This window comes from Hymenobacter siberiensis (genome assembly GCF_018967865.2).
Classification (GTDB): domain Bacteria; phylum Bacteroidota; class Bacteroidia; order Cytophagales; family Hymenobacteraceae; genus Hymenobacter; species Hymenobacter siberiensis.
In genome coordinates this window covers 2,298,535-2,356,205 of sequence record NZ_JAHLZY020000001.1, presented here as the reverse complement: position 1 = coordinate 2,356,205, position 57,671 = coordinate 2,298,535, and the positions used below count along the sequence as shown (strand labels likewise).

The 57,671-nt window shown below is 59.8% G+C and carries 44 protein-coding genes, 1 tRNA gene and 2 pseudogenes (2 of these 47 only partly in view); 7 read left to right on the top strand and 40 right to left on the bottom strand.

Features of this window, described 5'->3' with window-relative positions; all coding sequences use genetic code 11:
• On the bottom strand, positions 1 to 1,035 hold the 5' portion of the coding sequence (locus tag KQ659_RS10435; RefSeq protein WP_216688847.1) for a TonB-dependent receptor. It extends 1,569 nt beyond the left edge of the window; the window shows 1,035 of its 2,604 coding nt (coding positions 1–1,035); the start codon lies at positions 1,033 to 1,035; the stop codon falls past the left edge of the window.
• 27 nt (positions 1,036 to 1,062) lie between these two features.
• A complete protein-coding gene (gene rpe, locus KQ659_RS10430; RefSeq protein WP_216688848.1) occupies positions 1,063 to 1,776 on the bottom strand; it encodes a ribulose-phosphate 3-epimerase in 714 nt (237 codons plus the stop codon).
• Positions 1,777 to 1,922: 146 nt separating this feature from the next.
• Between rpe and KQ659_RS10425 the strand changes: the two genes are divergently transcribed.
• Entirely contained in the window at positions 1,923 to 2,519 is a 597-nt protein-coding gene (locus KQ659_RS10425; RefSeq protein ID WP_216688849.1) for a beta/alpha barrel domain-containing protein, read from the top strand.
• Between the two features lie 97 nt (positions 2,520 to 2,616).
• Here KQ659_RS10425 and trmB read toward each other — a convergent pair whose 3' ends face one another.
• The 8 genes from trmB to KQ659_RS10385 all read right to left on the bottom strand — a co-directional run bounded on the left by trmB (position 2,617) and on the right by KQ659_RS10385 (position 13,354).
• On the bottom strand, positions 2,617 to 3,282 hold the full coding sequence (trmB, locus tag KQ659_RS10420) for a tRNA (guanosine(46)-N7)-methyltransferase TrmB (RefSeq protein WP_216688850.1): 666 nt from the start codon (positions 3,280 to 3,282) through the stop codon (positions 2,617 to 2,619).
• A gap of 42 nt (positions 3,283 to 3,324) precedes the next feature.
• Positions 3,325 to 4,638: a bifunctional folylpolyglutamate synthase/dihydrofolate synthase gene (locus tag KQ659_RS10415; RefSeq protein ID WP_226915568.1), complete on the bottom strand. Its 1,314-nt coding sequence runs from the start codon at positions 4,636 to 4,638 to the stop codon at positions 3,325 to 3,327.
• Positions 4,639 to 4,753: 115 nt separating this feature from the next.
• Entirely contained in the window at positions 4,754 to 5,638 is an 885-nt protein-coding gene (locus tag KQ659_RS10410) for a hypothetical protein (RefSeq protein WP_216688851.1), read from the bottom strand.
• Positions 5,639 to 5,671: 33 nt separating this feature from the next.
• Positions 5,672 to 6,091 (bottom strand): ExbD/TolR family protein, encoded by a 420-nt coding sequence (locus tag KQ659_RS10405; RefSeq protein WP_216688852.1) that lies wholly within the window; start codon positions 6,089 to 6,091, stop codon positions 5,672 to 5,674.
• 108 nt (positions 6,092 to 6,199) lie between these two features.
• On the bottom strand, positions 6,200 to 6,898 hold the full coding sequence (locus KQ659_RS10400; protein ID WP_168672923.1) for a MotA/TolQ/ExbB proton channel family protein: 699 nt from the start codon (positions 6,896 to 6,898) through the stop codon (positions 6,200 to 6,202).
• Between the two features lie 8 nt (positions 6,899 to 6,906).
• Positions 6,907 to 8,121 (bottom strand): HU domain-containing protein, encoded by a 1,215-nt coding sequence (locus KQ659_RS10395; RefSeq protein ID WP_216688853.1) that lies wholly within the window; start codon positions 8,119 to 8,121, stop codon positions 6,907 to 6,909.
• A gap of 151 nt (positions 8,122 to 8,272) precedes the next feature.
• The gene (locus KQ659_RS10390; protein WP_216688854.1) at positions 8,273 to 10,075 is read right to left on the bottom strand and encodes a TonB-dependent receptor; all 1,803 of its coding nucleotides are present in this window, start codon (positions 10,073 to 10,075) and stop codon (positions 8,273 to 8,275) included.
• 36 nt (positions 10,076 to 10,111) lie between these two features.
• Positions 10,112 to 13,354, bottom strand: a complete 3,243-nt coding sequence (locus tag KQ659_RS10385; RefSeq protein WP_216688855.1) for a tetratricopeptide repeat protein — start codon at positions 13,352 to 13,354, stop codon at positions 10,112 to 10,114.
• A 155-nt stretch (positions 13,355 to 13,509) separates the two neighbouring features.
• On the opposite strand from KQ659_RS10385, the gene KQ659_RS10380 reads away from it, so the two are divergent.
• Positions 13,510 to 14,013, top strand: a complete 504-nt coding sequence (locus KQ659_RS10380; RefSeq protein WP_216688856.1) for a hypothetical protein — start codon at positions 13,510 to 13,512, stop codon at positions 14,011 to 14,013.
• A gap of 103 nt (positions 14,014 to 14,116) precedes the next feature.
• On the opposite strand, the gene KQ659_RS10375 is transcribed toward KQ659_RS10380, so the two are convergent.
• Together KQ659_RS10375 and holA are read right to left on the bottom strand one after the other, a co-directional pair.
• Complete coding sequence (locus KQ659_RS10375; protein ID WP_216688857.1) at positions 14,117 to 14,326, bottom strand: hypothetical protein; 210 nt, start codon at positions 14,324 to 14,326, stop codon at positions 14,117 to 14,119.
• A gap of 57 nt (positions 14,327 to 14,383) precedes the next feature.
• A complete protein-coding gene (holA, locus tag KQ659_RS10370; protein ID WP_216688858.1) occupies positions 14,384 to 15,442 on the bottom strand; it encodes a DNA polymerase III subunit delta in 1,059 nt (352 codons plus the stop codon).
• Positions 15,443 to 15,627: 185 nt separating this feature from the next.
• Between holA and tyrS the strand changes: the two genes are divergently transcribed.
• A complete protein-coding gene (tyrS, locus tag KQ659_RS10365; RefSeq protein WP_216688859.1) occupies positions 15,628 to 16,938 on the top strand; it encodes a tyrosine--tRNA ligase in 1,311 nt (436 codons plus the stop codon).
• A 319-nt stretch (positions 16,939 to 17,257) separates the two neighbouring features.
• Here the strand turns inward: tyrS and KQ659_RS21805 are convergent.
• Both KQ659_RS21805 and KQ659_RS10355 read right to left on the bottom strand, forming a co-directional pair.
• Positions 17,258 to 17,428, bottom strand: a pseudogene (locus tag KQ659_RS21805) (histone H1); the annotation flags it as partial.
• Positions 17,429 to 17,678: 250 nt separating this feature from the next.
• Positions 17,679 to 18,926: an aminotransferase class I/II-fold pyridoxal phosphate-dependent enzyme gene (locus KQ659_RS10355; RefSeq protein ID WP_168672932.1), complete on the bottom strand. Its 1,248-nt coding sequence runs from the start codon at positions 18,924 to 18,926 to the stop codon at positions 17,679 to 17,681.
• A 346-nt stretch (positions 18,927 to 19,272) separates the two neighbouring features.
• Between KQ659_RS10355 and accC the strand changes: the two genes are divergently transcribed.
• The gene (gene accC / locus KQ659_RS10350; protein WP_216688860.1) at positions 19,273 to 20,784 is read left to right on the top strand and encodes an acetyl-CoA carboxylase biotin carboxylase subunit; all 1,512 of its coding nucleotides are present in this window, start codon (positions 19,273 to 19,275) and stop codon (positions 20,782 to 20,784) included.
• Positions 20,785 to 20,884: 100 nt separating this feature from the next.
• Here accC and KQ659_RS10345 read toward each other — a convergent pair whose 3' ends face one another.
• The 13 genes from KQ659_RS10345 to KQ659_RS10285 all read right to left on the bottom strand — a co-directional run bounded on the left by KQ659_RS10345 (position 20,885) and on the right by KQ659_RS10285 (position 35,098).
• Positions 20,885 to 21,997 carry an IS4 family transposase gene (locus KQ659_RS10345; RefSeq protein WP_216688119.1) on the bottom strand — a complete coding sequence of 371 codons (1,113 nt, stop codon included), beginning with the start codon at positions 21,995 to 21,997 and terminating at the stop codon, positions 20,885 to 20,887.
• Positions 21,998 to 22,203: 206 nt separating this feature from the next.
• The gene (locus tag KQ659_RS10340; RefSeq protein WP_216688861.1) at positions 22,204 to 22,431 is read right to left on the bottom strand and encodes a hypothetical protein; all 228 of its coding nucleotides are present in this window, start codon (positions 22,429 to 22,431) and stop codon (positions 22,204 to 22,206) included.
• A gap of 33 nt (positions 22,432 to 22,464) precedes the next feature.
• Complete coding sequence (locus tag KQ659_RS10335; protein WP_216688862.1) at positions 22,465 to 22,917, bottom strand: RES family NAD+ phosphorylase; 453 nt, start codon at positions 22,915 to 22,917, stop codon at positions 22,465 to 22,467.
• Between the two features lie 52 nt (positions 22,918 to 22,969).
• Positions 22,970 to 23,413 carry a type II RES/Xre toxin-antitoxin system antitoxin gene (gene parS, locus KQ659_RS10330; RefSeq protein ID WP_216688863.1) on the bottom strand — a complete coding sequence of 148 codons (444 nt, stop codon included), beginning with the start codon at positions 23,411 to 23,413 and terminating at the stop codon, positions 22,970 to 22,972.
• A 250-nt stretch (positions 23,414 to 23,663) separates the two neighbouring features.
• Positions 23,664 to 26,060, bottom strand: coding sequence for a YCF48-related protein (locus KQ659_RS10325; RefSeq protein ID WP_216688864.1), 2,397 nt, complete (start codon positions 26,058 to 26,060; stop codon positions 23,664 to 23,666).
• 59 nt (positions 26,061 to 26,119) lie between these two features.
• The gene (bshB1, locus tag KQ659_RS10320) at positions 26,120 to 26,839 is read right to left on the bottom strand and encodes a bacillithiol biosynthesis deacetylase BshB1 (protein ID WP_216688865.1); all 720 of its coding nucleotides are present in this window, start codon (positions 26,837 to 26,839) and stop codon (positions 26,120 to 26,122) included.
• Between the two features lie 134 nt (positions 26,840 to 26,973).
• Entirely contained in the window at positions 26,974 to 28,119 is a 1,146-nt protein-coding gene (locus tag KQ659_RS21685; protein WP_269808173.1) for a M23 family metallopeptidase, read from the bottom strand.
• A 159-nt stretch (positions 28,120 to 28,278) separates the two neighbouring features.
• Positions 28,279 to 29,214 carry a thioredoxin-disulfide reductase gene (trxB, locus tag KQ659_RS10310; RefSeq protein WP_216688866.1) on the bottom strand — a complete coding sequence of 312 codons (936 nt, stop codon included), beginning with the start codon at positions 29,212 to 29,214 and terminating at the stop codon, positions 28,279 to 28,281.
• Positions 29,215 to 29,359: 145 nt separating this feature from the next.
• On the bottom strand, positions 29,360 to 30,223 hold the full coding sequence (locus tag KQ659_RS10305) for a sigma-70 family RNA polymerase sigma factor (protein WP_216688867.1): 864 nt from the start codon (positions 30,221 to 30,223) through the stop codon (positions 29,360 to 29,362).
• Between the two features lie 122 nt (positions 30,224 to 30,345).
• Positions 30,346 to 32,517, bottom strand: coding sequence for a polyribonucleotide nucleotidyltransferase (gene pnp, locus KQ659_RS10300; protein ID WP_216688868.1), 2,172 nt, complete (start codon positions 32,515 to 32,517; stop codon positions 30,346 to 30,348).
• A gap of 200 nt (positions 32,518 to 32,717) precedes the next feature.
• Positions 32,718 to 32,993 carry a 30S ribosomal protein S15 gene (gene rpsO / locus KQ659_RS10295; RefSeq protein WP_208172960.1) on the bottom strand — a complete coding sequence of 92 codons (276 nt, stop codon included), beginning with the start codon at positions 32,991 to 32,993 and terminating at the stop codon, positions 32,718 to 32,720.
• A gap of 139 nt (positions 32,994 to 33,132) precedes the next feature.
• On the bottom strand, positions 33,133 to 34,587 hold the full coding sequence (locus KQ659_RS10290; RefSeq protein ID WP_216688869.1) for an LptF/LptG family permease: 1,455 nt from the start codon (positions 34,585 to 34,587) through the stop codon (positions 33,133 to 33,135).
• 97 nt (positions 34,588 to 34,684) lie between these two features.
• Positions 34,685 to 35,098 carry an START-like domain-containing protein gene (locus KQ659_RS10285; protein ID WP_216688870.1) on the bottom strand — a complete coding sequence of 138 codons (414 nt, stop codon included), beginning with the start codon at positions 35,096 to 35,098 and terminating at the stop codon, positions 34,685 to 34,687.
• 131 nt (positions 35,099 to 35,229) lie between these two features.
• Here KQ659_RS10285 and KQ659_RS10280 point away from each other — a divergent pair.
• A tRNA-Met gene (locus KQ659_RS10280) sits at positions 35,230 to 35,303 on the top strand.
• Positions 35,304 to 35,489: 186 nt separating this feature from the next.
• On the opposite strand, the gene rplT is transcribed toward KQ659_RS10280, so the two are convergent.
• The 8 genes and pseudogenes from rplT to KQ659_RS10240 all read right to left on the bottom strand — a co-directional run bounded on the left by rplT (position 35,490) and on the right by KQ659_RS10240 (position 46,952).
• Positions 35,490 to 35,834: a 50S ribosomal protein L20 gene (gene rplT, locus KQ659_RS10275; protein ID WP_168672944.1), complete on the bottom strand. Its 345-nt coding sequence runs from the start codon at positions 35,832 to 35,834 to the stop codon at positions 35,490 to 35,492.
• Between the two features lie 149 nt (positions 35,835 to 35,983).
• Positions 35,984 to 36,178: a 50S ribosomal protein L35 gene (gene rpmI / locus KQ659_RS10270; RefSeq protein WP_046242504.1), complete on the bottom strand. Its 195-nt coding sequence runs from the start codon at positions 36,176 to 36,178 to the stop codon at positions 35,984 to 35,986.
• 213 nt (positions 36,179 to 36,391) lie between these two features.
• Positions 36,392 to 36,949: pseudogene (gene infC, locus KQ659_RS10265) on the bottom strand (translation initiation factor IF-3); the annotation flags it as partial.
• Positions 36,950 to 37,228: 279 nt separating this feature from the next.
• The gene (gene thrS, locus KQ659_RS10260; RefSeq protein WP_216688871.1) at positions 37,229 to 39,163 is read right to left on the bottom strand and encodes a threonine--tRNA ligase; all 1,935 of its coding nucleotides are present in this window, start codon (positions 39,161 to 39,163) and stop codon (positions 37,229 to 37,231) included.
• A gap of 132 nt (positions 39,164 to 39,295) precedes the next feature.
• Complete coding sequence (locus tag KQ659_RS10255; protein ID WP_216688872.1) at positions 39,296 to 40,474, bottom strand: tetratricopeptide repeat protein; 1,179 nt, start codon at positions 40,472 to 40,474, stop codon at positions 39,296 to 39,298.
• 19 nt (positions 40,475 to 40,493) lie between these two features.
• Positions 40,494 to 41,339 (bottom strand): tetratricopeptide repeat protein, encoded by an 846-nt coding sequence (locus KQ659_RS10250; RefSeq protein WP_216688873.1) that lies wholly within the window; start codon positions 41,337 to 41,339, stop codon positions 40,494 to 40,496.
• A 256-nt stretch (positions 41,340 to 41,595) separates the two neighbouring features.
• A complete protein-coding gene (locus tag KQ659_RS10245) occupies positions 41,596 to 44,322 on the bottom strand; it encodes a DNA gyrase/topoisomerase IV subunit A (RefSeq protein WP_408610793.1) in 2,727 nt (908 codons plus the stop codon).
• A gap of 698 nt (positions 44,323 to 45,020) precedes the next feature.
• Entirely contained in the window at positions 45,021 to 46,952 is a 1,932-nt protein-coding gene (locus KQ659_RS10240; protein WP_216688874.1) for a DNA topoisomerase IV subunit B, read from the bottom strand.
• A gap of 203 nt (positions 46,953 to 47,155) precedes the next feature.
• Here KQ659_RS10240 and KQ659_RS10235 point away from each other — a divergent pair, with 203 nt between their 5' ends.
• Complete coding sequence (locus KQ659_RS10235) at positions 47,156 to 48,352, top strand: AI-2E family transporter (protein WP_216688875.1); 1,197 nt, start codon at positions 47,156 to 47,158, stop codon at positions 48,350 to 48,352.
• Between the two features lie 193 nt (positions 48,353 to 48,545).
• Positions 48,546 to 50,027 carry an exonuclease domain-containing protein gene (locus KQ659_RS10230; protein ID WP_216688876.1) on the top strand — a complete coding sequence of 494 codons (1,482 nt, stop codon included), beginning with the start codon at positions 48,546 to 48,548 and terminating at the stop codon, positions 50,025 to 50,027.
• Between the two features lie 325 nt (positions 50,028 to 50,352).
• Here KQ659_RS10230 and tnpA read toward each other — a convergent pair whose 3' ends face one another.
• The 5 genes from tnpA to KQ659_RS10205 all read right to left on the bottom strand — a co-directional run.
• Positions 50,353 to 50,604 carry an IS200/IS605 family transposase gene (gene tnpA / locus KQ659_RS10225; protein WP_216688877.1) on the bottom strand — a complete coding sequence of 84 codons (252 nt, stop codon included), beginning with the start codon at positions 50,602 to 50,604 and terminating at the stop codon, positions 50,353 to 50,355.
• Between the two features lie 182 nt (positions 50,605 to 50,786).
• Entirely contained in the window at positions 50,787 to 52,700 is a 1,914-nt protein-coding gene (gene acs / locus KQ659_RS10220) for an acetate--CoA ligase (RefSeq protein WP_216688878.1), read from the bottom strand.
• Positions 52,701 to 52,779: 79 nt separating this feature from the next.
• Positions 52,780 to 54,705, bottom strand: coding sequence for an AMP-binding protein (locus KQ659_RS10215; protein WP_216688879.1), 1,926 nt, complete (start codon positions 54,703 to 54,705; stop codon positions 52,780 to 52,782).
• A 106-nt stretch (positions 54,706 to 54,811) separates the two neighbouring features.
• Positions 54,812 to 55,189, bottom strand: coding sequence for a response regulator transcription factor (locus tag KQ659_RS10210; protein WP_216688880.1), 378 nt, complete (start codon positions 55,187 to 55,189; stop codon positions 54,812 to 54,814).
• A gap of 57 nt (positions 55,190 to 55,246) precedes the next feature.
• Positions 55,247 to 57,671: the 3' portion of an ATP-binding protein gene (locus tag KQ659_RS10205; RefSeq protein WP_216688881.1), read on the bottom strand. The gene runs 371 nt beyond the window's last position; only the last 2,425 of its 2,796 coding nucleotides appear in the window; its start codon lies beyond the right edge, outside the window; it ends in the stop codon at positions 55,247 to 55,249.

The following is a 57,671-nucleotide window of genomic DNA, read 5'->3' as shown; positions in this document are numbered from 1 at the left end:
CGTGGTGCGCTGCATGTCCTCCTTCTTGCCCAGGCCGATGTTCACGAACGCCTGCGCGTCGTAAAAAGTGGGATTGTAGCCGCCCTGCGCCTGTTTCAGGGAGCTCAACACGTACTGCGCGTTCTTGTAGCGCACGCCGGCCAGGTAGCTCACGCGGCCATTCGCCGAGCGGGCTTCGGCGTGGGCCGCGCCCCCCACCAAGCTGGCCGTGAGCGAGGCGGCAAATTTCTCAGGTGTCTTGTAATCCACGCTCAGCACCGATGCCAGCTTGTCGCCGTACTTCGGCTGCCAGCCTCCGCTGCTGAACTCCACCTGCTTCACCAAATCGGGGTTGATGAAGCTCAGGCCCTCCTGCTGGGCCGAGGTAACGAGAAACGGCCGATAAATCTCGAAGCCGTTGACGTACACCAGGTTCTCATCGTAGTTGCCGCCCCGCACATTGTACGTACTGCTCAACTCGTTATTCGACACCACGCCGGGCAGCGTCTTGAGAATGGCGTTGAAATCGCCAAACGGTGAGGGAATTTCCTTGGCCGAGCGCGGGTCAATGCGCGTAACGCTGACCTGCTCGCGGGTATCAGCCTGGTTGGAGCGGCCCGTGACGCGCACATTGCTCAGCGCCTTGGTATCGAGGCGCATGGTTAATCGCAGGGGTTTGCCGGCCTCAGCAGGCAGCCGCAAAGGCTGCCGTAGTGTGATAAAGCCCAGGCGGCGCACCACCAGCACTACATTCTGGTCCGTGACCGGTACACGCACAGGCAGCACGAACGCACCATCGACGTTGGTGTTTGTACCGCCGGGCTGGCCCTCCACTCCCACCGCAGCCAGCTCCAGTGGCTGCCCGCTGGCGTCGCGGAGCGTCCCGGTGAGGGTCACGACCGTGCCGGACTTGGTTTGTTCCGAGCTGATAGCCTGCGCCCAAACCGTGGTTATTTGCAACGGCCCCAGGGCCAGCACGCCCAGCAATACCAGGCGGCACTCAACATTCCTAATAACTGGCACTGACGACAACGGCGGCGTAGAGGGTTGTTTCACGGGGCTGAGAACGAGCAGACGGCCCAACTATTGCCGGCGGCCGGCGGCCGTGGCATCCATCCCCAGGCCGGCCAGGTGGTCGCGCAGGCGGGCCAGCGTGGCCACCGGCCCCTCGGGCGCGCTGAACACGAAGTTGCCCGCCACCAGCACGTCGGCGCCGGCTTCCACGAGCGAGCCGGCGTTGTCCATGTTCACCCCGCCATCCACTTCAATCAGCGCCTCCGAACCGGTATTCAGCAGCAGCTCCTTTAGCATGGCCACTTTTTTCAGCGTATTCGGAATGAATGCCTGCCCGCCGAAGCCCGGGTTCACCGACATCACCAGCACTACGTCGAGGTCGGCGGCAATGTCTTCGAGCAGTGCCACCGGCGTGGCCGGGTTCAATGCCACCCCAACCCGGCAACCGAGCTGCTTGATTTGCTGCACCACGCGGTGCAGGTGCGGGCAGGCCTCGTAATGCACCGTGATGCTGCTGGCCCCCGCGTCGCGGAAAGCAGCCAGGTAATGCTGCGGCTCCTCAATCATAAGGTGCACATCAATCGGCTGTTTGGCGTAGCGGGCCACGGCTTGCAGCACGGGCAGGCCGAAAGAAATATTGGGCACAAACCGGCCGTCCATCACATCAAAGTGCAGCCAGTCGGCGGCACTGGTGGCAAGGCGCTCGGTTTCGGCCTGCAGATTGGCCAGGTCGGCGGCCAGAAATGAGGGGGCTAGCAAGGGCGTGCGGCGGGTTCCATTCATGGCAGCGAAGATACGGCGGCCGCGCACTCCTCAAATACGGCCGGGCTCCCGCTTCGGCGCTACTTTTGTGGCGGGCCCATCGGGCCTGCGTCCGTTGCCCGCACCGTACTTGCCGGGCGGCTTCTTTTCATCTCCTCGCCTCCGCTGTGCCCCACCTCGTTCCTATCCTTATTCGCGGCATCAATAACCTTTCCGATGCCCGCTACTGTGCCGGCATGGGTGCCGATAAACTGACCTTTGTGCTCGACCCCAGCCTGCCCGGGCACCTCGATACCAAGGCCGTAAAAGAGTTGGCCGGCTGGATTGCCGGGGTTGAACTAATAGGTGAATTCGACCAGCTTAGTGCCCATAAAATTAACGCTATATCCGCCGAATGCAGCCTGGATGCCATCCTGCTCCGCACCCCCCGCACCAGCGAGGAGCTAGCCGAAATAGCCCCGCCGGTGTACCTGGAGCTACCAGCGGATTTCGCCGCCCTGAGCCAGTCGCTACCCACTTCGCCCATCGGTTTCGTGCTGGAATTGCCAACGTCCGAAACGCCCGAAACCCGTGTGGCCCTGCAACAAATCAGCGCCCTAAAGCCCCTGTGGCTCGGCCCCGGCCTGCATCCTGACCGCGCCCGCACGCTAGCCACGTCCCTCCCATTGGCAGGTCTGGTGTTCCCCTCCGGCGATGAAGTGAAGCCGGGCCTGCGCGATTTCGACCAGTTGGAAGCCGTATTTGAGGCCCTGGAAATCGACTAAATCGGCCTGCCTGATAAGTGCGACGCCCACGCAGGACCATGTAATAATGGCCACCTGTGTGGGCGTTTCGTTTGGCCCGAAGCCAGACAGCATTGGTTTACGTCAGCCGAAACTGCACGTATTTGATGGGCACGCCAATGGCGCGGTACTTCCCCTCAAAGTTGGTCTGAATGGCCTGGGCTTCGGAGAACTCCGGGTCGGTTTCCGAATATAAATCCCGGGTAAAACGCTCCACGGTAGCGCCGGGACGAGCCGACAGCATTTCCAGGGTGAATTCGAAAAGCCCCTCATTATCAGTCTTCAAGTGCAGCAGCCCACCCGGAGTTAACAATTGTTCATACAGCCCCAGGAAGCGTGGCGAAGTCAGCCGGCGCTTGATGTCGCGGTCGCGGGGCCGGGGGTCGGGAAAGGTTATCCAGATTTCATCCAACTCGCCGGGACCAAACTGAGCGGCCATCGCCTCAGCCCGCATCCGCACGAAGCCGACGTTGGTCAGCCCCATTTCGGCGGCGCGGGTACTGCCCCGCCAGATGCGCTCCCCTTTGATATCGAGCCCGAGGAAATTGCGGCCGGGATGGCGCTGGGCCAGGCCCACGGTGTATTCGCCTTTGCCACAGCCCACTTCCAGTGTCAGCGGGTGAGGCGCAGCAAAAAAATCGGTACGCCAGCGGCCACCCAGCTGTTCGTATTCAGGTTTGCCCGGCTCAATGATATCGGGACGGGAGGCGTTATCGGTAAAACGCTGAAGCTTAACTCGGGGCAAATCAGTAGGTCTTTGTTGATGTACAAAGGTAAAGCGGGTTGGTCAGGTCGGGGCGTATAGTTCCTCCACCTCGGCCACCACAAAGGTGCTGCCGCCAATAAAAACCACGTCGCGGGGGCCAGCCGCGTTGCGGGCCGCTGCTACCGCCGCTGCCACCGAACCATAGGCTTGCCCGTGCAAGCCCAGCCCGGCCCCCTGCTCCGCCAGCTCGGCAGCCGGCAAAGCCCGCGGGATGGTAGCCGCGCAGAAGTAGTAAGTGGCCTCTTTCGGCAGCAGTGCCAGCATGGCAGCCACGTCCTTATCGTTCACGGTACCTATCACCAAATGTAAACACTCATGCGGAACACGTTGTAATTGAGCCATTACAGCCTGCAAACCGGCCGCGTTATGCCCCGTATCACACACCACCAACGGCTGCCGGCCAATGATGCTCCAACGCCCGCGCAGGCCGGTAAGCGTCGTGACCTGGCGCAGGCCGGTCCGCACGGCCGCCTCCGTGATGCGGAAGCCCAGGGCCCGCAGCTCATCCAGGGTAGCGAGTACGCCGGGCAGGTTATGCTGCTGGTAGTCGCCGGGCAGGCCCAGCTCAGCATTGGGCAGGTAGGGCCGGCCGTGCTGGCTCACGGCAATCGGACGCAGGCCCGTTTCGGGCGAGGGCTCGGCGGCAAACGTGGCCTGATAGATTTGGTCCGCAAAAACGAGGTGCGCGAGCTTCGCGGCGGCTTCGCTCCGGAACACATCCGCTACTTCGGGCTGGGTCTGGCTTACCACGGCCGGTACGCCGGGTTTGATAATGCCTGCTTTCTCGCCGGCAATTTCAGGCAGCGTGTTTCCTAAAAGGGCCTGATGGTCGAAGCTGATGTTGGTGATGAGCGACACCAGCGGCGTAATGATGTTCGTGGAATCGAACCGGCCGCCGAGGCCAACCTCAACTATGGCAATATCAACCCGCTGCTGAGCAAAGTAGTCGAACGCCAGCGCCACACACATCTCAAAAAACGACGGCTTGATTTCGGCAAACAGCGGCTGCCAGCACGCCACCCACTCCACCAGATACGCCGGAGCCAGCTCCTGCCCATTCACCTTAATGCGCTCCGTGAATTCGCGCAGGTGCGGCGAAGTGTACAGGCCTACTTTATAACCAGCCGCCTGGAGCACTGCTGCCAGCAGGTGCGAGCTACTGCCTTTGCCATTGGTGCCGGCCACGTGCACGCTCCGAAACTTACGCTCCGGATGCCCCAGCGCCTCGGCCAGGGCTAAGGTATTACCAAGGCCTTTTTTGTAGCCGGCCGCGCCCACCCGCTGAAACATAGGGAGCTGCTCGTAGAGGTAAGTAAGGGTTTCCTGATAAGTCACGGGATAGCGAAAATGGGGGAGAAAGCACAAATTAACAGTATTTCGAGCTGATACCAACGCAAAAGCCCCGCCGTCTGCTAACAGGCGGCGGGACTTGAATAAGTTGGCCGGAAGGCTACTTGACCGAGAATTTGAACGTGTAAAAACCGGTTGCGCCCCCGGGGGCAGAGTTGGTCTTGATAAAGTTGGTATCGAGCAGCTTGTCGCGGCACAGCTTTTCCTGCGATGGCGACACGTTCCCCGAAACCTTGGTTACCGATTCTACCTCTCCGTCGGCCGCAATCTTGATTTTGAAGCGAATCACGCCCGAATTGTCGTCTACTGACTCTACCACCGGCTTGCTTTCAAAACGCCAGCCGCTCATTTCCAAGCCACCACTTCCGGGGCTGCTGCCGCTTCCGCCCCGGCCGGGGGCCCCGTAGAGCGCCGTAGCATCGAGGGTACCATTCGGGTCACCTTGGTCGCCCACGGTACCGGGCCGGTCGCCATTGTTGTTGCCCGTGGGGGTATTGCTGGTGCCATTCACGCCGTTGCCGCCGCCGGTGGCGCTGCCTTTGGGAGCAAACGTCACGGCTACTTTGCGGGGCGCCTTGGGCGCGGCTTTCACTTCCTCCTTGGGCGGCGCGGGCGTTTCAACCGGCGCCGCCGACACGGGGCTTTCCTCGGCTTCGCTGGTAATTATCTTCTCCTGCGAAGGCGGCGTGGGAGTTGGCGTAGCCACGGCCACGGGGCGCGGCTGCGGGTCGGGGCTGGCCTGGGGCGGACGGCTGTCTTCGCGGTTAAGCGATTTGTTGGCCGTGGCCATGCTCTGCACATTGCCCGAGCCGGCCTCGTCGATGCCGTAGTTCAGCTCCACACCGTCGCCACCGCCCAGGGCGGCCAGTGGCGGGTTCGGACCTTTAAATACGGAGAAAATAAAGAACAGCAACAACACCCCGTGCACTACCAGAGTGCCAATCAGGCCCTCGCGGCGGTGCGGTTCTTGATAGTCGATAGCCATGATGCAGTGTACGCTTTACCAGCTAAAATCGGCTTATTTACCGGCAGCCTGCTGGGCCTGAGTGGCCATCACCATTTTCAGCTTGAGGCGGTTGCCAACCTCCAAAATATCAACCAGCTTCTGAACGTTCAATGAGGCATCGACGCGCAGTACCACGGTGGGCTGCTCAGTAGTTGGAGCATTGCCGATTAGCGCCACAAGCTCGGGCTCGACGTTGGCGGGCGCAACGGGCTTTTTGTTTACGAAGTACTGCCCGGCCGCATCCACCGAAATGGTAATGGGCTGCTTCATCACTTGCTTGCTGGATTTAGCATTCGGCAGCAAGAGCTTAATTACGTTGGGGTTAACCAGCGTTGAAGCAATCAAAAAGAACAACATCAGAAAGAACATGATATCGTTCATGGCCCCGGTTTCGACGTGCGAAGTGAGGCGGTGACGGCGGGAAAGGTTCATAACTTTTAAGTTATGAGTTAAGAGTTCGGAGTTAAGGGTTTTTCGTTCTGCATAACCTATCTATAGATTCAGGCAACGCCAACTCTTAACTCCGAACTCTTAACTCAATTAGTTGTCCTGCAGAATGTCCATGAACTCGATGGCCGAGTTTTCCATGCGGAATACCATGCGCTCAACCAATATGCTCAGCCAGTGGTAGCCCACGTGGGCAATAATGCCGACGATGAGGCCGGTGGCCGAGGTTACCAGCTTGACATACAGACCGTCGGCTACTTGTGGAATACCAAACTCCTTGGTGGCCGCGATGGAATAGAAAATCTTGATAACGCCTATGATGGTACCCACGAAGCCAATCATGGGCGCGATACCGGCGATGATGCCCAGGATGCTGATGTTTTTTTCGAGGCGCGCAATTTCAATCTTGCCCACATTCTCCACGCTGGTTTCGATTTCCTTCAGCGGCAGGCCAATGCGGCGCAGGCCTTTTTCTACCATGCGGGCTAGTGGCGAGGCATTCTGGGCGCAGTAGAGCTTGGCGCCGGCCAAATCGCCCTTCACCATGAGCGAGCGGATTCCCGCCATGAAAGCCTCCGGATTGCCGGCGGCCCGGCGAATGGTGAAGTAGCGCTCGATGATGATGTAAACCGAGAGAATGGAAAGCGCTACCAACGGAATCATTATCAGTCCGCCGCGCAGCAGCAGGTCGATGACTGGGACACTGGTATCGGCAAGGGGGGCAGCAGCGACGGCGGCAGTACTAATAGTATCGGCAGCGGCGGGAACCACTTGCAGGAGGAATACGGACATGCGGACGATTAAAATTTCAAGGTATTATAGTCACAGTGCGTGCTCATGCGTAGGCGCTGGGCTTCGCGCTGGGCCGAGGCCATGTCGGAGTAGTCGGCGGCCGTGAGGCGGAACAACCGGCTGCCGAAGGGGGGCAGAATGATGTGCGAGGCGTGGCCGCTTTTGGCCAGCAGCTTGCGGCCCTGCTCGGCACCAGCCAGGCTGCGGTAGGCCCCGGCAATGACGTAGCAACGACCAGTGCGGCTTTTAATTGTAATGGTGCTGCCCATAGCGACCGGGGCTTTTGCCACCACGGGGGCGGCGGCTGGGGCTACCGGTATGGCAGCGGCCACCACCGGGGCGCTGCTGGCAACTACTTTGGAAGCGACCGGAGCTGCTTCAACTACCGGGGTTGCTGCGGCGCTGACGGTTACTTCCGGCGTTTCCACTTTGAGCGACGGGCTGATGGGCGCGCTATTTTCCGCTGCCATTTCCGGCGCGGGCAGCGCAGGAGTGCTTTCAACCGGCGTCATGCCTTCGGTGGCACGGATCCGAAAGTCCTGCTGGCTGAGCGTAGCCTGCTGGGGCTCGGTGATGATTGGCGTGGCAATGCCGGGCTGGCGCTGCGCCCACTCCCACCGGGGCATGGTGCCCTGCCAGCTCACGGGCAGGTAGCCGGCTTTCATCGCTACCTGGTAGTTGGCCAGTAGCAGCAGGCCGGCGGCCATGGCGATGATGCTGGCCGGCAGCAGCCGCACCAACATGGTGCGGCGGGCACCCCCGCTGCGCAGAATAGGCTGCGGGCCTTTGACGCGGGCATCGGCAGCGCGCACGGGGCGGGCAGCCAGCTCCGGTAGGCCAAACGCGGCCGCCAGCAGATTATCGGTTCCGGTGTATTCAAAAGCGAGGCCCCGACCCGCCGCCCGGCGGAAAATGCCGATGCCCGGCAGTTCGGTCCGGTTCGTGTCGTCGAGCTCCTGCTGCAGGCCGGCTACGGCGGCGCGCACGGCCTCCCGGGCCTGCGCGATGGATAAGCCCAGGTGCTGGCTCAGGGCATCAACCAACAGACCGTCGTTACGGGTAAGGGCCTGGTTGAAGGCGACCAGTTTGGTGGGTGGGCTCAGGGCCTGGCGGCCGGGCTGCGCCCGGGCCGGCGACACATCGGCCACAAGCCCCCCGAAGTCCGGAATAATCACGCAATCGTGGTCACGGAGAAGGGGGCGAATGTGGTCGGCGAGGTGCATATGCGGGACTTGGGAATTCTGAAACATGGAAACTCAGCCTTGGTAGCATTCGGAAAAATGAATATCTGAAATGAGCAGCAGCAGCACCGGACCGGACGGCTTCAATCCCTAACATTCAAGTTCCCAAGACCCTAAGACCCTAAGTTCCCAATCAAAACGTGTAGGTAGCTCCCCCCAATACGTTAATACCTTTCACGGGATATCCGTAGAAACGCTGGTACTGCCGGTTGACAAGGTTATTACCCATTACAAAGATGGATATTTTTGGCGTAATGCGGTAGTCGGCGCGCAGATTCAGGTCGATAATCGGGTCGGTGGCGCGGTAGAAATCGGCTACCCGCGCGGCCCCGGCGGTAACGGCCGGCCGGTAGCTGATGCCGTAGCTGGCCGCGAAGAAGTAGCCTTCCACCCCCACCATCAGCTTGTCGAAAACATTGTAGGTTCCAAACACCAAGGCCTGGAATTCGGGGCGGTGAAACGGCTGGGGCAGGTTTTTGAGCGCATACTTATTATAGTCAACCCGGGTGCCGAGGCGGAATTTTTCGGCCGCATTATACAGCAGCTCGCCGTGGATATTGAGCACGCCGGTGGCGTTCTGGTCGTACACGAGGTCGAACTTAGTAGGGTCGACAGGATTATTGAGATAGAAGTACAGGTTGCGGTCGCGGGCGTAGGTGGCTTTCACATTGAACTCCAGGCCCCGGGCAGGCGTGGACGTGAAGCCGGCGTAAACAGTGGGGCCACGGTGGGTATCGGCCACGTTCAGGCCCCGGTTCAGCCAGGGGTTTTCGGTACTCAGGTCGTAGCGGGTCACGCGTTGCAGAGCGCCGCCGAGGCCGGCGTACACCATGAATTTTTCGGGCTCAATGGTATAGCCGAGGCGCACGGCCGGGTACACCACGCCCTTGCTTACGTTGGTGGTAGTATCCGAGGAATAGCCCAGCGTGGCTCCCACCGAGAAGGCAATGTTGTTGCGCAGAAACTCATAGGCCGGTGTGGCCTGCACGAAGGTGCGGGTACGGCTGGTTTGCAGTGGGTTGGGCGTTTTAAGGGAAGTCGCCGCTTGGTCCTTATCCGAGATGAAGGACGCATCGGCGGCCACGGTGATGCGGCTGGATTCGCCCAGGGCATAGCCAACTTTAGCATTCAGGCGCACATCGCTTTCAGAGGCAGCAAAATTGTCGGCCCAATAGCGGTAGCCGACGCCGGCATCGTATGTCAACTGCTGCTCGGGGTCGCGGTTGTGGGCGTAGGCTTTTACAGCAAAACGGTTGAAGGTCTGCTTGATATCGCCGGATTCGGGCGTTGCCACCGGGCCGCCATTGGCCGCTTTCTCGTAGCCGTAAAAATTGTAACGCTCGCGGCCAAAGTCCAAGGTAGCGCCAATGGCGGCGGTGCCCCGATAGATTTCGCCCATGGCGTGGGCGCTGGTTTCCGACATCCGGGAGTTCTTCCCATCCACGGGCCCCTGAATGGAACTTACATGTTTGATATCCAACCCATAAGCATGGTCGGTATTGCGGGTACTGTGGAAGTAGCCGCGCCCGTAGAACGTACCGTAGTTGCCAATGGCGGCTTTTACGAAATTGCCGGTGAGGGGCGTAGGCTCCTCGGCCCGAATGGTGAGCACCTTCACCGAAGGCGTGAGGCGGTCGGCGGGCAGGCGGAAATCGGAGAAGGTGTAGACCACCTTGCGCTCCACTTTGGGCGGCGTCGGGAGCTTGATTTTATCGAAGTTGCGGGTGGCCTCGGGCAGCTGGTTCACCCGCTCTTTCACAATCTCAATCTCGGCCTCCTCAATATTGCCCTTGTACTTGCCTTTAGTGGGCTGGGCCTGCGCGGAGGCCGCGGGCACTACGCCGCCAGCCAGCACGGCAGCCAGGGCCAACCCGGTGGCCAGCCGCCCGCCGGAGGATTTGGTAGAACGGCTTTTATTTATCGTCAAACGCTTCATCAGCAATTGGTTTTCTTTGAAGTAAATGCGCCGTTTCTAACGCTGGGTAGTATCAGCCGGGGCAGTGGTGGCACCGCGCAGGTTGGTGCGCGAGGCCGGGGCTTTGCCTTTGGGGGGCGCGGTGGTGGGCCTGGCGGGCGTGCCGGCCGGAGCGGCCGGGGTTTTGGCCGGCGCTTTGGTGGGCGCTTTCACCGGGGCTTTGGTGGGCGGAGTGGTTTCCTCGACCTGGTCAGCACCCAGCGTTTTGAGACGCTGCCGGGCAGTCTCCAACACTTCCGGCACCGGGAAGTTGTTGTCGATGAGCGAATTCAGGGTGCCGCGCGCCTGGAAGTTGTCGCCTTCCGAGGCGTAGATGTCGGCAATCAGTAGGAAAGCCCGGCCTAGCCACAGCGAGTAGCTGCTGAAGTCGGCGTTGACTTTCAGCGCCGCAGCTTTGGCTTCCTCGTTCTTTTTCTGCTTGAACAGCGTTTCGGCCAGGTAATACTGGGCTTCGGCGCCGTTGATGTCGTTCGGGGCGGCGGTGACAGCTGTTGCCAGCTCGGTAGCGGCCTGGTCATAGCTTTCGGCACGCAGGCTGGCCTTGCCTAAGTAGAGCAACGCGGCATTGGTCGCGTTGGCGGTGGCTCCGGCCTGGGTACGCAGCTCCTCGGCCACGCGGCGGGTGCCGGGGTAGTCGCCGCTCTCATAGAGGCTGCGCATCTGACCGAGAGTGGCATTGGCCACTTCGCGGCGGTTGGTGCTGCCCCCCCGCAGGCGCTCGTAGAGCTTAGCCGCTTCGAGGTAGCTCTTGTTTTCGAATTCGAGGTCGGCGAGCCGGCCCAAGGCCCGGTTCAGAAACTCGCTTTTGCCCTCGGCTACCACGGCGCGCAGGCGGGTAAGGCCTTGCTGCTTGTCGCCAGTTTTCAGGTATGAATCCGCCAGGAAGAACCGGGCATCGGCTCCGAGAGAAGATTCGGGGTACTGCTTCAAGTAGGACTCAATGCGCAGGATAGCAGGCTTGTATTTCTCAGCTAGATATAATGACTTCGCCGCTTCAAACTCTACGCTCTCGGTGGCCTTGCTGTCGGGGTTCTGGACTTTAAAAGCAGCCAGCGCCGAGTCAAACTCTTCGGTGCGGCCCAACGCCGTGAGGCTTTCCTGCAAGTTGTAGAGTGCCTGGGCGGCGGCCTCGCTGCGCGGGTAGCCGGTCAGCACCTGCTGGAAATCGACTACGGCTTTGTCCTGCTGCTGGAGGTTGGCGTAGGCCACGCCGCGCTTTTGCAGGGCCTGCGGCATCAGGGGACTGTTGGGACGGCCCTCAATCAGGCGCGAGAAGCCGGCAACGGCCGGCTGGTACTCGCCGGCCTCAAACGCCAGCTGCGCCTGCTGGAATACGGCTTCCTCGGCATAGCGCGAGTCGGGGTTAGTTTTGAGCAGCGCGGCCAGCGTACTGGTGGCCTCCTCGCGGCGGCCCATCAGGCCCAGTGTGCGGCCCTTCTGGTAGTAGGCGTAGTCCTTATCGGCCGCGTTGGCTTTGATAACCTTGTCGTAGAGGTCTAGGGCCTGCTGGTAGTTTTTCGACACGTAGTACGTATCGCCCAGCCGCAGGGTGACGTCGTAGTAGTTGGGGTCGGCGGGCTTGGCGTCGGTATCGTTCAGGAAGGCGGCGAACTGCGGGCGGGCCTTGTCGTACTGCTTGGTATTGTAGTAGGCATACCCCAGCCCGTAGCGGGCTTTCTGCTCAAAATCAGCCTCTTCAGGGCTCACCCCGCCCCGTCGGACCGAACGCGCCGCGGCGGCATAGGCAGTAATGGCATCGGGATACTGCTGGCCTACGCTGAAAATCTCGCCCCGCAGCACCTGCGCCGCCGCCCGCAGGCCATCGTCGGACGGGAATTTCAGGGACTTGTCCAGCAGTGGCAGCGCTTGGGCGTAGTTGCCGTTGTTATACAGCAAGGCGGCCTGGGAATAGGCCACGCGCTGGTAGGTAGCATCCAGCTTCTCGCTGCGGTCGTCGATGCTTTCGAGATAGGTCAGGGCCTGCGGGTAGTCGGTCGACGACAGGAAGCTATTGCTCAGCAGGTCATCGACGATGGGCTGGTTTTTCGAGCGCGGGAATTTCTTGCGGAAATCCTTCAGTACATTGATAACCTCGGGCAGGTTGCCCTGTTCGTATTGCACCTGGCCCAGCTTGAGGGTGGCGTTTTCGGCAATATTCTTATCGAACGTGCCCTGGCGGGCGGCCTCAAAAGCCGTTACGGCCTGGGGCTTCTGGTTGGCCTGCACGTAGCTCAGGCCGAGGTGGTAGGCCGCATTCTGGCCCAGCGAATCGCGGCGCACGGCCACGTTCTTCAGGTTGGCAATGGCACCCTTGAAGTCGCCCATCTTGTAATTGGCGTAGCCAATCTTGTATTGCAGCGCCGACTCAATCCGGTTCTGGTGCACGGCGGCGTACTTATCGTAATACTCGGCGGCCTCCTTGTACTGTTCCTTCTGGTAGTGCGCATCGCCCACCAGCAGCTGTATTTCGTCGGAATTCTGGGGCGGGGGCGTGTTTTGCAGCGCCTTGGTGGCGTAGCCAATCAGGCCATCATAGTTGCCCTCCTTGTAGTAAATCTGGGTGATGATGGCCGGCACTACCGGCTTGTAGGCGTCGTTCTGCTCGGCCACACCGAGGTCGGCGCGGGCGGCGGCATAGTCGCCAGCGCGGTAGCCGAGGTAGCCGGCATAGTAGGAGCTGGCGTACTTATACTGACTCTGCACCTGCTTGTTGCGGTCGAACAGCAGGCGGGCCTTCTCGTAGTCTTTCTGCTCGAAATAGCTATAGCCGAGCTTGAAATCAGACTCGGCGCGCTGGTCGTTGCTCAGGTTATCGGGCGCTACCTTGGTGAAGTAGCGGATGGCCGACTCATAGTTTTTCTGGTCGAAGTAAAACTTGCCCAACTCGAAGTAGGCTGCGGCGGCCTGCGGGTGGGCCGGGTGCCTAGCCGCGAAATCCAGAATGAGGCCCTCGGCATCGGGGTGCGAGAGGTAGAGGCCGCTCACGGCGTAGTAGTACTCGGCATCGGCGGTGCGGTCGCCGGCGGCGGGGCCGGCCTGGCTGCTGTGCACCGGCACAATGGCCAGATACTGTCGAAAGGCCTCCTGGGCCGCGCCATACTGGCCGCGGTCAAACAACTCCAACCCTTCCTGAAAGTGCCGCTCATCGGAGGCGAAAACCTGGGTTTGCTGGGCCTGGGCTACCATGGGTGCCGCGGCACTCAGGGTGGCGGCCAGCGCCAGCCGGGGAAATAGCTTCATGTAAATACCTGTCGTGGAGGGGCCGCACCGGGCCCGGGAACTCGCCAAAAGTAGCGATAAATGCCCGTAGGTTGCCCATCTAACGCGGAAAGGCAGATTTCATTGCCGGATGAACGCGCTTGAAACATTACTGCACCTCCACTTACCTTGTGCCCATGGTCTCCCCTACATCCAACACCTCAGAGTCGCCTGGCTACAATCAGGCACTTACCGTTGTCTTTTTACAGCAACAACTGCTTGGTGCGTGCGTGGAAAGCTTTGGCATTTATCATCAGGTTTTGTGCATTGAATTCCGCAATGGTCATGATGATATCATGCTCTCCATTGATAGTAAACTGCTTTTTGAGCCCGACTTGACTCACGATGCAAGAAGTGCTGAAGAGACGGCGTTGCTGTTTTTCTACAAAATCAATCTTCAGCCGATAACTGCATTAGAATATCTTACGGATGGGTCACTGGCACTCACTTTTCAAAATGGCTATCGATTTACCGTACAAGGCCGTTGCGTAGATTCCGGAGAACCTTGGCAATTGGCAACCCATACACTTGCCAACGGCGGCTGGCTTGTAATTGGCTTCGAAGGCGGCGGCCTAGCTATGTTTGGGCCCACGCCCATAGACCGACAGCTAATAAACTGCGGCAGCTGTAAAGCCTTCTAACAACCTCATTTATCACTATCAATTCCAGCAAGCCATAAAAAAAGCCCCGCCGACAATTGCCGACGGGACGATTTCAAGTGTTGAGCGTACCGCAGCCGACCGACTATTTGAATTTGGGCGTAATGCCCGGCACGTTCATATTGCCGCTTTTATAGCGCTTGTAGAGGTAAGCCGCACCAGCGGCCAGCAGGGCACCTTTTACCAGTTTGCCGGAATTGGAGCCGCCGGTACGGGTGCCTTCTTCGTTGGTTCGGCTGCCGAACAGGCCGGAAATCAGGCCCCCGAGGGAGCCGCTAGGTTGGTTATCGCTCATGAGTGAAATCAGTTTAAGGTGAGATACACTCCCGTTACGGCCATGATTGGGCTGTTGTTACCCCAGCACGCCGGCCGGTACGTTGTGCAGAATCAGCCACACCAGCTCCCGGAGAATCTCGGCATCGTCCATCGAGCCGCTTTCGATGCCCTTGCTCTGCGCATCGGCCCGCCGGATGTTGTGGATGAGGCCCACCACCCGCTCGGGCGGGAACACGCGCAGGGCCTGCTGGTATTCCTTTTGGGCGAAGCTGTTGAGGATGCCCAGGCTCTTGAATACGCCATCGGGCGGGTTCGGGCCGGCCTGGTGCAGCACCAGCAGCTTGGTGAAGAAGTTGAACAGCAGCGTGAGGTTCGGGATGAGCGGGTTGGCCTTGGGGTTGGCCGCGAAGTAGGCCAGAATACGGTTGGCTTTGAGCACATCGCGCTGCACCAGTGCCTTTTGCAGCTCAAAAATATTGTAGTCCTTGCTGATGCCCACCATGCGCTGCACCAGCTCCTCATCAATCGGCTGGCCGGGCTTGAGGTTTAGCACCAGCTTGTCCACTTCATTGGCCAGCCGGCCCAGGTCGGCCCCGATGTACTCGGCCAACATGGCCGTGGCCTGACCGGTAATCTGCTGGCCCCGGCTGCGCACGTTGGCCGTGAGCCACTGCGGCACTTGGTTGTCGTAGAGCTTCTTGCTGGTCATGAGCACGGCCGACGAGTCTTTGCCCGTGAGCAGCTTGCCCAGCTTCTTGCGGCTGTCCAGCGTTTTGTGCTTGTAGCAGAACACCAGCACGGTACTCGGTAGCGGATTTTTCAGGTAGGCCTCCAGAAAAGGCCAGCTCCGCTCCTGCTCCAGGTCGGCCACGGTCTGGGCTTCTTTCACGATGACGACCGAGCGCTCGGCCATCATGGGGAAGCGCTTGGCCTGGCCCAGAATGGCCGTCACGTCCACGTCTTTGCCGTACACCACCACTTGGTTGAAGCTGCGCTCGTGCTCGGCCAGCACGGTTTTCTCAAGCAAATCGGCTACTACGTCAATATAGTACGGCTCCTCGCCCTGCAAAAAATACACGGGTTGAAACTGCCGCTGCTGGAGCTGCTTAAGTATCGCGTCGGCTTCCTGTATCAAGTGGTAAATGAGTAAGTGAGTAAATGAGCAAAGTGGCGTATGCCGTAGGCACCAGCTTCGCTCCTGACAAAGGTAAAGCTGCCTAGTACCTTTGCGGGCAAGGGCGCTACGGCGCTATTTCGGGTTATGGCTCTCGCCTGCCGAATACGCCACTTTACTCATTTACTCATTTACTCATTTACTCATTGAATCTCATTGAAGAACTGACCTGGCGCGGCATGTTTCACGACGCCATGCCCGGCACCGCCGAACACCTCGCCACCAACGCCCCCATCACCGGCTACATTGGCTTCGACCCCACGGCGGCCTCGCTGCACATCGGCAACCTGGCCACCATTATGCTGCTGGTGCATTTGCAGCGCGCCGGGCACCGCCCCGTAGCCCTGGTAGGCGGCGCCACCGGCATGATTGGCGACCCCAGCGGCAAATCAGCCGAGCGCAACCTGCTCGACGAAGCCACCCTGCGCCACAACCAGGCCGGTATTCAGGCCCAGTTGGAAAAATTCCTGGACTTCTCTAAAGGTCCCACAGGCGCGCTGGTGGTGAATAATTACGACTGGTTCAAAGAAATCGGCTTCCTGGGCTTCCTGCGCGAAGTGGGTAAGCACCTCACAGTGAACTACATGATGGCCAAGGACTCGGTAAAGCGCCGCATCAGTGGCAACGAGGACAGCGGCTCCGACGGCATCAGCTACACCGAATTCAGCTACCAGCTGCTGCAGGGCTACGATTTCGTGCACCTCAACAAAATGCTGAACTGCACCCTGCAAATGGGCGCCAGCGACCAGTGGGGCAACATCACGACCGGCACCGAGCTCATCCGCCGCCTTTCCAACGCCGAAGAACGCGAAGCGAAAGCCTACGCCCTCACCGGCCAGCTCATCACCAAAGCCGATGGCACCAAGTACGGCAAGTCCGAAACCGGCACCGTCTGGCTCGACCCCGCCCTCACCTCGCCCTACCAGTTCTACCAATTCTTCCTCAACTCGGCCGATGTGGACGCCCCGCGCCTCATCCGCGTGTTCACGCTGCTCAGCGAGCCCGAGATTCTGGCCATCGAAGCCGAGCATGCGGCCGCCCCGCACCTGCGCACCCTGCAAAAGGCCCTGGCGGCCGACGTAACCACCCGCGTGCATTCCGCCGAAGCCACCGAAGCTGCCATTTCCGCCTCGCAGGTCCTGTTTGGCGGCGGCGACCTCGCCTCGCTCGATGAAGCGACCTTGCTCGATGTATTCGCCGGCGTGCCGCACCTGCGCGTGCTCCGCGCTGAGATGACCGAGCTCAACACCACTACCTTCCTCAGCGATTTCACCCTGCACAAAATCTTCCCTTCCAAAGGCGAAGCCCGCAAGATGATTCAGGCCGGCGGCGTGAGCATCAACCGCGAGAAAGTAGCCTCCCCCGATGCGTCAGTGGCCGCGCTGCAGCATCTGGCCGGCAAATACCTGGTGGTGCAGAAGGGCAAAAAGAACTACTTCCTGGTCGAGTTGGTGTAAAAACAACGTCCTGCCGGGCGCAGCCGAGATATCACGCATGCTTTCGCGCTTCTTTGCCGTTGAAGGATAGGATTACTGTTGCAAGCAAGAATCTTCGGCTACGCCCGGCATGCCGGATGCCCAGCTACCAACAAAAAAGGCCCCACCAAGCGGAGGGGCCTTTTTTTCGTCCACAGAATCCGCGAAATCCGAAGAATCCGCACGAACCCGTGGTTCAGAATTACTTCTTAGCGGGGGCTTTCTTAGCCGGAGCAGCCTTGGCGGGGGCGGCCTTCTTGGCAGCCGGAGCCTTGGCAGCGGGAGCAGCCGCAGCCGCACCGGTGTTTTTGGTGTTCTGCACTTCGGTGCGGAATGCCTGAGCCATCGTTTTCAGCTCCTGCATGCCTTTGCGTACGCGGGTACCGGCAGCGGCGTTCTGCTTGTCGTAGAATTTCGAGAAATCGTCTTCGAGCGACATCACGAGGTCCTTCAGTTTGCCAAAATTGTTCATTGGAAGTTGGGGTTGGGGTGAAAAATAAGTTTGTGGTGGTGTTAAGCCGGCCCTAATATACAGGGATTTCAAATGCAAGCAAGTTTTTCACTTTTTTTAAAACGCCCTTCCCGGCTTTCAAAGGCAGATTTCGCCAAAAAAAAGGCCGTTTGCGCAGATTGCGCAAACGGCCATGTCATTAGAATAGTCCAAAAAAAAGAACGCGGGCTACCTCTACAGGCAGCCCGCGTGGGTAGTTGGCAGTGCCGTTTTAAACTGCCTCCGGAATCGCAGTAGTACGGCTGTAGAGGCCCTTTTTGAGCTTATCGGCCACGGCGGTAAAGGCCACAATCGTTTCCTCCACATCCGCAAGCGTATGAGCGGCCGTGGGGATGATGCGCAGCATAATCACGCCCTTCGGCACCACCGGATACACCACTATAGAGCAGAAAATACCGTGATTCTCACGCAAATCCAGCGTTACCTGCGTTGCATCGGCCACGGTGCCCTCCAACAGCACGGGCGTTACCGGCGAGGTGGTCGTGCCCAGATTGAAGCCTTTTTCGCGCAAGCCGCTCTGCATGGCGCGCACAATGGTCCAGAGGTTTTCCTTGAGCTGCGGCTGGGTGCGCAGCAACTCCAACCGCTTTAGCGCACCCGCTACGAGGGGCATGGGGAGCGATTTGGCGAAAATCTGGCTGCGCATGTTGTAACGCAAATAGTCAATTACGCTTTCCGGCCCGGCCACGAACGCGCCGATGCTGGCCATGCTCTTAGCAAAGGTCGAAAAATAAAGGTCGATACCGTCCTGTACGCCCTGTTCTTCGCCCGTTCCGGCCCCTTTGGCGCCCATCGTGCCAAAGCCATGAGCATCGTCAACAAAGAGGCGGAAGTCGAATTTTTCCTTCAGTGCCACCACGCCGCGCAGGTCGCCCTGGTTGCCCGACATGCCGAATACGCCCTCGGTGATAACGAGAATGCCACCGCCGGTTTCATCGGTCAGGCGCTTGGCGCGCTCCAGCTGCTTTTCCAGGCTGGCCATGTTGTTGTGGTTGTACACAAAGCGCTTGCCGGCGTGGAGGCGCACCCCGTCGATGATGCAGGCATGCGACTCGGCGTCGTACACAATCACGTCGTGGCGATTCACCAGCGCATCGATGATGGACACCACGCCCTGATAGCCGAAGTTGAGCAGCGTGGCGGTGGGCTTCATCACTATCTCGGCCAGCTCGTCTTCCAGCTGCTCATGCAGCGTGGAGTTGCCGCTCATCATGCGCGCGCCCATGGGCAGGGCCATGCCGTAGTCGGCGGCCGCGTCGGCATCGGCCTTGCGCACCTCGGGGTGGTTGGCCAGCCCGAGGTAATTGTTCAGACTCCAGGTCAGCACTTCTTTGCCCCGGAAAATCATGCGAGGCTTAATTTCACCTTCCAGCTTGGGGAAAGCAAAGTAGCCGTGCGCATAGCTTGAATGCGAACCCAGAGGCCCACGGTTGGCCGAAACCCGGTCAAAAATATCCACTGAAAAAATGGTAATAGGGTGAGAAAAGGCGGGGGAACTGCCGCTTTGGGAATTACTATTGTTTTTACAACCCAAAACGAGGCTAACCACAAAGGTAACCACCGCTTCGCGGATGTATATAATTTGGGCTTAATAACCGCGTAATGGCCCGAGGGTTTGCCGGCGGGGCGTGGTTTCGCAGTTTCTTTGTGGGCGCTTTGCCTCGATTGCCCCTGTGGCCCGTCGTGCAGCGCCCCACGAAGCAGCTTCACGGCTTCGTTACCACCATTGAATTGCCAATGCGGCCGCGTTGCGCCAGCCGCGCTCAGCATAACTCTACTGATTGAATTGCTCCCCTCCCACCCACATGAAAAAAATCACCAAGCTGCTCGTCGCCAACCGGGGCGAAATCGCCCTCCGCGTCCTCCGTTCCGCCAAGGAAATGGGCATTGCCACCGTGGCCATCTACTCGGAGGCCGACCGCAATGCCCTGCACGTGCGCTACGCCGATGAGGCTGTATGCGTAGGCCCGCCCGCCTCGAAAGACAGCTACCTGCGCGGCGATAAAATCATTGAAGTCTGCAAGGAATTAGGGGTTGATGCCATTCACCCCGGCTACGGTTTCCTCTCCGAGAATGCCGGCTTTGCCCGCATGGTGCGCGCGGCAGGCTTGATTTTCGTGGGCCCCAGCCCCGAGGCCATGGAAATGATGGGCGACAAGCTCTCGGCCAAGCAAGCCGTGAAAGCCTACAACATCCCGCTGGTGCCCGGCACCGACGAAGCCATTTCGGACGTAGCCGCCGCCAAGGAGATTGCGAAGGAAGTCGGCTTTCCCATCCTAATCAAGGCCTCGGCCGGCGGCGGTGGCAAGGGCATGCGCATCGTGAACGGGGCCGATGAGTTCGAGGAGCAAATGCAGCTGGCCGTCAACGAGGCCGTGTCGGCCTTCGGCGACGGCGCGGTATTCATCGAGAAATTCGTGACCGGCCCCCGCCACATCGAAATTCAGGTTTTGGGGGATGAGCACGGCAACATCGTGCACCTGTTTGAGCGCGAATGCAGCATCCAGCGCCGCCACCAGAAGGTGATTGAGGAAGCGCCCTCGTCGGTGCTCACGCCCGAGCTGCGCGCCGAAATGGGCCGCTGCGCCGTGGACGTGGCCCGCGCCTGCAACTACGCGGGCGCCGGCACCGTGGAATTCCTGCTCGATGACCAGCGCAACTTCTACTTCCTGGAGATGAACACGCGCCTGCAGGTAGAGCACCCCGTGACCGAGCAAATCACCGGCCTCGACCTGGTGAAAGAGCAGATAAAAGTAGCCCAGGGCGAGCCCCTCGCCTTCTCGCAGGACGACCTCACCATTACCGGCCACGCCATGGAGCTGCGCGTGTACGCCGAAGACCCGCAAAACAACTTCCTGCCCGACATTGGAACCCTAACCACCTACGTGCGCCCCCAGGGCCCCGGCGTGCGCGTGGACGACGGCTTCGAGCAGGGCATGGAAATCCCAATTTACTACGACCCGATGATTGCCAAGCTGGTCACCTTCGGGGCCGACCGCGCCGAGGCCATCGCCCGCATGCTGCGTGCCATTGAGGAGTATAAAATCACCGGCATCGAAACTACGCTGCCCTTCGGAGCCTACGTAATGCGCCACCCCGCCTTCGTGAGCGGCGACTTCGATACCAACTTCATCAAGGACCATTTCTCCCCCACCGACCTCGCCCCCATCACGCCGGATGAAGCCACGGCCAAAGTAGCCGCCGCCCTGGGTGCGATGCTGCTCAGTGATAAGAAACCTAAAACAACTGCCGCAACTGGTGAAACTGGTGGCGCGGAGGTTTCGGGCTGGCGGCGGAACCGGTTGGGGGTGCGGTAACGCCCTCAATTTTAAAAGAAAAGGGAAGCATGGCTGACGCCGGGCTTCCCTTTTTTAGTGCGCCTCCAGCTTCGTTAAGCCGGAGTTGTTTAGAAATACTCTACCCTACTATTTTTAGTAATTGATTTTTAGCAAGTTGCCTCGTAATCCAGTTCAGTAGCGTTTCAACCAAGCGGGCCAATGGGTCCTCGGGCAGGGTCAGCGGGCGGGCGAGTTGGCGGAGCAGATTGAGGCCGTGGCGGCTCAGGCTGGCGGCCCGGTAGCCGTGGTTTTTGCGGGCAATGGGCTGGCGGCCGCCGTGGGCGGCCGCGCCCACGCCCAGACAAAACGCGTAGGCCAGGCTGACCAGGGCCACGAGCTTGCGCAGCTTTTGGAAACAGCGCAAGTGGGTGGCTTCCAGGTTAAAGCCCCGCCCTTTCAGATTTTGAAAGCATTGCTCAATCGTCCAGCGCTTGGCATAGAGTTGCTCGAGGTGGTTCAGACCGGCCGTGGCAAACAGGAAGACAAACGCGTCCGCCGCCACGGCCTTGACCCAGACCTGCCCCCAGACTCCGTCGACCTGCACGTGGGCGAAGCGGCGCACCTGCCCCGGCACCAGGCCCAGGTCGGCCACGGCCTGCCGCCGGCCGTCGGCGTGGGTCAGGCAGTGGTGCTTGGGCAGGCGCATGACAAAATTAAGCCCATTGTCTTTGAGCCACTTGAACCACGCATGGCCGACAAATTCCCGGTCGCCCACGACCAGGCCGATGCGGTCTTTGCCCAGCAAGGCCAGGCACTTTTCGAGCACCGCGATGCGGTCGGCGGCGTTGGAGTTGCCGCTGCGGTTGTCGAGCAGGTGCCAATAAAGGGGCACGTGGACCTCGCCCGTGCCGACGGTGACGAGCAGGATGTTCACTTGGCACTGGCCGAAGTCCCACTCCGTGCGGTCGAGGCATAAGCGCAGCTTGCCCTGCGCAGGCAACAAACTCAGTAAAATCCTGGCCACCAGTACGTAATTGAGGTCTACTTCGCGGAAAAAGTCCTGAATGCGCGTTTCGTTCGAGGCGGGCTTGGCCGCGTCATTGAGGTGCTGGGCCACCTCGCCGAATTGCACGTTGCGGCTCTTTATCAGGCCAAGAATAAACTGGCCCACAAACTTTTGGCGGGACAAGTGGCCCACAAACGGGGCCTGCTGCAAAAGCGTCGTAATTTTAGCGGCGAAGTGTTGCTTCACGGGGCAGAACGGGTTTTGGTGGTGTCGTAACCCCAAAGGTCGGGCTGCCCCGTTTTTGTACCTGAAAAATAGTAGGGTAGAGTTGTTTAGAAAGTCACAAAAGGTACTCAACCGGTCATGCAGCGCGCAGCATCTTGCTCGCATCGTTGAACGGGCCTGACGATGCGAGCAAGATGCTGCGCGCTGCATGACCGTTCGGGGACTTTCTAAACAGCTTCGCTGTCACCACCGATAGTATCCCAAAAGTATTTGCACGCTTCAGATTCGCTAGTAAAGATTTTCAAATTAGATTTCTGGCCCCTTTCGCTATAGTAAACCTCCCATCCACGAGTTGTTTTGCCAATAGTGTAGGTTTCGTTAGGTAAGCCACCATTTAGGTACCAGCCGCGAAACCTTCCTGCTATCAGTGCTTCTTCTAACGTTTTTAAATCCATTTATCGATAAGACAGTTGAAGTAGTCGGGTTCTTTACGCCTCTTTAATCCGAGGGTCAAACTCAAAGTCCTCCCAGCCCACGATATTCACCTGCCCAAAATCCGGGTGCTGGGTATTGAGCACGTAGTTGTGCTCGTGAGCGATGATGGAGGACGGCACCCGCAGCACGGCCGCCTTCTGGCGCTGGTACCAGGCTGCTCCCAAGGGCTGGCAGCGGGCGTAATGGCGCGGCAGCTGCCACTCGGTCGGCATCTGGTCCAGCGTCAGTTCTTCGACGGCTAACGTATCCGGCACCTCAATGCGGATGACTTTGAAGAGGCTGTTGAGGCCCTCGCCGCTGCGGTGCACCACGTTTTCGAGGCAGGCCAGGGCGCGGCTGCCGGCGGCGTAGATGACCAGCTGGCCGCGCAGGTTCCAGCGGCCGGGGTTGCCGGAAGCGACGAGCTCGCCGGCGTATTTGGCCAGGCAGATGCGGTAGATTTCCACTGGGATAAGTTAATCGAACGTCGTGCTTCGCGGGGCGCAGCATGACGTTCTGTTAGGCAAAATCCCCGTAAGCGATGCGGGCGACTTCGGCGGCCACTAGGTCGATACCGCCGCTCGTTTCGAGCAGGGCCAGCGGCGGCTGGTTGTCGAGGCCGTAGGCGGGCTTATCGAGCCAGCGGCGGAAGGCCGGCAGCGCACCAAAGGACTCTTCTCCCTGACGGGCCAGGGCCAGTAGTTTCAGGATTTGCTCGCTGGCGGCGGGGCCAAGGCGCTTTTTGCCCTCGCGGTAAGCGCGCAAGGTTTTGGTGGTGGTATGCAGGAGAGCAGCCAGCTCATCGGCGCTCAGCTTTAACAGCGAGGCCACGTCGAAAGCCGTTTTGGCCGGCACGCCGGTGCGGGCTTCCATCACGAGGGCGAAGGAATCGGCCACGGTGGCTTGCAGGCTCCGCAGGGCAGGCGAATAAATGGCGACGGGAGGAGTGGCAAAGGCAGCCATATGTATTGGGAATTAGTTCTTTCCTCAAATGTGGGAAATATTTCTTTATTAACGGGAAATATTTCCCATTAGTTTCCGACGGGGCAAGCCATTCTGCGCGAAAGCCCAGCTCAATATGCCCCAGTCATCAAGCTCTTGCCGATTTGATATCCATCCCGCTCTCACCTGCTATCAATGTGCCTGACAGACCTCGAAGTTCGCAACAGCCATTCATATGCGCCCACCACGCCGGCCGGGTATTTCTGGTTAGCTACAGCTTCATGATGCGGCGGCGGTACACTTTTTCGCCCAGACTGACGCGCAGCACATAGATACCGCTATGCACAGCGCGCAGGTCCAGCCCCGTGCCGGTGGCTTCGGCCACGCGGTTGCCTTGCAGCGAGAATAGCTCCAGGTGGGCAGTACCCTTGCCGCCCGAGGCCAGCACCCGCAGATAGCCGCTGGTGGGGTTGGGGTAGGCCGTCAGTTCAGGTTCGGGCAGAACGGGCGGTGCCGGGGTGGTAAAGCTCGATTCGGCGCTGTAATAGTAGGTGCCGTTGTGAAGGAACCGGATGCGCATACGGTAGGCTGTGGCGGGCAGCAGGCCACTGGGCACGCGGGCGCGCAGCGAGTCGCTGCCGTACCACAGGGCGGGGTAGGCCAAGGCCACTTGGCTGAAGCCGGGTACATTGGCCGGGCCAAACTCGAAGCGGGCACTATCAACAATACAGTTAGTGCTTGTGAGCGTGCCCGCCAGCACGGCGCTGCTGTCGGTGAGGGCCACCGGCGGCAGGGCTTCGGCCCGAAACGGCAGCGGACTGACAGCCAGTGAGCGCCGCACCAGCATGCCGTTGCCCCCGCCCAGCACCAGCGACTGCCCACCGTGGGTGTACCCCATCGCCTGCGAGCCCAGGTTACGCTCCCAAATCCAGGTACGGCCGCCATCGGCAGTGCGGAAAACAGAACCGGCATCGTCCTGCACGCAGCCATTGTCGCGGTCGACGAAGTGTAGGCGCAGGGTGTGGCCGGTTGAATACCCTCGCGAGCGGTTGATTTCGAGGGGCGTCCAGGTAGCGCCGCCGTCCGTGGTCTTGTACACCACGGCGTATTCATCGAGCACATACCCAACCTGCTGGTCGAGGAATTGCACGTCGCTCGGAGTGCCATATTGGTTAAGCCGAACGGGCTGCCAGGTCAGGCCACTATCGGAGGTTTTGAACAGGTCGCCGAAGGTGGTAGCAAAGCCGGTGGTGGCCGACACAAAGTTGAGCTTGCGAATGCCATGCGTATAGGTTCCGTTGAGCAGCTGCCACGTCTGGCCGCCATCGGTAGTGCGGGCAATAACGTACCCATTGCCATCGAGCCCGCCCGCGTAGCCTACTTGGGCGTTCACCATGCTCAGGGTTGAGACGACAGTAGTGCCGTAGTAGCGGGCTGGAACTGTGATGGTGGTCCAGGTTTGGCCGCCATCAACTGAGCGGGCGATGTTGCCATTCACCGCCAGCAACGTATTGGCGTCGAGGCAGGCCAGTTGGGTTCCCGCCATTTGGGAGCGCAGCGCCCAGTTATCGCCGCTGTCGGTGGTGCGCAGCAGGCCGCTGGTGCTCAGGGCATAGCCCAATGCCCCATTGCCCGGAAACGCGACTGCCTGAATATTGCCCATAAGCGGGCCAAGCGGCTGCCAGCTCTGGCCGCCATCGGTGGTGCGCATGATGGGGCCTTTGTTGCCCCGGCCGGTCACATAGCCCGTACTGGCCGAGGTGAAGCGGACGCTGCTCCAGTAGTTGCCGTTGATGAAGCCGGAGTTTGCAGCCGGACCGATAGCAGTCCAGGTCAGCCCTGCATTGGTGGTGGAGTAGATGGTTCCATAATCGCCCACCGCAAAGCCGGCCGTGGCCGACAGAAAGTGCATGTCGGCAATATCCTGCATACTATTCGATACCAGCGTCCAGGTCTGGCCGCCATCGGCGGTTCGCCACAGGTCGCTGTGCTCACGGTGCGCAAACCCCACCCGTGGCGAGATGAAGTGCAGCATGGTGATTTCGGAGGGAAAATAACTGACCTCCGACAGCTTGATCCAGGTGGCGCCGCCGTCGGTGGTTTTGTACACCTTCCCTCCCCACGAACCTAAAAACCCCACTTTCCCCGACACGAAAAAGCTGCTCAGCACCTGAACGCCGCTGCTTGATTCCTGCCAATGGCGGCCGCCATCAACGGAGCGACGCACGAGGCCGTTGTTCGTCAGCGCCACCACCGTATCAGCACTGATGGCGTGAAGCCGGGTGTAGTAGTTCTGTAACAAGGGCTGGCTATAGCCGCCATACTGCGGGGCCGTTTGCGGCGCGCCAGACACCCGCGCCCAGCTAGTGCCGCCGTCGGTGCTGCGCCACAGCACGCCGGGATGCGTGAGCAAATAGCCGATTCCATCCGGCGAAAAGTCCAGGTCAGCGGCATCGGGGTAGCGCTTCACTTCCTGCCAGGTGGCCCCGGCATCATCGGTGCGCAGCAGCGAACCAATTCCCTGGAGCACGAAGCCCCGGTTGGCGCTCACAAAGCGCACCACTTTCCCTGGATAAGTATTGGGCTTAGGGTTAAGCCATTGCCACTGGGCCGCAGCAGGCTGGAGGAATAAAAGCCAAAGAAAACCGGCGAGTAGAGTTGTTTTCATGGTGGGAATTTAACCTCAAATGTCCTTTCCACCATCATCCCCGGCCCATTGCGCCGCTGCTACAGCAAATCCCCTATCTCGCGCACGCCCACCGGCCGCGCTACCGTGAAGCCTTCGCCGAACTCGACGCCAATGATATGGCCAAATTCCCGCGCCCGCGCCTCCATAAACCGGCCAAAAGCCTGGCTGGAAAGGTAAGTTTGCGGGGCATCTAAATCCGGGTTGAAAAACTGGGTTTTGAAGGCTTGAATGGCCTCCCACTTCTTCTCCCAATAGGGCGTGATATCGACCACGAATGCGGGCGTCAGCTGACGGTCCTGGATGTAGTGATACACGTTTTTAGGCCGCCAGGCTTCCTGCGGCTGGCCATCATCACCGATGGTTTCAATCATGCGTAAACCGGCCAGAAAGCAGGCCTCCACGGCTAGTTGCGCAGCGCGGCCGTGGTCGGGATGCCGGTCAACAATGGCATTACAGAGCACTACCTCAGGCTGGTAGCGCCGGATGACGGCGATAAGCGGCAGCTGGTGCTCCCGGTCGTTGCGGAAGAAGCCATCGGCCATGCCCAGGTTTTCGCGGATGTCAATGCCCAGAATTTTATTGGAAGCAGCGGCTTCAGCCGCCCGAATGGCGGGCGTGCCGCGCGTGCCCAGCTCGCCCCGCGTGAAGTCGACAATGCCCACTTTCTTGCCGGCCGCCATGCTGGCCAGCAGCGTGCCAGTGCAGGACATTTCCACATCATCGGGATGCGCGCCGAGGGCTAAGACATCTAGTTTCATTACTGATTTACGCTAATTAAATTGATGCCGCTGATTACAGCATACGAATTGAAACGACCTCCTTCTATCCCCACAATTAGCTGCATCGCCAAAAGAAATCAGCAAAGTCACAGTTAGCCCACAAAACCCGCTATCTACTTGACCCGCAGCTTTTTGCCGAGCTGCAACGTTTTCAATCCCGGGTTCAGCTTTTTCAGGGTACTGACACGTACTCCGTACCGCTCAGCCACTTCCGACAGGGTATCGCCGGAGCGCACTTTGTGCGTAACCACCTGCCGGGCGCGCGAGGGCGCACTGCTGTGGCTTCCGCTGTGGCTTCCGCTGTGGCTTCCGCTGCTGCGATGCCCCACGGCCCGGCTGTAGTAGTTAAACAGGGCTGCGGTAATTGTAAAATTGTCCTTCCGTAGCTTGTAGCCGGGAAAGTCATACATCAGCACCGGGTTGATGGGGTTGCCTTGGTAGCGCACCTCAAAGTGCAGGTGCGAGCCCGTGCTGCGCCCTGTGCTGCCGCCGTAGCCAATAAGCTGGCCGGCTTTCACAAAGGTGCCCACCGTTACCAGCGCCTTGCTCAGGTGCCCGTACACGGTTTCGAGGCCGTTGTAGTGACGCACCAGAATGTAGTTGCCGTAGCCGCCGCCGTCCCAGGCCTGAATACGAACCACACCATCGAACACCGTTTTCACCGAGTCGCCGGTTTCCAGGTCCAGATCCATGCCGTAGTGCCAGCGGTAGCCCCGGAAGGCAAAGCCCGAGGTAACGGGCGTAGACAAAAGCGGCATTTTAGCGTAGCGCTGGCGGTTGGGGTCGGTGAGGTGCAGCCTCAGCGAGTCGCGGTAGCTGCGGCCGTCCACGCGGTACGGGTTCACGCGGTGCGTGTCCCAGATAGAATAGTAGCCGGCCACCTTCACCCACGACGAATCAATGAGCACTTCATCCGACATCTCCACGATTTCCTGGCCGCCTTCGTTCAGCGTCGTGGTGTCTTCGCTCACAATGCTGAGCTTTTTGGCCGGGTTGAAATAAATGGATTTCGCGGCGTCCGAATTATCGTCGGGGATTTCCTCAGTTTCGATAACCGTAGTAGTATCCGGCCGCACATAGCGCATGCGGGGCGTTTTGATGCGGAAAAAGTCTGATTTGCCGGTTGTACTGCCGGCTTTGGCCTTGGTGCGCGGAGCCTTTCGCTTCTGCGCCTGGGCCGGGCTCAGCCCCGCCAGCAGGCAAAGGAGCGCCAGCAGGAGCAGCGCCGGGCGCCAAAAAGTTGTTTTCAGGAAAGTCAAAAGCAGGTTTTTTTGCTTGATTACTGAACGTCATGCTCAATATTCTGCACATAAAAGCAGAGAGGAAGCACCTCTACCGCACAAGTAATTCAATCAACAGAATTTACTACTGCGGTAAAGATGCCTCACTGCATCCATCACGACGCCCAAAGAACGAATTTAGTGTATGCCCATGGCGGCCAGGTAGCGCTCGGCATCCAGTGCGGCCATGCAGCCGGTACCGGCGGCCGTCACGGCCTGGCGATAGGTGAAGTCCTGCACATCGCCGCAGGCAAAGATGCCATCCACGTTGGTTTTGCTGGTGCCGGGAATGGTTTTCAGGTAGCCCTGCTCATCGTGGTGCAGGTAGGGCTGGAAAATCTTGGAGTTTGGGTCGTGGCCAATGGCTATGAAGAAGCCGGTGAGCGCAATTTCGCGGGTTTCGTGGGTCAGCACGTTTTTCACGCGTACCCCTTCTACCGCGTGCTCGCCCAGAATCTCATCCGTCACGGTATCGAACAGCACCTCAATCTTGGGGTTGTCGAGCACGCGCTGCTGCATGATTTTTGAGGCTTTCATCTCGCTCTTGCGCACAATCATGGTCACCTTGCTGCACAGGTTGGCCAGGTAAGTAGCTTCTTCAGCGGCGGTATCACCCGCGCCCACAATGGCCACTTCCTGCCCGCGATAAAAGAACCCATCGCACACGGCGCAGGCCGAAACACCCGAGCCATTCAGCCGCGCTTCCGACGGGATGCCCAGCCACTTGGCCGAAGCGCCCGTGGCAATAATCACGGTATCGGCAGTCAACTCCAGGCTTTCGTCAATCGTAATTTTGCGTGGCGTCACCGAGAAGTCCACCGCCGTGGCAATGCCGTAGCGGATATCAGTTCCAAAGCGCGAGGCCTGCTTTTTCAGGTCCTCCATCATTTCCGGACCCATCACGCCATCGGCGTAGCCAGGAAAGTTCTCCACGTCATTCGTGATGGTGAGTTGCCCCCCCGGCTGTAAACCCATATACATAACGGGGGCCATATTGGCACGGGCGGCATAGATGGCGGCGGTGTAGCCGGCTGGGCCGGAGCCGATAATCAGGCATTTGATGTGTTCAGACATTGCATTGTGCGGTAAGTGTTGACTTGCCGTCTGTGAATGTGATTTTCAAAATAGAATTCTTACAGCAAGCCAAAGCGTGCCGCGCATGTTTTACAAAAAACCCCAACCTGACGGTCGGGGTTTTCCATTCTGCAAAACTAATTGATTAGCCCAGATAAGGCTTCAGCGCCTTCGAGCGCGACGTGTGCCGCAACCGACGAATCGCCTTCTCCTTAATCTGACGCACCCGCTCGCGGGTCAGGTTAAATTTCTCGCCGATTTCTTCCAATGTCAAAGCGGCTTCGCCGTTCAAACCGAAGTAGAGCGTAATCACGTCCGCTTCGCGCTTGGTGAGCGTGCTCAGGGCGCGCTGCACCTCCTTGCGGAGCGAGTCGTTCATCAGGGCCATGTCTGGCGAATCCTCGTCCTCGTTTTCGAGCACGTCGAGCAGGCGGTTTTCCTCACCTTGCACAAACGGAGCATCCACCGATACGTGGCGGCCCGAGATTTTCAGGGTATCCACTACTTCCGAAGTAGTCAGCTCCAAAACCTCGGCAATTTCCTCGGGCGAAGGCTCACGCTCGAATTTCTGCTCCAGCTCCGAGAAGGATTTACTGATTTTATTCAGCGAACCCACCCGGTTCAAGGGCAGACGCACGATGCGGCTCTGCTCAGCCAGGGCCTGCAGAATCGACTGGCGAATCCACCAAACGGCGTACGAGATAAATTTAAAGCCCCGGGTTTCGTCAAAGCGCTTGGCGGCTTTGATGAGACCGAGGTTGCCCTCGTTGATGAGGTCACCTAGGCTAAGACCTTGATTCTGATACTGTTTTGCAACCGACACAACAAAACGCAGATTGGCTTTAGTCAATTTTTCCAGTGCTTGCTGGTCCCCGTCGCGGATGCGCTGCGCAAGCGTCACCTCCTCATCGGGCGTGAGCAAATCAACCTTGCCAATCTCCTGGAGGTATTTATCCAGCGACTGGCTTTCGCGGTTGGTAATCTGCTTACTAATTTTTAGCTGTCTCATTGGGGACTAGGTAAGAACGATATCTGATGGGGTTATACGAAAGAAAAAGCCGTTCGGACAGTCCCCTAAGTCAGAGGTAGCCAACAGGCTTCCTCCGACATTAGTTCGGACTATCCGCCTGACTACGCTTGAGCTTCGCCGTTGCTGGCGGCGGCCGTTTCCGGCTTGGGCAGCAACACCTTGCGCGACAAGCGGTACTTGCCAGTTTTCTTATCGATTTCCACCAGTTTCACGTCAATATCCTGCCCCACTTCCAACAAGCCTTCCAGCGTCTGAATCCGCTCGTGCGTCACTTCCGAGATGTGCAGCAGGCCGTCTTTGCCAGGCATAATCTCCACAAAAGCGCCGTAGGGCTGAATGCTGCGCACTTTGCCTTTGTACACCTCGCCCACTTCGGGCTGCGCCGCGATAGCGCGAATCCGATCGATGGCGCCCTGCATATCCTCCTGGTTGGAGGCATAGATGCTTACGTGGCCCTTCTCGTCCTTCTCCTCGATGATAACCGTAGCGTTGGTATCCTTCTGAATCTGCTGAATTACCTTGCCGCCCGGCCCAATGATGGCACCGATGAATTCTTTATCAATCAGCATCTTGTGCGAGCGCGGCGTATGAGCCTTCAGCTCAGCGGCCGGAGCAGCAATGGTCTTGGCCATTTCGGCCAGGATGTGCAGGCGGCCGGCGCGGGCCTGGTGCAGCGCGGCAGTCAGAATCTCATTGCTCAGGCCCTGGATTTTGATGTCCATCTGGCAGGCGCAAATGCCTTTCTCGGTGCCGGTTACTTTGAAGTCCATGTCGCCGAGGTGGTCCTCGTCGCCAAGAATGTCACTCAACACCGCGTATTCGCCGGTTTCCTTATCCTGCACGAGGCCCATGGCGATGCCCGACACGGCACCCGTGATTTTCACGCCCGCGTCCATCAGCGCCAGCGAGCCGGCGCATACCGTGGCCATCGAACTCGAGCCGTTCGACTCCAGGATGTCCGACACGATGCGGATGGTGTAGGGGTTTTCGTCTTCGGGGGGCAGCACCTGCTTCAGCGAGCGCAGAGCCAGGTTGCCGTGGCCGATTTCGCGGCGACCAGCGCCACGGTTCGGCTTCACTTCGCCGGTCGAGAAACCGGGGAAGTTGTAGTGCAGCATAAACTTCGAGTAGCCCTTGGCCAACGGCTGGTCGATGATTTGCTCATCGAGTTTGGTGCCGAGCGTGGCAGTGGTCAGGCTTTGCGTCTCGCCACGGGTGAAAATAGCCGAGCCGTGAGCACCGGGCAGGTAGTTGATTTCCGACCAGATAGGACGAATTTCGGTGAGCTGACGGCCGTCAAGACGAACCCGCTCCTTCACCATCATGTCCCGGATAGCCTTCTTCTCGGCCGAACCATAATAGCGGCTGAACATCTTCATGTTCAGCTCGGCATCTACGGCCAGCAAGTGCTCCAGCACAGCCTTTTTCACCTTGCCAAAGCCTTCCTTGCGGCCGCCTTTGCTGGTGTTGCCGCTGCGAGCCACGTCGTAAGCGCCTTGGTATACGGCGTCCAGAATGGTCTTTTTCAGCTCCTCGTTCTCCTCGTACTTGGGGTACTCACGGGTGGGCGAATCGGCGGTGCGGCCCACGGCCTCGGCCAAGTCCTTCTGCAGCTGGCACTGGGCCTTGATGGCTTCGTGGCCGAAGGCAATGGCCGCCACCATTTCCTCTTCGCTCACTTCCTTCATGGCACCTTCCACCATGGCCACGGAGTCGGCGGTGGCACCTACCATGAGGTCCATGTCGGCGCGGGCCAGGTCGGAGGTTTTGGGGTTAATCTGGAACTGACCGTCGATGCGCGCCACGCGCACTTCGGAAATCGGACCAGCAAACGGAATGTCGGAAATCGACAGCGCAGCCGAGGCGGCCAGGGCGGCCAAAGCATCAGGCTGAACTTCTTTATCGGCCGAGATGAGAGTAATCATCACCTGCACCTCGTAGTGGTAGTCTTTGGGGAACATCGGCCGCAGGATGCGGTCGACGAGGCGGCACACCAGGATTTCGTAGTCACTCAGGCGGCCTTCGCGGCGCTGGAACGAACCGGGAATCTTGCCGGCCGAGCCGAATTTCTCCTGATAATCAACCGACAGCGGCAGAAAATCAACGCCTTCGCGCTGGCTCGGGGCCGAAACCACCGTGGCGAGCAGCATGGTATCGCCGAGGCGAACCACGACGGCACCGTCGGCGAATTTGGCCAGCTTGCCGGTTTCGATGGAGATAACGCGGCCGTCGGGCAGCGCCAGGGTTTTGGTAATGGCGTGGGGATGGGACATCAGCGGGATTTGCTTGGAAAAGCGACAGCGGGCGAGCAGCCAAAAACGAGTACCGCGCACGGCCCTCGTTACTCAGGGTAAACACAACAGTATGCCGATGGTAAAACAGCTTTTCGGGGTGGCCTCGGCACCAAACCAACCCGAACAAAAAAAGAGTAGGGAACCTTCGTTGGAAGGCTCCCTACTCTCAGATTCCGAAATTACTTACGGATGCCCAGCTCCTTGATGATGGCGCGGTAGCGGTTGATTTCGCGGTGCTGCAGGTAGTCCAGCATGCTGCGACGCTTACCTACCAGCTTCAGAAGGCCCAGGCGGGTGCTGTGGTCCTTCTTGTTCACCTTCAGGTGCTCGGTGAGGTGAGTGATGCGGTGGGTGAAGAGCGCAATTTGCGACTCGGCCGAACCGGTATCGGTTTTCACTTTCTGCAGGCTGTTCTTTTCGAAAATGGCCTGTTTTGCTTCGGTATTTAAAATCATCGGCTGATAGGTCTTACCCCGTCTTAGATTTTAGGATGAAAAAAGAAATTTGACTACCCCACACATTGGGGTGCCGCAAAGGTACGAAATTTAAAAACAGGATGAAAGCGAGCCGGCGGAATTTGTAGCATAAGCAAGCTTATGCTACAAATTCTTCCTCGGGCTCCGTGATTTTGCGCAGGGCCGGGATGCCTAGGCGCCGCGGCAGCCGCCGCCAGAAGTCCATCTCCAGCAAGCCGGAGTCGTTGTAGGCCTGGTAGAGGAAGAACAGGCCAGCCGGCAGCAGCACCAGATTCGACATCCACATGCCCACTCCTACCGGCATCACGAACTCGCGGCCGTACTTCTCGCCCATGATGCTGAGCACGTAGTACACGATGAAGAAGAGAATGGAAATGAGAATGGGCACGCCCAAGCCACCTTTCTTGATGATGGAACCCAGCGGCGCCCCAATCAGAAACATGAGCAGTACGGCCACCGACTGCGAGTATTTCCGGTAAACCTCAATCCGGAACAAGGCTGAGTTGCGGGCGTAGTCATTGAGCCGTTCGGAAGTAGAATTGGCGAATGCCTGAAGGTTGCGGGCGCGGTTGCCTGCCTGCTGGAGAATGGAGACGGTAACCGGGGCCAGCTTCGTAGCGGGCACCTGGAGGTTTGCCACCTTCTGGTTGGCCCGCCGTCCGGTGGTATCAAATCGTGCGAAGGTGTAGTACGCATTCATCTGCTGGGGAAGCTGACGCTGCTCAGCATGCATTTTCTTCTGCACCGAATCGGTGGCGGAACGGAGCTGCGTAATATTGAGCATCATTCGGTTTTCCTTGAACAGGTCTTCCTTGGTGCGGCCCAGGCTGAACGAAGCCAGCGAAAAAGTGATGACGTTGTGGTCGAATCCCTGGCGCACGAAGCTAGCCCCGGCGCGGTCGCGGGAATCGGGCTGCTCAATATAGTTGTGGCCGTGAAATAGCTCCAGGTTCAGATAACCGCCGTTGAGCGTGGTGAACATACGGCCGGAATCGGCCAGCATCACCGTGGCGTTGCCCGACTTCTGGGTGTGGTCGTAAATCATGACGCCGTGCAGCCGGTCGCCGTTTTCGCCGGTTTTCTTATCCACCTTGATGGTGTAGCCGGGAATGCCGCTGTAGAACACGCCTTCGCGGATGTCCAGAGCCAGCTTTTGCTGGCGCACGTCCCACAGCAGGCTGTAGGCTTTGAGATTGGCCTTGGGCACAATGGTTTCGTTGAACCAGAACGCGCCGATGGCCAGCCCCGTCGTGAGCAGCAGCACCGGCCGCAGAATGCGCGTGAGCGCAATACCCGACGCCTTGATGGCCGTGAGCTCGTGGTGCTCGCCCAGGTTACCGTAAGTCATCAATGAGGACAGCAGCACGGCCAGCGGCAGCGACACGGGCACGATAAGCACGCTGAAATAGAAGAGCAGCTGCAACAGCACCCCCGTACCCAAATCCTTACCGATGATATCGTCCAGATACTTGAGCAGGGTGTGCGTGAGCAGAATAAACTGCACCACCGCGAAGGTGAGCAGAAACGGGCCGGCAAAGGCCTTCAGAATAAGCTTATCGAGCTTTTTGAGCATGGTGAGCGACGCTTGAGGGCGCAAAAGGTGCGCCAGCGCAGAAACGAAAGTTCAGAGAAAAAAGTACCGCAGTACCGTTGTGAAAGGATTGGGCCGCTTAGCCGCCCACCTGCTCCCGCAGCTTGGCCACGAGGCCTTCCCACATCTCATGCTGCTCGGCGGCATCGTGGCCGGCGGAGTAGTCAACTACCCGCAGGTACACTTCGTCGGTCACCTGCGACGAATCGAGGGTAAACTCCAGGGAATTGGCATCGAGCACCGACTGGCGGTGGTCATCGAGAAATACGAAGCGCACTGCCTTATTCAGGCGCTGGCCTGATATTTCGGCGTAATGATTGTCATTATCCCAGATAAAATTGAGGCGCTGGCCCTCCACGTAGCGCACATCGTCGCAAAACCACTGCGAAAGGCCCGAGGCAGTAGCCAGGTAGGGAAAAAGAATTTTGGGTGATGCGTTGATGGGAAATTCTACCACAAAACGCGTTTTGGTTTGAGTATCAGGCAATGCCATAGGACTAGGACGAAGGAAGCTGAGCGCCGCAATGATAAAACGAGCGGAACACAGAAGAAATACAGTTTTATTTGGCCCAGCACCTTGCTTTGGGGCCTTTTGTAACGTTACCTTTGCACCCACAAAAACCCGGCGGGGTAGCTCAGCTGGTTAGAGCACAGGATTCATAACCCTGAGGTCGGCGGTTCGAGCCCGCCTCCCGCTACGTCGAAAACCGTTTCAGTCTAGTACTGGAGCGGTTTTTTGTTTCCAGTACTTTTAGTCAGTGACTTGCCTGACCAGATACGGAGCGGAAACAACCCGACAAGCTGGCCAGACCAACAAGGGATAAAACAAGAAAACGCTGAACCCAAGGGCCAGCGTTTTCTTGGTGGATAGCGCGCAGGGGCAGTTATTTTGCCTTCTCCACGATGCCTTTGAAGGCTTCGGGGTGGTTGAGGGCCAAATCAGCCAGCACTTTGCGGTTGAGCTCGATGCCAGCCTTTTTCAGGCCGCCCATCAGCTGCGAGTACGACAGACCGTGCTCACGAGCACCGGCGTTGATACGCTGAATCCACAAAGCACGAAATTCGCGCTTCTTTACTTTACGGTCGCGGTAAGCGTAGAGAAGGCCTTTTTCAACGGCGTTCTTGGCTACGGTCCACACGTTTTTGCGACGGCCATAATAGCCTTTCGCCAAACGCATAATTTTCTTGCGGCGGTGGCGCGAGGCCACATGGTTGACACTTCTTGGCATAACCTAGAGAGTTTTTGGCAGCCGGCGACGGATGAAGGTCTTAAGGCCGGAAGCCTGGTTTATGGTAATTGAGTAAATGAATAAGTGCGTAAAGTTTGTTGGGTAAGCGAGTCATAAATTACTCATTTACCCAATTACTCATTTACTACTTAGATATTCAGCATCTGGCGCACGCGGTTCATGTCGGCGCTGCTCACGAGGCCGGTGTGGGTCAGGCCGCGCTTCTGCTTGGTCGTCTTCTTCGTGAGGATGTGTGATTTGAAGGCGTGCTTCCGCTTCACCTTGCCCGTTCCGGTGAGCGCAAAGCGCTTCTTGGCACCGGATTTCGTCTTTACTTTCGGCATTGTAGTAAGTATTGGAGGGTTGGTTGTTGATTGTTGATTGCTGACTGACCAGTGGTCGGGAAGCCATCTTCAACCGGGTAAAATCTATTCGGCGTCGTCGGCAGCGGGTGCTGGTGCCGTTTCGGAGGGCTTTTCGATGGCCTCTGCCTTGGGCTCGGCGGGCTTGGGGGCTTTGGGCTTGGCATCGGAAGCAGCAGCGGGCTTGGCGGCGGGCTTCACTACGGCAGCCGCTTTCGGGGCCAGGTAGAGGAACATGCGCTTGCCTTCAAGCTTGGGCAGCTGCTCCACTTTGGCAAGGTCCTCGAGGGCCTGGGCAAACTTGAGCAACAGGATTTCGCCCCGCTCCTTGAACACGATGCTACGACCAACGAAGTGCACGTAGCTCTTGATTTTCGCGCCTTCGCGCAGAAAGTCCTGAGCATGCTTTACCTTAAAGGCGAAGTCGTGCTCGTCGGTGTTGGGACCGAAGCGGATTTCCTTGAGCACGACCTTGGTCTGCTTGGCTTTCAGCTCGCGGGTCTTCTTCTTCTGCTCGTACTTAAATTTCGAGTAGTCGATGACGCGGCAGACGGGCGGGGTGGCGGTAGGCGAAATCTCAACGAGGTCGAGATTCTGCTCCTGCGCCATTTTCCGGGCCTGGTCTGTTGGATAAACACCCTGTTCGACGTTGTCGCCGACGAGTCGTACCTCGCGGGCCAGGATTTTCTGATTGATTTTGAACGGCTCTTCCACCTGCTGGCGGGGCACGTACCGACGATTCGGAGCTGCTATGGTTTGGTCCTCCTGCTAAAAAAGTGGCGGGGAATGAGAGTCTGCGTGGTTTAGGCCGGGTAAGACCTGGGTATCAAGGGGCAAATATCGTCATTTTTAATGGAAAGGCAAGGGGATTGCCTAATCAATTTGACAGCCTGCGTAATTAAAGAACGTCATGCAGAGCGGAGCGAAGCATCTTTACCGCAATACGTAATCCTGGTTAAAAGAAATGGTATTGCGGTAAAGATGCTTCGCTCCGCTCTGCATGACGTTCCACCTATCCAGATTATAGCCTGATTAGTAGGCTTCTACAATCTGACTTTGCACGCTTTTCACGAAATCCTCAATCGGCATCGAGCCGAGGTCACCTTCGCCATGCTTGCGCACACTGATGATGTTGTCCTGGGCTTCCTTCTCCCCTACCACTAGCAGATAAGGCAGCTTGCTCATCTCGGCATCGCGGATTTTGCGGCCGATGCGCTCGTCGCGGGCATCCACGGTGCCGCGCAGGTCGCGCTGCTCCAGTTGGGCTTTCACCTCGTTGGCGTAGTCGATGTACTTGTCCGAGATGGGCAGCACGATGAACTGCTCGGGGGTGAGCCAGAGCGGGAAGTTGCCGGCGCAGTGCTCGATGAGCACGGCCACGAAACGCTCCAGCGAGCCGAAGGGCGCGCGGTGCAGCATCACGGGGCGCTGCTTGGTGTTGTCGGAGGCCACGTATTCGAGGTCGAAGCGCTCGGGCAGGTTGTAATCGACCTGAATGGTGCCAAGCTGCCAGCGGCGGCCGAGGGCGTCGCGCACCATGAAGTCGAGCTTGGGACCGTAGAAGGCGGCTTCGCCCAATTCGGTGGTGGTGGAAAGGCCTTTTTCGGCGGCAGCCTCAATGATGGCGCTTTCGGCCAGAACCCAGTTTTCATCGGTGCCGATGTACTTGGTTTTGTTCTCAGGGTCGCGCAGGCTGATTTGGGCCGTATAGTCTTCAAAACCGAGGTTTTTGAAGACATAGAGCACCAGGTCAATCACCTTTTTGAACTCCTCCTTCACCTGGTCGGGACGGCAGAAGATGTGGGCGTCGTCCTGCGTGAAACCGCGCACGCGGGTGAGGCCGTGCAGCTCGCCCGACTGCTCGTAGCGGTACACGGTGCCGAATTCGGCGTAGCGCACGGGTAGGTCGCGGTAGCTGCGGGGCTCGGTTTTATATATTTCGCAGTGGTGGGGGCAATTCATCGGCTTGAGGAAGAATTCCTCGCCGGGGTTGGGCGTTTTGATGGGCTGGAACGAGTCGGCACCGTATTTCTCGTAGTGGCCGCTGGTAACGTACAGCTCCTTGGAGCCGATGTGGGGCGTGACGACGGGCTGGTAGCCGGCCTTCACCTGGGCTTTGCGCAGGAACTGTTCGAGGCGCTCGCGCAGGGCGGTGCCTTTGGGCAGCCACAGGGGCAGCCCCGCTCCTACTTTCTCGGAGAAAGCAAACAGCTTCAGCTCTTTGCCCAGCTTGCGATGGTCGCGCCGCTTGGCTTCCTCGAGACGTTCGAGGTACTCGGTGAGGTCCTTGGCCTTGGGGAAAGTGATACCGTAGAGGCGCGTGAGCTGCTTGTTCTTCTCGTCGCCGCGCCAATAGGCACCGGCTACGTTCATGAGCTTGGCCGCCTTGATGGTGCTGGTGTCGGGGATGTGCGGGCCGCGACAGAGGTCGGTGAAGCCGCCCTGCGTGTAGAAGGTAATTTGACCGTCTTCGAGGCCGTCAATCAGCTCCAGCTTGTAGGGGTCCTGCTTGTCGGTGAAGTAGGCAATGGCATCGGCTTTGGAAACGTCCCTGCGCTCGTAGCGGCTTTTCGTTTTGGCCAGCTCGAGCATCTTCTTCTCGATTTCGGGGAAGTCTTCGCTGCTGATGCTGCGGCCGTCGCCGAGGTCGACATCGTAGTAAAAGCCGTTTTCGATGGCCGGGCCGATGGCCAGCTTCACGCCGGGGTACAGCGCTTCGAGGGCCTCGGCCATGAGGTGGGCCGAGGAGTGCCAGTAGGTGGATTTGCCGGCGGTGTCGTTCCAGGTGAGGATGCTAACCTGCGCATTGTCAGGCAGGGGGCGGTGGAGGTCGCGCACGTCACCGTTGACGGTGACGGCGAGGGCATTGCGGGCAAGGCCTTCGGAGATGCTGGCGGCGACGTCGTAGCCGGTAGCGCCGTCGGGCAGCTGGCGCTGGGAGCCGTCGGGGAGGGTGATGTTGAGCATGAGAATGGGGTAAAAGCGGCCGGGAGGGCCAAGCAAGGCGCAAGTTAGCACTTGTGCCGGGAGGGGCGGTATTTTTTTCGGACAAGCGGCGGCTGGGAAATTCCAACGCTTGCCTCTAATCAGTATTCTGGGCTATTGATTCCCCGTTGCTGAATTCAGCGGAGAAACCGGCGCGACGGGCTCGATGCGGGGCCGAGCCATGGGGCGGCGGTAAAAGTAGCGCGGCGCGGTGCGCAGGCTATCGGGCAAAGTGGCCTGCACCATGCCATTCGTCTTCCACACTTTAAACGTCCAGTGCGGGTTGCCGGGATTTTCGGCCACGAGCAGGCGGTACTGGACCAGGGCCTCGGAGAGGCGGCCCTGCGTTTCGAGGGCTTCAGCAAGCAGCGAGCGGGCTTCGGGCAGGCGCGGGTTGCGGCGCAAGGCACGGGTAAGGTGCTTGATGACGGTAACGGGCTGGCGGGCTTTAACGGCGGACAGGCCCAGACGATAATCGGCCCGGTACACGCTGGTATCGAGGGTCAGGGCGCGGCGATAGTACCACAGGGCACTATCCGGACGGCCTTGCAGCTCCAGCTGACGGCCGTAGTCGTAGCGCAACAAACCGGAAGCGGTATCGAGCTTCATCCCGAGGGCGGCGTAGCGGGCCGCATCGGCGGGTATGCGCCAGGCATTAAGCAGAAAGGCCAGCTGGTGCAGGATTTCGGGCTCGCGGGAGTCGCGGGCCAGGGCATCCTGCAGGTACTGCACGGCGGTGCTGGTATCGGCGGTGGCGGCGTAGGCGAGGCCTTTGTAGAAGAGCGCGGCGGGCTGGTCGGGGTCGAGGCGCAGGGTGCGGTCGAGGTTGTCGAGGGCGGCGGGGTAGTTGCGGGCGGCGAGGTGGGTTTCGCCCACAAATAGCGGTAGTTCGGGACCCGAAAAGCCAAGGTCGGCAGCCTGGCGGGCGGCGGCCAGGGCGGCGGGCAGCTGCCCCAGCGCACGGTAGGCTTTGGCCTGAATGAAGTAGAGGTTGCTGTCGGAATCGTCTATTTCCAGAGCGGCGGCTACGTCGGTGAGGGCGGCGGTGGGCTGGCCGGCAGCCAGGCGCAGGGTGGCGCGGCGGGCCAGCAGGGCCGTATTGCGGGGCTCGCGAGCGATGGCCCCGTTGAGCTCATCGGCCTGCACGCGGGGGCCGCTCTGCACTGTTTTCAGGTTCACCAGGGTGTCGGGCTGCTCGGAGGGCGCGGACTGGCAGGCAGCCACGGCCAGGGAGCCCACCAGCGGTAGCCAACGCGAAGAAAACCGTATCGAAACCGAAAAGCGCATGGTCATGTAAATGCAAAGCTAGTTGCTACTGCTTGCGGCTGAGGGTATCGCGGCGCGCCCGGCTGGAATCAGCGGGAGCCAGAATAGCGGGTTTAGGTTTTTTGCCTTCGCGCGCACGGCGTTTCTGGCGGCGCGCATCGGCACGCACCAGCGGGGGCAGCATTTTGCGGCACAGGCGGCTTACCACCAAGTCTTCGCTGGTGAAGGTGGGCAGGCGCTCGGCCTTGCGCAGCAAGGCAATTGCGCGGCGGCGGCGGCCCTGGTAGACGTACATTCGGGCCAAATCGTAGCAAAATTGCAGGTTTTGGGGAGCCAGCTCGCGGGCTTTTTCCAAGTCGGCCATGGCTTCTTTGCTGTCGCCGCCGGGCGGCACCCCACCGAGCACGATTTTACTGTACAGGCGTTCTATTATGTTGTAGTGCGCCACGCGGTACTGCCAGCGGCCGCGCAGCTGCCAGGCTTCGGGCAGGTCGGGCCGGCGCTCGGTGGCCAGATATACGTGCGAGCGCAGGTCGCTGAAGGCTCTGAGACGAGCACCGGCGCGGTACAGCGTGGCTTGGTTGAACAGGGCCAGGGCCACGGCGTAGTTGCTCTCGCCGCCTTCGGGCCGGAGCAGAAGGGCGCGGTCGGCGTACTGCCGGCCGAGGTCGAAATAAGCCGATTTGCGGGTTTCATCGGAGTAACGGGCACCGATTTCTACGCTCAGCACGGCGGCCTGCCACAGGGCCAGGTAGTGGGTAGGTACCCCTTTCAGAATTTCCTGGTACACGGCCAGGGCTTCGGAATCCTTGAAGCTATTGGCGAGCGCAGCGGCCTGGAATAGCTTGACGCGCACAGCCGGCGGGTCGGCGGGTGGGGCAGTTGCCAGCACGGGGAGGACAATGGGTTTAGTGGGGAGCGGCCGAATTTGGCCAGCCGCCGGCAGCAACGCCAGGATGCAGAACAGCAAGGCGCGACCCAACCCGCCATACCCCCACCGGGCTACCAATAGCAAGCACGACCACCACCGAAACAACACAAGCATAAACGCAAATAAATAGCGCAAAAGGATTGCTGAGCACCAGAATCAGTCGCTTAAAATTCAACGGCCAGCCGCCCGGCATCACTTCACTACCCGGCGGCTGGTTTTAAAACAGCCCCAGCTGTGCCTTGGGCCGCTTCAGCAGCTCCTGGGCGCGGGCCACTTCCTCGGCGGTTACGTCGACGGGGCCGGCAGGCTCGGGTTGGGCTTCGGCCCCGGCGGGATTTTCGCCGGGCCGGGGGGCAGCGGCGCGCTTTTTCACTTCGCGGCGTTGCGGCTCGGGGCCTTCGTCGGTGAGCAGCGCGAGGGCGTGGATTTTGTAGTAGTTGAGCTTGTTGCCCATCGCCTTCCAGCCTTTTACGTCGATAAAGTCGTGCAGGGCAATGTTTTCGGTTTCCTTTTCGGCTTTCTTGTCCTTCTGAATTTTGACTTCCACCAGCGGCTCGGGGTTGGCCGTCACGGCCAGCATTTTCGAGCCTTTGGCTTCGGAAATAAACAGAAAGCGCTTGGCCAGCGTACTAGTTTCAATCCTGAACCGCTTGACGTAGTGCACTTTGCTTTCCCCATCGAGGTACACCGTCGAGAGCACCGTGTCGGATTCTAGTTTGCGCAGCAGCACCATGTTGGGCACATCGAAATGAATGGCGGGGTCGGGCGCGGTCAGCTCGTAGCTGCCGTCCTTGTGCACTACCAGCAGGGCATTTTCGGTGTCGAAGGTGCCCAGGTAGCGGCCGTGGCCGGCGGTGTTGAGGCGGCCCACCACGCTGTCGAAGAACATTTCGCGGCCGCCCAACGTGGAGTCGCCCAGGGTTTTCTGGGTGATTTTTTTGATGGGCTGCTTGGTCACGATGTTGCCCATCGAGCCCTTGCCCTTGATGCTGAGCTCGGCAAAATCGAAGTCGAACTGCTTCACCCGCGCCGGGGCTTTGTCGGAAAGCAGGATGTTGACAATCTCGGATTCCGAGTTGGGGTTGGCCGTGAGGTAGAGGGTTTTGGTGCCCTTGGTGCCCTTGGTCAGGTCGTAGGTTTTGTCGCGGGTGATGCCCGAAACGAGAAAGCGCTTGGCAAAGCTGATGCCCGACGCGCCGTCGAGGTACACCATGTTATACACCAGCCGGTCATCGTTCTTGTTGTAGACCCCGACGTGCAGGATATCCTTGCCCACGAAGGTCTTATCACCGATTTTGGTTACCATGAACGTGCCGTCGCGCTTGATGGCGATGATATCGTCCAAATCGGAGCAGTCGCACACAAATTCGTCCTTTTTTAGGCCGTAGCCCACGAAACCGTCTACACGGTTCACGTAAAGCTTCTGGTTGGCGATGGCCACTTTCTGAGCCGTTACCACGTCGAAGGTGCGGAGCTGGGTTTTGCGCTCGCGGCCCGCGCCGTACTTTTTCAGCAGGCCCTCGAAGTAGTTGATGGCGTAACGCGTGAGGTTGGCCAGGTGGTCGGCTACTTCGGCCAGCTCGGCTTCCAGCTTTTGCAGGTATTCGTCGGCCTTGAAGGCGTCGAATTTTGAGATGCGCTTGATGCGGATTTCGGTGAGGCGCGTGAGGTCGTCCTCCTCAATCGGACGGCGGAGCACAATGCGGGTGTCCTCCGCTTTGGCCTTCTCCCCTTCTATGCGCACGAATTTCTTCAGGCCCTTATCAATCGTTTCGAGGATTTCGGCCCAGGTTTCGCACTCCTCAATCTTGCGGTAGATGCGGTTTTCGATGAAGATTTTTTCCAGCGAAGCGTTGTGCCAACGCTCCCATAGCTCATCCTGGCGGATTTCGAGCTCGCGCTCCAGCAGGCGCACGGTGGCCTTGGTGCTCTGGCGCAGTACATCTTCCACGCCCACGAAGCGGGGCTTGTCGTCGATGATGACGCAGGTGTTGGGCGAGATGCTGATTTCGCAATCGGTGAAGGCGTACAGCGCGTCCATGGTAAGGTCGGGCGACACGCCAGTAGGCAGCTGCACCTGAATCTCCACGTTGGCCGCCGTGTTGTCGACCACCTTCTTAATCTTGATTTTATTGGCTTCCGAGGCCTTCACGATGCTCTCCATCAGCGCCGTGGTGGTGGAGCCGTAGGGAATGTCGCGGATGATGAGCAGAGTTTTATCGACCTTCTCGATGGTGGCGCGCAGCCGGATTTTGGCCCCGCGCATACCCGAGTTGTAATTGGTCACGTCGCACAGGCCGCCGGTCGAGAAGTCCGGGAACAGCTGCACCTCGCGACCCCGCAGCACGTCGATGCTGGCCTTGCACAGCTCGCGGAAGTTGTGGGGCATAATCTTGGTGCTCAGGCCCACAGCAATGCCCTCCACGCCCTGCGCGAGCAGCAGCGGGAACTTCACGGGCAGCGTGATGGGCTCGCGCTTGCGGCCGTCGTAGCTGAGCTGCCACTCGGTGGTATCCGGGTTGAACACCACGTCGATGGCAAACTTCGAGAGCCGGGCCTCAATGTAGCGGGCGGCGGCGGCACCGTCGCCGGTACGCACGTCGCCCCAGTTGCCCTGGGTTTCGATGAGCAGGTCTTTCTGGCCCAGGTTCACGATGGCATCGCCGATGCTGGCGTCGCCATGCGGGTGGTACTGCATGGTCTGCCCGATGACGTTGGCCACTTTGTTGAAGCGGCCGTCGTCCATCTCCTTCATGGCGTGCAGGATGCGGCGCTGCACGGGCTTGAGGCCGTCCTCGATGGCGGGCACGGCCCGCTCCAGAATTACGTAGGAGGCGTAGTCCAGAAACCAGTTCTGGTACATGCCGCGCACGGTGGCCACGTCGTGAATGGTTTCGCCCGGGGCGAATTTAGGCTCCTCCTCGGTTTGCTCCTCTGTGGGGATGGCTACGGCGGCAGTTGGCTCTGGCACGAGGCCGCCGAATAAATCGGCGGGCGCGGACGGCGCATCGTCGGCAGTGGTGCCCCCGGCAGCATCCTGCGCGGCGAAGCTGGTGGGCTCTTCGGCATCGGCATCGGCGGCCGGCGAAAAAGCCGACAGGTCAAAATTCACCGAGTCGCCGGGTTGTAAAAAATCCTGGTCGGGAGCGTCGGAGTTGGGAGTATCGAGAGAAGCCACGGGGGGAAGCGAATGAGGTCGGCGTACTGCCGTCAAAAATACCGGAATCAGCGCGGAGCGCAATAAATTACAATTCCGGCCAGAGCCGAAAAGTTCCCAAGATTCTTAGCGAACCAGGGCCACCAGGGATACGCCCCATCGAATAGCAACGCACCCAAAAAGCCAAATTTCGGCTTTTTATCGCCGGAAAGCAAACTAAATAAACTAGCCAACGGCTGTCTTTTCCCCAGGTTGGTGGGCGCCTGCATCAGGGCCGGCTAACACAAAAAGAAAAAAGCCCGAACCAAGGGCTCGGGCTTTTCCGTGGAATGTGTCGACTAGTCTACCCCTAGCCGACAAGGCAAACGTACACACAAAATAATTATTCCCAAACATCAAGTACTCATTCAGGGAAATTTTACTGAGCTAATAGTTGTGCTTATCGAGCGTTTTTCCAGAAATGGGACAGCTAGCGCATTTGGTGTTCAGGCCAAATCAGCTTCGGCAACCTCGGCCACGGGCAGCACATCGGACGTTATCAGGTCTTTTTCTAGGCGCAGGTTTTCGATGATGAATTCCTGGCGGGCGGGCGTGTTCTTGCCCATGTAGTAGGTGAGCACCTGCTGAATGCTGCGGTCGGACTGCAAAATGACGGGCTCCAGCTTGATGTTTTCGCCGATGAACCTGCCAAACTCGTCCGGCGAAATCTCGCCCAGGCCCTTAAAACGGGTGATTTCGGGGTTTTTGCCCAGCTTGCGCATGGCGGCCTGCTTCTCGCTTTCGTTGTAGCAATAGATGGTTTCCTTCTTGTTGCGGACGCGGAAAAGCGGCGTTTCGAGGATGAAAACGTGGCCGTTGCGCACCAAATCGGGGAAGAACTGCAGGAAGAACGTGAGCAGCAGCAGGCGAATGTGCATGCCATCGACGTCGGCATCGGTGGCCACCACCACGCGGTTGTAGCGCAGGTGCTCAATGCCTTCTTCGATGTTGAGCGCGTGCTGGAGCAGGTTCAGCTCCTCGTTCTCGTACACGATTTTCTTTTTCAGCCCGAAGCAGTTCAACGGCTTACCACGCAGGCTGAATACGGCCTCCAGCTCCACGTTGCGGCTCTTGGTGATGCTGCCCGACGCGGAGTCGCCCTCGGTGATAAAGAGCGTGGTCAAAAGCTCTTTTTCGGCCCCATCCTTGGCGTTTTCGCCCAGGTGGAAGCGGCAGTCGCGCAGCTTGCGGTTGTGCAGGTTGGCTTTTTTGGCGCGCTGGTTGGCCAGTTTTTTCACGCCGGCCATGTCCTTGCGCTCCCGCTCGCTCTGCTCGATGCGCTTGCGCAGGGCCTCGGCTACCAACTGATTTTTATGCAGGTAGTTATCGAGGTGCTCCTTAACAAAATCGAGGATGAAGCCGCGCACGGTGGGGCCGTCCTCGCCCATGTTTACACTGCCGAGCTTGGTTTTGGTCTGGGACTCGAACACCGGCTCCTGCACCCGCACCGAAATGGCGGCGATGATGCTGGCCCGGATATCGGCCGCGTCGTAGTCCTTCTTGTAGAACTCGCGCACGGCTTTCACAACGGCCTCGCGGAAGGCGGCTAAGTGCGTGCCGCCCTGCGTGGTATACTGGCCGTTCACGAAGGAATAATACTCCTCACCGTAGTCGTTGCCGTGGGTCATGGCCATCTCAATATCGGGGGCTTTGAGATGAATGATGGGGTAGCGCAGGTGCTCGACGTCGGCCTTGCGGGCCAGCAGGTCGAGCAGGCCGTTTTCGGAGTAATACTTCTGGCCGTTGAAGTTGATGGTAAGGCCCGCGTTCAGGTAAACGTAGTTCCAGATTTGATTTTCGAGGTATTCCGGGATGAAGCGGTAGTTCTTGAAAATCGTGTCATCGGGCTGGAACGTGACGAGCGTACCGTTGCGCTGGCTGGTTTTGGTGGGCTTGGGGTCGCTCACCAGGTTGCCCTGGGCAAACTCGGCGGCCTTGAGGATGCCCTCGCGCACGCTCTGCACCAGGAAGTAGCCGCTGAGGGCGTTCACGGCCTTAGTGCCCACGCCGTTGAGGCCCACCGACTTCTGAAACACCTTGCTGTCGTACTTGCCGCCGGTATTGATTTTGCTCACCACATCGACCACCTTGCCCAGCGGAATGCCCCGACCGTAGTCGCGCACCTGCACCCGGCTGTCGGAAATCTTAATGTCGATGGTGCGGCCGTGGCCCATCACGTATTCATCGATGCAGTTATCAACGACTTCCTTCACCAGCACATAAATGCCGTCGTCGTACGCCGAGCCATCGCCGAGCTTGCCGATGTACATGCCGGGCCGCAGGCGAATGTGCTCGCGCCAGTCCAGCGAGCGAATACTGTCTTCGTTGTAGCCGTGGTCGGCGGCGGCCGGGGCGAGCGGCAATTGTTCGTCGTTCATCTAAAAAAATCCGTAAGGAGGGCAGTTCTGGGGTAAAATAACGCAGAAAACAGCGGCATGGCAAGCCCACTGCTGCCAGTAAGCTTAGCCAGTCCCGCCAAATTATTTAGTTTTCAACAGCACTGCTGCCGTCCCGGTTCACGGGCCGGGGGGCCAGCCGCCCGGTTTTCTGCTTCTCTCCTACTGCTTGTTGCCCAACGAATATGTTTCCCCGCCCCAACCTCATCAACCAGCCGCGCAACCTGCCCACGCCCGCCCAAAACCAGGCACCGGCCGAGGTGAAGCAGTCGCCGGTAATCCATTATACTTTTCTCCTGATTGGGTTGTCGCTGCTGGTGTATGTGCTGCATAAGCTGGATGGCGTGCTGCTGCCCATCCTGTTTGCCGGGCTGCTGGCGGTGCTGCTGCTGCCGCTGGTGCTGCGGCTGGAAAAGTGGAAATTCTCGCGCATCTGGGCCATCATCGCTACGCTGCTGCTGCTGACGGCGGCGCTCACGGGCCTGTTCTATTTGTTTGGCACGCAGCTCATGACGCTGCGCGACGAGCTGCCCAAGCTCCAGGCAAAATCACTGGTGTACTTCGACCAGATTCAGCAATGGGCCAGCGAGAAGTTTGGCTACCACCCCATGAGCAAGGTCGAATTGATTGACTCGTCGATGAAATCGGTGAAGAAATCGGCGGGCGGCTATCTGGGCTCCACGCTTAGCATGACGGCCGCCGTGCTGAGCGTAACCACGCTGATTCCGATTTATATTTTCTGCTTTTTGTATTACCGCGACCACATGCGGCAGTTTATGTTCCGCTTCGTGGCCCCCGACAAGCGCACCACCGTGCTGCATACCATGGACAGCATTCAGACCGTGGTGCAGGCCTATATCCAGGGGCTGCTCACGGTAATTGTGGTGGTATCGGTGCTCAATGCCACCGGGCTGCTGCTGCTGGGGGTGAAATTCGCCATTTTCTTCGCCGTGTTTGCCTCGGTGCTGGCCGTTATTCCCTACATCGGCATCATGGTGGGCTCGGCCATTCCGGCGCTGGTAACGCTGGTCGAAACCGGCTCGCCGGGCAAGGCGGCGGCCGTGGTGGGCGTGTTTATGTTCGTGCAGTTTCTGGAAGGCAACTTCATCACGCCCATGATTACGGGCTCGAAAGTGAGCATTAATCCCATGGCCGCCATCATCGCCCTCATTCTGGGCGGCGAGCTGTGGGGCACGCCGGGCATGATTCTGAGCATTCCGCTGGTAGCGGTGCTCAAAGTGGTGTTCGATGCCAGCAAAGCCACCGAACCCTGGGGCTTTCTGCTCGGCGATGTGACCGATGGCGAGGACACGCAAAACGACACCTCGGACGACAAGCCGGGCTTTTTTGCGAAGGCCTGGCGCATAATAAAGCGGATGTAGTGGTCAGAGGCGCTGTCATCCTGAGCGCGGCGAAAGGCCTGATTACTTATGCACCAACTGTATTATTGCAGACCGTTCTTCGGGAACAAGGTCCTTCGCTGCGCTCAGGATGACAGCGCTGCTACGGCACATGCAACCTTCTACCGGGCTAAACTTGTTAGCTTTCCTTTCTGACCACCTTCCGTGCCGCGCTTTGTACGCCATCATCGACCTTGAAACCACCGGCGGGCAGCCCACCCAGGACCGCATCACCGAAATAGCCATCTACATTCACGACGGGGAGAAGATTGTGGACGAGTACGCTACGCTGCTCAACCCCGGCCGGAGCATTCCGCCGTTCATCACCCAGCTCACGGGCATCACCAACGACATGGTGAGTGACGCGCCCAAGTTCCACGAAGTGGCCCGCAAGGTGGTGGAAATGACCGAAGGCTGCGTGTTCGTGGCCCACAACGTGCGCTTCGACTACTCGTTTCTGAAGAAGGAGTTTGCCGACCTCGGCTACAACTACTCGCGCAAAACGCTGTGCACGGTGCGCCTTTCGCGCAGCCTCATTCCGGGCCAGCCCAGCTACAGCCTGGGCAAGCTGTGCCAGAACATCGGCATCCCGCTCGAAGGGCGGCACCGCGCCGCCGGCGATGCTCACGCCACCGCCCTGCTCTTCGGCAAGCTCCTCAAAATCACCACTGAAACCGAGGACCTCCCCCACGGCACCGACACCAGCCACACCCTGGCCCGCGTAGATGCCCTAGCCCCTTCCGGCCAGGCGGCCAGCACCAAAAAGCCCTCGCCCAAGCGCGTGGCCGCCGTGCAAACGGCCATCCGCGAGGCGCTGATGCCGCCGCTGCTGCCAGCGGCAGTAGTAGCCAGCCTGCCGCAGGCCACGGGCGTGTACTACTTCCACAACGAGGCCGGGGAGGTGATTTACGTGGGTAAGTCCATCAACATCTACAAGCGCATTCAGCAGCACTTTGCTATTGATGTAAAGTCGCGCAAGAGCCTGGAATTCAAGAATTCCATTGCCGACATTACTTGGGAGCTGACCGGCTCGGAGCTGGTAGCGCTGCTGTATGAGTCGCACCTGATTAAGCAGATGAAACCGGCCTACAACCGGGCGCAGCGGCGCTCGGTGTTTCCGGCGGGCATCTACCTGCGCACCAACGAGGAAGGCTACAAGGTGCTGGCCTACGGCCGCGCCGATGCCCGCAACGCCGAAATTCCCATTATCGCGCTCGGCAACCAGTACAAGGCGCAGGGATTTCTGTACCACAAAGTGGCCAAGTACAACCTTTGCCAGAAGCTGTGCGGCCTGTACAAGACGCCGGGCGCGTGCTTCGACTACCAGGTGCACCGCTGCCTGGGAGCCTGCGTGGGCCAGGAACCCCCGGAGAGCTACAACCTGCGCGTGGACGAGGCCATCGACAGCATCAGCTACGAGCACGAATCGTTCGTAGTCATCGGCCCGGGCCGCACGGAGCTGGAAAAGAGCATCGTGCTGGTGGAAAATGGCCGCTACTGCGGCTTCGGCTACGTAGATGAGACGTTCTCGGCGCGCAAGCTGGCCGATTTCCGGGATGTAATTAAAGTGTATACCGATAACAAGGACGTGCAGCAAATTATCCGGCAGCACCTGCGCACCAAGCGCAAGGGTGAGCGGGTGAAGGTGTTTGGGTGAGCTGAGTTGTTACACGGTAGAATAGGCCAGTGTTATACGAAGCTCCGATTTGCATTCGGCCCCACGCTTTGCCCGGCGCTTTAGCGCCGGGATTGAGGCATTTTCTTTTTACGGGGCTTTAGCCCTTGCTGGATTCCGAGCCAGTTACGTCCGGCGCAATTCCCAGCCCTTTAAAAAGAAGCTCGCATTCTTCAGCAAAGCTCATGGATTGATGGTGCGTTTCCTGGCCGGCAATGTATGTCCGTACCCGCGCCAGCCCGGAAGGGCTGACAGAGCCGGCCCAGTATTCTGACTGCCAGCGAAATGGCCCGGATGCGATAAAGCCCTACTGATTTAGCCAATGGCTGGACTCTCCCTTGAGCAATTGAATGACTTTAGCCAGGGTTTGGTCGGGAGCGAGGGCGAAGAGGATGTGGACGTGGTCGGCGAAGCCATTCACATCGGTAAGGCGAATATTCTGGCGGTTAGCCTGCTCGCGCATATGCTGAAACAAGGCAGTGCGAATGGCAGCAGTAAACCAGGGATGACGCTGATGGGTGGCCCAAACCGCATGAATCCAGATAGCGGTGTAAGGCATAGCAGGCGATGGGTAGGGCTAAAGGCCGAGAAAATATTGCTGGCTAACCCGGCGCTAACCCGGCGCTAAAGCGCCGGGCAAAGGATAGAAGCGGCAAAAAAACGAAATCGCCAGAAACCAACAATCAAAAAAACGAGCCGCCGAAACTGGTTCAGCGGCCCGATTCAAATGTAGTGGAGGATTTATTTCTTCCCCGCCAGAATCTCCTCCACCACCAGCGGGTCGAGCAGCGTGGTTATATCGCCGAGGTTGCTGGTTTCACCTTCGGCCACTTTGCGCAGGATGCGGCGCATAATTTTGCCGGAGCGGGTTTTGGGCAGGCCCGATACGATTTGAATCTTATCGGGCTTGGCAATACGGCCGATTTCGGCCACCACGGCTTCGATGATGCTGGCTTCGGTCATTTGCAGGTCGAGGTCGGTGGTGGGGACGCCGTTTTTACAGATGACGTAGGCATAGATGCCCTGGCCTTTCACGTCGTGCGGGTAGCCCACCACGGCGCTTTCCACTACGTAGTCGCTCTGGTTGATGGCGTTTTCGATTTCGGCGGTGCCAAAGCGGTGGCCCGAAACGTTGATGACGTCATCGACGCGGCCGATGATGCGGTAGAGGCCGTTTTCGTCGCGCCGGGCGCCGTCGCCGGTGAAGTAATAGCCCGGATAGGGCGTGAAATACGTTTGGCGGGCACGCTCGTGGTCGCCCCAGGTGGTGCGGATGACGCCCGGCCAACTGCCTTTGATGGCGAGGTAGCCTTCCTGGTCGTTGCCTTCGATTTCGGTGCCGTCCTGGTTCAGGAGCACGGGCTGCACGCCGGGCAGCGGCAGGCCGGCGCGGGCGGGCACCGAGGGCGTGATGCCGGCCATGGCCGAAATCATGATGCCGCCGGTTTCGGTCTGCCACCAGGTGTCCACGATGGGGCAGCGGCCTTTGCCGACGTGCTGGTGGTACCAGTGCCAGGCCTCTTCGTTGATGGGCTCGCCCACCGAGCCGAGGATGCGCAGGCTGCTGAGCGAGTACGACAGCACGTTATCAATCGGCGTGGCCATGAGGCTGCGGATGGCCGTGGGCGCGGTGTAGAAAATGGTAACGTGGTGCTTATCAATCACCTCCCAGAAGCGGCCCGCCGACGGGAACGTGGGTACGCCCTCAAACAGCAGCGTGGTGCTGCCGGCCAGCAGCGGACCATAGAGGCCATAGGTGTGGCCCGTGACCCAGCCGATGTCGGCCGTGCACCAGTACACGTCGTTTTCCTCCACCTGAAACACGTTGCGGAAGGTGTAATCGGCCCAGACCATGTAGCCGGCCTGGCTGTGCACCACACCCTTGGGCTTGCCGGTGCTGCCGCTGGTGTAGAGGATGAAGAGGGGGTCTTCGGCGGCCATTTCCTCGGCGGGGCAGTCCTTGGACACATCCTTCACCTCGTCGTGGTACCACACGTCGCGGCCTTCCTTCAGCTGCACGGGCCAGCCGGTGTGCTCTACCACGATAACGCGGCGCACGCTGGGGCAGAACTCCAGGGCCTCATCGACCATGCTCTTGACAGGAATTTGCTTGGGCCCGCGCTCCAGGGCATCGGCGGTGAGGACGAAGCCCGCCTGGGAATCGTTGATGCGGTCGGCGATGGCGGTGGCTGAGAAACCGGCGAAAATGACGCCGTGCACCGCCCCGATGCGGGCGCAGGCCAGCACGGCAATGGCCAGGCTCGGAATCATGGGCATGTAGAGCACCACGCGGTCGCCCTTCTGCACGCCGTTTTTCTTCAATACGTTGGCAAACTGGCACACCTGCCCGTGCAGCTCGCGGTAAGTGAGGCGCAGGTGGCGGGTTTTGGGGTCGTTGGGCTCGAAGATGATGGCGAGCTTGTTGGCGCGCTGCTCCAGGTGGCGGTCGAGGCAGTTTTCGGTGAGGTTGAGGGTGGCCCCATCAAACCAACGGCTTTCGCCGGCGGGCGAAAACTCGCCGCTGCGCACGGTATCCCACTTTTTGCGCCAGGTGAAGGGCTCCGCAGCGGCGGCCCAGAAGGCATCGGGGTCGGCCACGGACTGCTGGTAGTCGGCGTGGTATTCCTCGAGGGTACGGATTCGGATTGCAGACATTTTTTTGAGTTAGGAGTTAAGAGTTATGAGTTGCCAAAGGGCAGCAGACTGGGGCTTGCCCTCGGCTTGGCGCGGTGCGCTACGCGGAAGCTTTGGCCTCGAAAGCCGCCCCCAGGCCGCGCCGCTGCAGGTCGGCGCGGATTTCGTCCAGAATCAGGGGGTCGTCAATGGTGGCGGGCAGGGTGAAGTCTTCGCCATCGGCGAGTTGGCGCATGGTTTTGCGGAGAATTTTGCCGGAGCGGGTTTTGGGCAGGCGCTTCACCACCAGCGCGGCGCGGAAGCAGGCCAGCGCCCCGATTTGGGCGCGCACGTTGGCCACCAATTCTTTTTCGAGCTGCTCCTCTCCTATCGTCTGGCCGTCTTTCAGCACTACCAGGCCCACGGGCACCTGGCCACGCAGCTGGTCGGCGATGCCCAATACGGCGCATTCGGCCACGGCCGGATGGGCGGCCAGGATTTCCTCAATCTCGCCGGTGCTGAGGCGGTGGCCGGCCACGTTGATAACGTCATCGACGCGGCCCATGATGTAGGTGTAGCCATCATCGTCGCGGTAGCCACCGTCGCCGCTGAGGTAGTAGCCGGGGTAGGCACTGAGGTAGGCTTCGCGGAAGCGGGCATCGTCGTTCCAGAGCGTGGGGAAGCAGCCGGGGGGCAGCGGCAGCTTCACGGCCACCAGGCCGGTGGTGCCGGCGGGCACGGACTGGCCGGCCTCATCCAGAATATGCACATCATAGCCGGGCACGGGGTGGCCGGCGCTACCGGCGCGGGGGGCGGGCATTTCTTCCAGCCCGGCCAGGGTGGCCAGCATGGGCCAGCCACTTTCGGTTTGCCACCAATGGTCGACTACCGGCACGCCCAGCAGGTGGCTGGCCCAGGCGTAGGTGGCGGGGTCGCAGCGCTCGCCGGCCAGGAACAGGTGGCGCAGGCTGCTCAGGTCGTACTTTTTGGCCAGCAGCCCCTCCGGGTCTTCCTTCTTGATGGCCCGGATGGCGGTGGGCGCCGTGAACATCGCGTTGACGCGGTATTGCGCTACGATGCGCCAGAAGGTGCCGGCATCGGGCGTGCGTACGGGCTTGCCTTCGAAGAGCACGGTGGTACAGCCCCGCAGCAGCGGCCCGTACACGATGTAGGAATGCCCCACGGCCCAGCCAATATCAGAAGCGGAGAAGATGACCTCGCCGGGCGCGAGGTCATACACGGTTTTCATACTGAAGAACAGGGCCACGGCGTGGCCGCCGTGGTCGCGCACCACGCCCTTGGGCCGGCCGGTAGTGCCGCTGGTATACAGGATGTAGAGCGGGTGCGTGGCGGGCACGGACACGGCGGGAACGGGGGCGGCGCGCAGTAATTCCTGGTAGTCGATGTCGCGGCCGGGCTGCATTTCGGCGGTCCCGAAATCGCGCTGACACACCACGACATGGTCTGGCTGGAAGGTGGCTTTGGCCAGGGCTTCCTCCACCAGCGGCTTGTAGGGAATCACGCGGTCGAACTCCATGCCGCCCGAGGCGCAGATGATAACGCGGGGCCGGGCATCATCGATTCGGACTGCCAGCTCGTGCGGCGCGAACCCTCCAAACACCACCGAATGCACGGCCCCAAGGCGGGCGCAGGCCAGCATGGCCACCACGGCCTCAGGCATATTGGGCATGTAGATGAGGACGCGGTCGCCCATTTCCACGCCCAGCGCGCGCAGGCCGCCGGCCAGGCGGGCCGTAAGGTCCAGCAGCTCGGCATAGGTGTAGGTACGCTGGGTATGGGTCACGGGCGAGTCGAAAATCAGGGCCGGCTGGTCGGCGCGGCCCTGCTCCACCTGCCAGTCGAGGCAGAGAAAGCTGGTATTCAACTCGCCGCCTTTGAACCAGCGGTAGAAGCCGTTGGCATCCTGACTGAGAGGCTCGGTGGGCTTTTTATCCCAGTGCAGGTGGGCGGCATGGGCAGTCCAGAACCCGGCCGGGTCGGCCAGACTGGCGGCGTGGGTGGCGGCGTAAGAGCAGGCTGGTTTCATAGCGGGTGGGATTTGGGAGTGGTGGGATGTGGGCCATGATTTAGCTTGGGCGGCGGTGAACGGATTCAGCACGCGAGCACAAGCTAAAGCATGTGCTACGGGAACGTTACGTCGCCACGCCCAGCAGCTCCCGCACTTTCTCCATGAGCTGGCGGGTGCTAAACGGCTTGGGAATGTATAAATCGGCCCCGACTTCATAGCCCTGCTGCACATCGGCCTCGCGGCTTTTGGCCGAGAGGAAAATGACCTTGGTACCGGCGCGGTCGGGTTGCTGGCGCAGCTGGCGGCATACCTGCAGGCCATCAACATCGGGCATCATGATGTCCAGCAGAATGAGGTCGTAGGCGGTCTGGTCGATGGCGGCCAGGGCTTCGGTGCCGTTGCGGGCAATGCCGACCTGGAAGCCATTCTTGCGCATCAGAAATTCGAGCGACATGACAATGTTGGGCTCATCATCGACAATAAGAATGTGGGGCGTTTTCATGGGTGGTGAGGCAGGAAAGAGACCAATAGGCACGGGGTGGGCAAGGGTAGTAAACGGTCATGCTTCGCTACGCTCTGCATGACGTTTCGGGTCGTACTCCGTTTCTTCCGGACTGCTTCCCGCCAGCGGCAGCTCGATGAAGAAGCGGGCCCCCTGCTCCAGGCTGCTTTCGACCCAGATGCGGCCGTGGTGCAGCTCTACGATTTTGCGGGTGATGGCCAGGCCCAGGCCGGTGCCTTCGGGCTTGCGGGTGGTCTGGTGCTGGGCCTGGTAAAACTTGTCGAAGATGAGGTGCTGGGCGGCGGGCGAGATGCCCCGGCCGTTGTCTTCCACGCAAAGCAGGAGCACATCGGCGGTGGGCCAGGCCAGTACCGCGATGCGGCCCTGGCCCTCGGGCCGGCAGGCTTTGATGGCGTTGGAAAGCAGGTTGACGAGGACCTGCATGAGGCGGTCGCGGTCGGCATGGAGGATTAGGTCGGCAGGCACGTCGACATGCAGGGCAATGTGCTTGTCGCGCAGCAGCTGGCCCACGGCGTCGAGGGCTTCGGCCACCAGCTCATTCACCGCTATTGGGGCACGGTCCAGGGTGGCCTGGCCGGATTCGAACTTCTCCAAATCGAGCACCAGGGAAATGAGCCGGGTGAGGCGCTCGGCCTCGCGGCCGATGGTGAGTTGAAAGCGCAGGCGCTCTTCCTCTTCCAAATCGGGGTTGTCGGCCAGGATTTCGGCCAGGGCACGGATGCTGGTGAGCGGCGTGCGCAGCTCGTGCGTCACGGTATAAAGGAATTCGTCCTTGCGGTTGTCGAGGGCCTGAAGCTGGTCGTAGGCGGCGCGCAGCTCGTCGGTGAGGCGCTGGAGCTGGCGGTTGGCTTCGAGTAGTTGCTGGCTTTCCTTGAGAATGCCCACCACGCTGTCGTAGCTAATTTGCTCGGCCCCGGCCACCGAGGCCACCAGCATGCGGGCGCTGGCCGGGCCGAGGCTGCCGGCCAGCAGCTTCTCGGCGTAGGTGAGCAGGCGCGGGTCGGCAGTGGTGAGGTGGTAAAGTGGTGAAGTGGTGAGTTCCTCCGAAGGTGAAGGCGGCATCGCGTCGGGGAAGCGGGTGGCGAAGGTGAGCAGGGCCTGGTTGGTGCGCTTCTTCCCGAGGAAGCCCAGCAATAGGGCGCGCACGTCGGGGAACGGGGTGCGGCCCTGCCAGCCGGCCACTTCCTCGGCCAGGCTGCGGCGCGTGAATACGTCCACAAACACGTCGGCCTGCCGCAGCTCCAGCGCCGTGGGCGGCCAGGCCAGCGAGAGGCCCACGTAGAGGCCGATGTTGAAAAACCAGCTCCAGAACAGCCCGTGCGAGAGGTAATCGAGCCCATCGAGCCCAAAGAGTGAAAACGGCCGCAAGCCGCTGATTCCGCCCAGGCCCTCGGTCAGAATGGACTCGGGCAGCCGCCCCGGCCCTACCAGCATGGGCAGCACCAGCGTGAAAAACCACACCGCAAACCCCGCCAACAGCCCCACCGTGGCCCCGCGCCGCGAGCCGCCCTTCCAGTACAGCCCGCCCAGCACGGCGGGCACAAACTGCGCCACTGCCGCGAACGACACCAGACCGGTATTCACCAGCGGCAGGGTTTTGCCCACCGCGGCGTAGTAGCCGTAGGCCAGCAGCAGCACCAGCACCACGGCCAGGCGGCGGCTTTCGAGGGCCACGCGGCCCAGGTAGGCAAACCAACGCGTCTGGCCTTCGGGCCGGACCGAGGACACACGCACCAGCAGCGGCATGAGCAGGTGGTTGCTCATCATCACGCTCAGGGCAATGGTTTCGACGATAATCATGCTGCTAGCCGCCGACAAGCCCCCCAGGTACGTGAGCAGCGCCAGCCACGAATGGCCCGCCGCCAGCGGCAGGGCCAGCACGTAGGTATCGGCATCGATGCCCGTGTGGCCCAGCTTCAGCATGCCACCAAAGGCCACCGGCAGCACAAACAGGTTGATGATGATGAGGTAGAGCGGAAACAGCCACATGGCCTTGCGCAGGTGGTTTTCATCCACATTCTCCACCACCGCCACCTGAAACTGCCGGGGCAGCAGCAGAATGGCCGACATGCTGAGCACGAGCAGCGTGAACCACTCGGCCCCGCCCGTGCCCGAGCCGCGCAGCGTGAACAGCTGCCGCAGGGCCGGCACGGCCGCCGCCTGGTCGAATACGTCGGTGAATCCGTGAAACAGCCCAAACGTGACGAAAGCCCCCAGCACCAGAAACGCCACCAGCTTGAGCACGCTCTCCACGGCCACGGCCAGCACAATGCCCTCGTGCCGCTCGGTAGCCTCTACCGAACGCACCCCGAACAGGATGGTGAACACCGCCAGCGCGCTCGTGGTGTAGAGAGCCGTGGTATCGGCCGGGCCGCCCACGCCCGCGCCGCTCCCGGTAAGGGTTACGAACGAAGCCGCAATTGCTTTGATTTGCAGGGCGATGTAGGGCACAATGCCCAGC

Excerpts from the sequence above, each read along its gene's own strand:
- rpe (WP_216688848.1), bottom strand. The coding sequence starts at position 1,776 with ATGAATGGAACCCGCCGCACGCCCTTGCTAGCCCCCTCATTTCTGGCC.
- KQ659_RS10410 (WP_216688851.1), bottom strand. The coding sequence starts at position 5,638 with ATGGCTATCGACTATCAAGAACCGCACCGCCGCGAGGGCCTGATTGGC.
- KQ659_RS10405 (WP_216688852.1), bottom strand. The coding sequence starts at position 6,091 with ATGAACCTTTCCCGCCGTCACCGCCTCACTTCGCACGTCGAAACCGGG.
- KQ659_RS10400 (WP_168672923.1), bottom strand. The coding sequence starts at position 6,898 with ATGTCCGTATTCCTCCTGCAAGTGGTTCCCGCCGCTGCCGATACTATT.
- KQ659_RS10395 (WP_216688853.1), bottom strand. The coding sequence starts at position 8,121 with ATGCACCTCGCCGACCACATTCGCCCCCTTCTCCGTGACCACGATTGC.
- KQ659_RS10390 (WP_216688854.1), bottom strand. The coding sequence starts at position 10,075 with ATGAAGCGTTTGACGATAAATAAAAGCCGTTCTACCAAATCCTCCGGC.
- KQ659_RS10385 (WP_216688855.1), bottom strand. The coding sequence starts at position 13,354 with ATGAAGCTATTTCCCCGGCTGGCGCTGGCCGCCACCCTGAGTGCCGCG.
- KQ659_RS10380 (WP_216688856.1), top strand. The coding sequence starts at position 13,510 with ATGGTCTCCCCTACATCCAACACCTCAGAGTCGCCTGGCTACAATCAG.
- KQ659_RS10375 (WP_216688857.1), bottom strand. The coding sequence starts at position 14,326 with ATGAGCGATAACCAACCTAGCGGCTCCCTCGGGGGCCTGATTTCCGGC.
- accC (WP_216688860.1), top strand. The coding sequence starts at position 19,273 with ATGAAAAAAATCACCAAGCTGCTCGTCGCCAACCGGGGCGAAATCGCC.
- KQ659_RS10340 (WP_216688861.1), bottom strand. The coding sequence starts at position 22,431 with ATGGATTTAAAAACGTTAGAAGAAGCACTGATAGCAGGAAGGTTTCGC.
- parS (WP_216688863.1), bottom strand. The coding sequence starts at position 23,413 with ATGGCTGCCTTTGCCACTCCTCCCGTCGCCATTTATTCGCCTGCCCTG.
- KQ659_RS10325 (WP_216688864.1), bottom strand. The coding sequence starts at position 26,060 with ATGAAAACAACTCTACTCGCCGGTTTTCTTTGGCTTTTATTCCTCCAG.
- bshB1 (WP_216688865.1), bottom strand. The coding sequence starts at position 26,839 with ATGAAACTAGATGTCTTAGCCCTCGGCGCGCATCCCGATGATGTGGAA.
- trxB (WP_216688866.1), bottom strand. The coding sequence starts at position 29,214 with ATGTCTGAACACATCAAATGCCTGATTATCGGCTCCGGCCCAGCCGGC.
- KQ659_RS10305 (WP_216688867.1), bottom strand. The coding sequence starts at position 30,223 with ATGAGACAGCTAAAAATTAGTAAGCAGATTACCAACCGCGAAAGCCAG.
- pnp (WP_216688868.1), bottom strand. The coding sequence starts at position 32,517 with ATGTCCCATCCCCACGCCATTACCAAAACCCTGGCGCTGCCCGACGGC.
- rpsO (WP_208172960.1), bottom strand. The coding sequence starts at position 32,993 with ATGATTTTAAATACCGAAGCAAAACAGGCCATTTTCGAAAAGAACAGC.
- KQ659_RS10290 (WP_216688869.1), bottom strand. The coding sequence starts at position 34,587 with ATGCTCAAAAAGCTCGATAAGCTTATTCTGAAGGCCTTTGCCGGCCCG.
- KQ659_RS10285 (WP_216688870.1), bottom strand. The coding sequence starts at position 35,098 with ATGGCATTGCCTGATACTCAAACCAAAACGCGTTTTGTGGTAGAATTT.
- rplT (WP_168672944.1), bottom strand. The coding sequence starts at position 35,834 with ATGCCAAGAAGTGTCAACCATGTGGCCTCGCGCCACCGCCGCAAGAAA.
- rpmI (WP_046242504.1), bottom strand. The coding sequence starts at position 36,178 with ATGCCGAAAGTAAAGACGAAATCCGGTGCCAAGAAGCGCTTTGCGCTC.
- thrS (WP_216688871.1), bottom strand. The coding sequence starts at position 39,163 with ATGCTCAACATCACCCTCCCCGACGGCTCCCAGCGCCAGCTGCCCGAC.
- KQ659_RS10255 (WP_216688872.1), bottom strand. The coding sequence starts at position 40,474 with ATGACCATGCGCTTTTCGGTTTCGATACGGTTTTCTTCGCGTTGGCTA.
- KQ659_RS10240 (WP_216688874.1), bottom strand. The coding sequence starts at position 46,952 with ATGAACGACGAACAATTGCCGCTCGCCCCGGCCGCCGCCGACCACGGC.
- KQ659_RS10235 (WP_216688875.1), top strand. The coding sequence starts at position 47,156 with ATGTTTCCCCGCCCCAACCTCATCAACCAGCCGCGCAACCTGCCCACG.
- tnpA (WP_216688877.1), bottom strand. The coding sequence starts at position 50,604 with ATGCCTTACACCGCTATCTGGATTCATGCGGTTTGGGCCACCCATCAG.
- acs (WP_216688878.1), bottom strand. The coding sequence starts at position 52,700 with ATGTCTGCAATCCGAATCCGTACCCTCGAGGAATACCACGCCGACTAC.
- KQ659_RS10215 (WP_216688879.1), bottom strand. The coding sequence starts at position 54,705 with ATGAAACCAGCCTGCTCTTACGCCGCCACCCACGCCGCCAGTCTGGCC.
- KQ659_RS10210 (WP_216688880.1), bottom strand. The coding sequence starts at position 55,189 with ATGAAAACGCCCCACATTCTTATTGTCGATGATGAGCCCAACATTGTC.